The organism is Arcobacter sp. F2176 (genome assembly GCF_004116465.1).
GTDB classification, from domain to species: Bacteria; Campylobacterota; Campylobacteria; order Campylobacterales; family Arcobacteraceae; genus Arcobacter; species Arcobacter siniprincipis.
Map to the genome: position 1 here is coordinate 1 of NZ_PDJV01000011.1, position 56,139 is coordinate 56,139.

General features: G+C 27.7%; 71 protein-coding genes (1 of these 71 only partly in view). 53 read left to right on the plus strand and 18 right to left on the minus strand.

The genetic code is table 11. The features are described 5' to 3' along the window. The first annotated feature begins 209 nt into the window (after positions 1–209). Positions 210–521 carry a DNA adenine methylase gene (locus CRU95_RS10815; RefSeq protein ID WP_375153687.1) on the plus strand — a complete coding sequence of 104 codons (312 nt, stop codon included), beginning with the start codon at positions 210–212 and terminating at the stop codon, positions 519–521. Positions 522–545: 24 nt separating this feature from the next. On the opposite strand, the gene CRU95_RS10820 is transcribed toward CRU95_RS10815, so the two are convergent. Continuing rightward, positions 546–899, minus strand: a complete 354-nt coding sequence (locus CRU95_RS10820; RefSeq protein WP_129101151.1) for a hypothetical protein — start codon at positions 897–899, stop codon at positions 546–548. 122 nt (positions 900–1,021) lie between these two features. Here CRU95_RS10820 and CRU95_RS10825 point away from each other — a divergent pair, with 122 nt between their 5' ends. The 26 genes from CRU95_RS10825 (at position 1,022) to CRU95_RS10950 (ending at position 14,786) form a co-directional block, all read left to right on the plus strand. After that, positions 1,022–1,669: a S24 family peptidase gene (locus CRU95_RS10825; RefSeq protein WP_129101152.1), complete on the plus strand. Its 648-nt coding sequence runs from the start codon at positions 1,022–1,024 to the stop codon at positions 1,667–1,669. Between the two features lies 1 nt (position 1,670). Further along, positions 1,671–2,636, plus strand: coding sequence for a hypothetical protein (locus tag CRU95_RS10830; protein WP_129101153.1), 966 nt, complete (start codon positions 1,671–1,673; stop codon positions 2,634–2,636). Positions 2,637–2,971: 335 nt separating this feature from the next. Continuing rightward, positions 2,972–3,286, plus strand: a complete 315-nt coding sequence (gene rpsJ / locus CRU95_RS10835) for a 30S ribosomal protein S10 (RefSeq protein WP_013134908.1) — start codon at positions 2,972–2,974, stop codon at positions 3,284–3,286. A 13-nt stretch (positions 3,287–3,299) separates the two neighbouring features. After that, positions 3,300–3,875 carry a 50S ribosomal protein L3 gene (gene rplC, locus CRU95_RS10840; protein WP_129101154.1) on the plus strand — a complete coding sequence of 192 codons (576 nt, stop codon included), beginning with the start codon at positions 3,300–3,302 and terminating at the stop codon, positions 3,873–3,875. Next, positions 3,872–4,459, plus strand: a complete 588-nt coding sequence (gene rplD, locus CRU95_RS10845; RefSeq protein ID WP_129101155.1) for a 50S ribosomal protein L4 — start codon at positions 3,872–3,874, stop codon at positions 4,457–4,459. Before rplC ends, rplD begins: the two co-directional genes overlap by 4 nt. Position 4,460: 1 nt before the next feature. Then, entirely contained in the window at positions 4,461–4,742 is a 282-nt protein-coding gene (locus tag CRU95_RS10850) for a 50S ribosomal protein L23 (RefSeq protein ID WP_013134911.1), read from the plus strand. A 9-nt stretch (positions 4,743–4,751) separates the two neighbouring features. Further along, positions 4,752–5,579, plus strand: coding sequence for a 50S ribosomal protein L2 (rplB, locus tag CRU95_RS10855; RefSeq protein WP_129101156.1), 828 nt, complete (start codon positions 4,752–4,754; stop codon positions 5,577–5,579). A 9-nt stretch (positions 5,580–5,588) separates the two neighbouring features. Further along, on the plus strand, positions 5,589–5,867 hold the full coding sequence (gene rpsS, locus CRU95_RS10860; protein ID WP_013134913.1) for a 30S ribosomal protein S19: 279 nt from the start codon (positions 5,589–5,591) through the stop codon (positions 5,865–5,867). Between the two features lies 1 nt (position 5,868). Continuing rightward, positions 5,869–6,201 (plus strand): 50S ribosomal protein L22, encoded by a 333-nt coding sequence (gene rplV / locus CRU95_RS10865; protein ID WP_129101157.1) that lies wholly within the window; start codon positions 5,869–5,871, stop codon positions 6,199–6,201. Next, positions 6,201–6,899 carry a 30S ribosomal protein S3 gene (gene rpsC / locus CRU95_RS10870; RefSeq protein WP_129101158.1) on the plus strand — a complete coding sequence of 233 codons (699 nt, stop codon included), beginning with the start codon at positions 6,201–6,203 and terminating at the stop codon, positions 6,897–6,899. Before rplV ends, rpsC begins: the two co-directional genes overlap by 1 nt. Positions 6,900–6,901: 2 nt before the next feature. Continuing rightward, complete coding sequence (rplP, locus tag CRU95_RS10875; RefSeq protein ID WP_129101159.1) at positions 6,902–7,327, plus strand: 50S ribosomal protein L16; 426 nt, start codon at positions 6,902–6,904, stop codon at positions 7,325–7,327. Beyond that, positions 7,314–7,505, plus strand: coding sequence for a 50S ribosomal protein L29 (gene rpmC, locus CRU95_RS10880; protein WP_013134917.1), 192 nt, complete (start codon positions 7,314–7,316; stop codon positions 7,503–7,505). The genes rplP and rpmC overlap by 14 nt, the downstream gene beginning before the upstream one ends. 11 nt (positions 7,506–7,516) lie before the next feature. Next, positions 7,517–7,771, plus strand: a complete 255-nt coding sequence (rpsQ, locus tag CRU95_RS10885; protein WP_129101160.1) for a 30S ribosomal protein S17 — start codon at positions 7,517–7,519, stop codon at positions 7,769–7,771. Further along, on the plus strand, positions 7,771–8,139 hold the full coding sequence (gene rplN / locus CRU95_RS10890) for a 50S ribosomal protein L14 (protein WP_013134919.1): 369 nt from the start codon (positions 7,771–7,773) through the stop codon (positions 8,137–8,139). Before rpsQ ends, rplN begins: the two co-directional genes overlap by 1 nt. 1 nt (position 8,140) lies before the next feature. Continuing rightward, positions 8,141–8,380, plus strand: coding sequence for a 50S ribosomal protein L24 (rplX, locus tag CRU95_RS10895; RefSeq protein WP_129101161.1), 240 nt, complete (start codon positions 8,141–8,143; stop codon positions 8,378–8,380). A 1-nt stretch (position 8,381) separates the two neighbouring features. Further along, positions 8,382–8,930, plus strand: a complete 549-nt coding sequence (gene rplE, locus CRU95_RS10900) for a 50S ribosomal protein L5 (RefSeq protein ID WP_129101162.1) — start codon at positions 8,382–8,384, stop codon at positions 8,928–8,930. Continuing rightward, entirely contained in the window at positions 8,930–9,115 is a 186-nt protein-coding gene (locus tag CRU95_RS10905) for a type Z 30S ribosomal protein S14 (RefSeq protein ID WP_013134922.1), read from the plus strand. The genes rplE and CRU95_RS10905 overlap by 1 nt, the downstream gene beginning before the upstream one ends. A 12-nt stretch (positions 9,116–9,127) precedes the next feature. Continuing rightward, positions 9,128–9,526: a 30S ribosomal protein S8 gene (gene rpsH, locus CRU95_RS10910; RefSeq protein WP_013134923.1), complete on the plus strand. Its 399-nt coding sequence runs from the start codon at positions 9,128–9,130 to the stop codon at positions 9,524–9,526. An 11-nt stretch (positions 9,527–9,537) separates the two neighbouring features. Then, positions 9,538–10,074: a 50S ribosomal protein L6 gene (gene rplF, locus CRU95_RS10915; protein WP_129101163.1), complete on the plus strand. Its 537-nt coding sequence runs from the start codon at positions 9,538–9,540 to the stop codon at positions 10,072–10,074. A gap of 10 nt (positions 10,075–10,084) precedes the next feature. Continuing rightward, entirely contained in the window at positions 10,085–10,444 is a 360-nt protein-coding gene (gene rplR, locus CRU95_RS10920) for a 50S ribosomal protein L18 (protein WP_129101164.1), read from the plus strand. Between the two features lie 9 nt (positions 10,445–10,453). Further along, complete coding sequence (rpsE, locus tag CRU95_RS10925; RefSeq protein WP_013134926.1) at positions 10,454–10,897, plus strand: 30S ribosomal protein S5; 444 nt, start codon at positions 10,454–10,456, stop codon at positions 10,895–10,897. Positions 10,898–10,900: 3 nt separating this feature from the next. Then, positions 10,901–11,299 (plus strand): 50S ribosomal protein L15, encoded by a 399-nt coding sequence (gene rplO / locus CRU95_RS10930; RefSeq protein WP_129101165.1) that lies wholly within the window; start codon positions 10,901–10,903, stop codon positions 11,297–11,299. Positions 11,300–11,301: 2 nt separating this feature from the next. Beyond that, positions 11,302–12,564, plus strand: a complete 1,263-nt coding sequence (secY, locus tag CRU95_RS10935; RefSeq protein WP_129101166.1) for a preprotein translocase subunit SecY — start codon at positions 11,302–11,304, stop codon at positions 12,562–12,564. Between the two features lie 5 nt (positions 12,565–12,569). Further along, positions 12,570–13,328 carry a type I methionyl aminopeptidase gene (map, locus tag CRU95_RS10940; protein WP_129101167.1) on the plus strand — a complete coding sequence of 253 codons (759 nt, stop codon included), beginning with the start codon at positions 12,570–12,572 and terminating at the stop codon, positions 13,326–13,328. A gap of 11 nt (positions 13,329–13,339) precedes the next feature. Continuing rightward, positions 13,340–13,561, plus strand: coding sequence for a translation initiation factor IF-1 (infA, locus tag CRU95_RS10945; RefSeq protein WP_013134930.1), 222 nt, complete (start codon positions 13,340–13,342; stop codon positions 13,559–13,561). A gap of 100 nt (positions 13,562–13,661) precedes the next feature. Further along, positions 13,662–14,786: a GGDEF domain-containing protein gene (locus tag CRU95_RS10950; RefSeq protein WP_129101168.1), complete on the plus strand. Its 1,125-nt coding sequence runs from the start codon at positions 13,662–13,664 to the stop codon at positions 14,784–14,786. Between the two features lie 83 nt (positions 14,787–14,869). Here the strand turns inward: CRU95_RS10950 and CRU95_RS10955 are convergent, their stop codons facing one another. Further along, a complete protein-coding gene (locus tag CRU95_RS10955; protein WP_129101169.1) occupies positions 14,870–15,091 on the minus strand; it encodes a hypothetical protein in 222 nt (73 codons plus the stop codon). A gap of 130 nt (positions 15,092–15,221) precedes the next feature. Between CRU95_RS10955 and CRU95_RS10960 the strand changes: the two genes are divergently transcribed. The 5 genes from CRU95_RS10960 to CRU95_RS10980 all read left to right on the plus strand — a co-directional run bounded on the left by CRU95_RS10960 (position 15,222) and on the right by CRU95_RS10980 (position 21,406). Further along, positions 15,222–15,890, plus strand: a complete 669-nt coding sequence (locus CRU95_RS10960; RefSeq protein ID WP_129101170.1) for a uracil-DNA glycosylase — start codon at positions 15,222–15,224, stop codon at positions 15,888–15,890. Then, complete coding sequence (locus CRU95_RS10965) at positions 15,887–16,984, plus strand: hypothetical protein (RefSeq protein ID WP_129101171.1); 1,098 nt, start codon at positions 15,887–15,889, stop codon at positions 16,982–16,984. Before CRU95_RS10960 ends, CRU95_RS10965 begins: the two co-directional genes overlap by 4 nt. 82 nt (positions 16,985–17,066) lie before the next feature. Then, positions 17,067–18,818 (plus strand): aspartate--tRNA ligase, encoded by a 1,752-nt coding sequence (aspS, locus tag CRU95_RS10970; RefSeq protein ID WP_129101172.1) that lies wholly within the window; start codon positions 17,067–17,069, stop codon positions 18,816–18,818. Positions 18,819–18,873: 55 nt separating this feature from the next. After that, complete coding sequence (locus CRU95_RS10975; protein ID WP_129101173.1) at positions 18,874–19,674, plus strand: metal ABC transporter solute-binding protein, Zn/Mn family; 801 nt, start codon at positions 18,874–18,876, stop codon at positions 19,672–19,674. Between the two features lies 1 nt (position 19,675). Then, positions 19,676–21,406, plus strand: a complete 1,731-nt coding sequence (locus tag CRU95_RS10980) for a YgiQ family radical SAM protein (RefSeq protein ID WP_129101174.1) — start codon at positions 19,676–19,678, stop codon at positions 21,404–21,406. Between the two features lie 53 nt (positions 21,407–21,459). On the opposite strand, the gene CRU95_RS10985 is transcribed toward CRU95_RS10980, so the two are convergent. After that, positions 21,460–22,098 (minus strand): adenylate kinase, encoded by a 639-nt coding sequence (locus CRU95_RS10985; protein WP_129101175.1) that lies wholly within the window; start codon positions 22,096–22,098, stop codon positions 21,460–21,462. 113 nt (positions 22,099–22,211) lie between these two features. On the opposite strand from CRU95_RS10985, the gene CRU95_RS10990 reads away from it, so the two are divergent. Then, on the plus strand, positions 22,212–22,781 hold the full coding sequence (locus CRU95_RS10990; protein WP_129101176.1) for an adenylate kinase: 570 nt from the start codon (positions 22,212–22,214) through the stop codon (positions 22,779–22,781). Next, positions 22,781–23,536 (plus strand): molybdopterin-binding protein, encoded by a 756-nt coding sequence (locus CRU95_RS10995; RefSeq protein ID WP_129101177.1) that lies wholly within the window; start codon positions 22,781–22,783, stop codon positions 23,534–23,536. The genes CRU95_RS10990 and CRU95_RS10995 overlap by 1 nt, the downstream gene beginning before the upstream one ends. On the opposite strand, the gene CRU95_RS11000 is transcribed toward CRU95_RS10995, so the two are convergent. The 3 genes from CRU95_RS11000 to uvrC are packed head-to-tail and all read right to left on the minus strand — an operon-like array spanning position 23,533 to position 27,053. After that, positions 23,533–24,183, minus strand: coding sequence for a tetratricopeptide repeat protein (locus CRU95_RS11000; RefSeq protein ID WP_129101178.1), 651 nt, complete (start codon positions 24,181–24,183; stop codon positions 23,533–23,535). The genes CRU95_RS10995 and CRU95_RS11000 overlap by 4 nt on opposite strands. Continuing rightward, entirely contained in the window at positions 24,180–25,202 is a 1,023-nt protein-coding gene (locus tag CRU95_RS11005; RefSeq protein ID WP_129101179.1) for an alanine racemase, read from the minus strand. Before CRU95_RS11005 ends, CRU95_RS11000 begins: the two co-directional genes overlap by 4 nt. A gap of 18 nt (positions 25,203–25,220) precedes the next feature. After that, entirely contained in the window at positions 25,221–27,053 is a 1,833-nt protein-coding gene (uvrC, locus tag CRU95_RS11010; protein WP_129101180.1) for an excinuclease ABC subunit UvrC, read from the minus strand. Between the two features lie 121 nt (positions 27,054–27,174). On the opposite strand from uvrC, the gene CRU95_RS11015 reads away from it, so the two are divergent. Beyond that, the gene (locus CRU95_RS11015) at positions 27,175–27,567 is read left to right on the plus strand and encodes a tautomerase (RefSeq protein ID WP_129101181.1); all 393 of its coding nucleotides are present in this window, start codon (positions 27,175–27,177) and stop codon (positions 27,565–27,567) included. 50 nt (positions 27,568–27,617) lie between these two features. Next, positions 27,618–27,896, plus strand: coding sequence for an antibiotic biosynthesis monooxygenase family protein (locus CRU95_RS11020; RefSeq protein ID WP_164969774.1), 279 nt, complete (start codon positions 27,618–27,620; stop codon positions 27,894–27,896). 13 nt (positions 27,897–27,909) lie between these two features. Here the strand turns inward: CRU95_RS11020 and CRU95_RS11025 are convergent, their stop codons facing one another. Continuing rightward, the gene (locus tag CRU95_RS11025; RefSeq protein WP_129101183.1) at positions 27,910–28,380 is read right to left on the minus strand and encodes a DnaJ domain-containing protein; all 471 of its coding nucleotides are present in this window, start codon (positions 28,378–28,380) and stop codon (positions 27,910–27,912) included. A 463-nt stretch (positions 28,381–28,843) separates the two neighbouring features. On the opposite strand from CRU95_RS11025, the gene CRU95_RS11030 reads away from it, so the two are divergent. Further along, on the plus strand, positions 28,844–29,110 hold the full coding sequence (locus CRU95_RS11030; protein ID WP_129101184.1) for a DnaJ domain-containing protein: 267 nt from the start codon (positions 28,844–28,846) through the stop codon (positions 29,108–29,110). Between the two features lie 11 nt (positions 29,111–29,121). After that, positions 29,122–29,991: an ADP-ribosylglycohydrolase family protein gene (locus tag CRU95_RS11035; protein WP_129101185.1), complete on the plus strand. Its 870-nt coding sequence runs from the start codon at positions 29,122–29,124 to the stop codon at positions 29,989–29,991. Between the two features lie 9 nt (positions 29,992–30,000). Here CRU95_RS11035 and CRU95_RS11040 read toward each other — a convergent pair whose 3' ends face one another. Then, positions 30,001–30,624, minus strand: coding sequence for a DsbA family protein (locus CRU95_RS11040; protein ID WP_129101186.1), 624 nt, complete (start codon positions 30,622–30,624; stop codon positions 30,001–30,003). 101 nt (positions 30,625–30,725) lie between these two features. On the opposite strand from CRU95_RS11040, the gene CRU95_RS11045 reads away from it, so the two are divergent. Further along, entirely contained in the window at positions 30,726–31,169 is a 444-nt protein-coding gene (locus tag CRU95_RS11045; RefSeq protein ID WP_129101187.1) for a phosphate-starvation-inducible PsiE family protein, read from the plus strand. Further along, positions 31,156–32,040, plus strand: coding sequence for a radical SAM protein (locus CRU95_RS11050; RefSeq protein ID WP_129101188.1), 885 nt, complete (start codon positions 31,156–31,158; stop codon positions 32,038–32,040). The genes CRU95_RS11045 and CRU95_RS11050 overlap by 14 nt, the downstream gene beginning before the upstream one ends. Before the next feature lie 7 nt (positions 32,041–32,047). Here the strand turns inward: CRU95_RS11050 and CRU95_RS11055 are convergent, their stop codons facing one another. Continuing rightward, positions 32,048–32,251 (minus strand): hypothetical protein, encoded by a 204-nt coding sequence (locus CRU95_RS11055; RefSeq protein WP_129101189.1) that lies wholly within the window; start codon positions 32,249–32,251, stop codon positions 32,048–32,050. A 160-nt stretch (positions 32,252–32,411) separates the two neighbouring features. On the opposite strand from CRU95_RS11055, the gene CRU95_RS16805 reads away from it, so the two are divergent. The 5 genes from CRU95_RS16805 (at position 32,412) to CRU95_RS11075 (ending at position 35,505) form a co-directional block, all read left to right on the plus strand. After that, positions 32,412–32,600, plus strand: coding sequence for an ORF6N domain-containing protein (locus CRU95_RS16805; protein WP_258238688.1), 189 nt, complete (start codon positions 32,412–32,414; stop codon positions 32,598–32,600). Between the two features lie 36 nt (positions 32,601–32,636). Then, complete coding sequence (locus CRU95_RS16810) at positions 32,637–32,933, plus strand: ORF6N domain-containing protein (RefSeq protein ID WP_258238689.1); 297 nt, start codon at positions 32,637–32,639, stop codon at positions 32,931–32,933. Between the two features lie 866 nt (positions 32,934–33,799). Beyond that, the gene (locus CRU95_RS11065) at positions 33,800–34,624 is read left to right on the plus strand and encodes a hypothetical protein (protein WP_129101190.1); all 825 of its coding nucleotides are present in this window, start codon (positions 33,800–33,802) and stop codon (positions 34,622–34,624) included. A gap of 229 nt (positions 34,625–34,853) precedes the next feature. Further along, positions 34,854–35,165, plus strand: coding sequence for a nucleotidyltransferase family protein (locus CRU95_RS11070; RefSeq protein WP_129101191.1), 312 nt, complete (start codon positions 34,854–34,856; stop codon positions 35,163–35,165). Next, positions 35,158–35,505, plus strand: coding sequence for a DUF86 domain-containing protein (locus CRU95_RS11075; protein ID WP_129101192.1), 348 nt, complete (start codon positions 35,158–35,160; stop codon positions 35,503–35,505). Before CRU95_RS11070 ends, CRU95_RS11075 begins: the two co-directional genes overlap by 8 nt. A 5-nt stretch (positions 35,506–35,510) precedes the next feature. Here CRU95_RS11075 and CRU95_RS11080 read toward each other — a convergent pair whose 3' ends face one another. Beyond that, entirely contained in the window at positions 35,511–36,296 is a 786-nt protein-coding gene (locus CRU95_RS11080) for an exodeoxyribonuclease III (RefSeq protein ID WP_129101193.1), read from the minus strand. 84 nt (positions 36,297–36,380) lie between these two features. After that, a complete protein-coding gene (locus CRU95_RS11085) occupies positions 36,381–37,046 on the minus strand; it encodes a redoxin domain-containing protein (protein ID WP_129101194.1) in 666 nt (221 codons plus the stop codon). Positions 37,047–37,180: 134 nt separating this feature from the next. Between CRU95_RS11085 and CRU95_RS11090 the strand changes: the two genes are divergently transcribed. Further along, a complete protein-coding gene (locus CRU95_RS11090) occupies positions 37,181–37,897 on the plus strand; it encodes a sulfite exporter TauE/SafE family protein (RefSeq protein WP_129101195.1) in 717 nt (238 codons plus the stop codon). Between the two features lie 10 nt (positions 37,898–37,907). On the opposite strand, the gene CRU95_RS11095 is transcribed toward CRU95_RS11090, so the two are convergent. Together CRU95_RS11095 and CRU95_RS11100 are read right to left on the minus strand one after the other, a co-directional pair. After that, positions 37,908–38,180: a hypothetical protein gene (locus CRU95_RS11095; protein WP_129101196.1), complete on the minus strand. Its 273-nt coding sequence runs from the start codon at positions 38,178–38,180 to the stop codon at positions 37,908–37,910. Between the two features lie 12 nt (positions 38,181–38,192). Next, positions 38,193–39,107 carry an AEC family transporter gene (locus CRU95_RS11100; RefSeq protein WP_129101197.1) on the minus strand — a complete coding sequence of 305 codons (915 nt, stop codon included), beginning with the start codon at positions 39,105–39,107 and terminating at the stop codon, positions 38,193–38,195. Between the two features lie 119 nt (positions 39,108–39,226). On the opposite strand from CRU95_RS11100, the gene CRU95_RS11105 reads away from it, so the two are divergent. From CRU95_RS11105 to CRU95_RS11135, 7 genes are all read left to right on the plus strand, one after another. After that, positions 39,227–40,663 carry a sodium:alanine symporter family protein gene (locus CRU95_RS11105; protein WP_129101198.1) on the plus strand — a complete coding sequence of 479 codons (1,437 nt, stop codon included), beginning with the start codon at positions 39,227–39,229 and terminating at the stop codon, positions 40,661–40,663. Between the two features lie 48 nt (positions 40,664–40,711). Next, positions 40,712–41,836 (plus strand): sensor histidine kinase, encoded by a 1,125-nt coding sequence (locus CRU95_RS11110; RefSeq protein WP_129101199.1) that lies wholly within the window; start codon positions 40,712–40,714, stop codon positions 41,834–41,836. A gap of 2 nt (positions 41,837–41,838) precedes the next feature. Continuing rightward, positions 41,839–42,525, plus strand: a complete 687-nt coding sequence (locus CRU95_RS11115) for a response regulator transcription factor (protein WP_129101200.1) — start codon at positions 41,839–41,841, stop codon at positions 42,523–42,525. Positions 42,526–42,575: 50 nt separating this feature from the next. After that, the gene (locus CRU95_RS11120) at positions 42,576–43,400 is read left to right on the plus strand and encodes a hypothetical protein (protein ID WP_129101201.1); all 825 of its coding nucleotides are present in this window, start codon (positions 42,576–42,578) and stop codon (positions 43,398–43,400) included. 96 nt (positions 43,401–43,496) lie between these two features. After that, positions 43,497–43,946, plus strand: coding sequence for a carboxymuconolactone decarboxylase family protein (locus CRU95_RS11125; protein WP_129101202.1), 450 nt, complete (start codon positions 43,497–43,499; stop codon positions 43,944–43,946). A gap of 86 nt (positions 43,947–44,032) precedes the next feature. Further along, positions 44,033–44,962: a hypothetical protein gene (locus tag CRU95_RS11130; RefSeq protein ID WP_129101203.1), complete on the plus strand. Its 930-nt coding sequence runs from the start codon at positions 44,033–44,035 to the stop codon at positions 44,960–44,962. Between the two features lie 15 nt (positions 44,963–44,977). Continuing rightward, positions 44,978–47,551, plus strand: coding sequence for a M48 family metallopeptidase (locus CRU95_RS11135; RefSeq protein WP_129101204.1), 2,574 nt, complete (start codon positions 44,978–44,980; stop codon positions 47,549–47,551). A gap of 8 nt (positions 47,552–47,559) precedes the next feature. On the opposite strand, the gene CRU95_RS11140 is transcribed toward CRU95_RS11135, so the two are convergent. The 5 genes in view from CRU95_RS11140 to CRU95_RS11160 are tightly spaced (at most 2 nt apart) and all read right to left on the minus strand, a layout consistent with a single transcriptional unit that may run on beyond the window. Then, a complete protein-coding gene (locus CRU95_RS11140; RefSeq protein WP_129101205.1) occupies positions 47,560–49,278 on the minus strand; it encodes a DUF4153 domain-containing protein in 1,719 nt (572 codons plus the stop codon). A 1-nt stretch (position 49,279) separates the two neighbouring features. Then, a complete protein-coding gene (locus CRU95_RS11145) occupies positions 49,280–51,220 on the minus strand; it encodes a tetratricopeptide repeat protein (RefSeq protein ID WP_129101206.1) in 1,941 nt (646 codons plus the stop codon). Further along, positions 51,220–52,938: a tetratricopeptide repeat protein gene (locus CRU95_RS11150; protein WP_129101207.1), complete on the minus strand. Its 1,719-nt coding sequence runs from the start codon at positions 52,936–52,938 to the stop codon at positions 51,220–51,222. Before CRU95_RS11150 ends, CRU95_RS11145 begins: the two co-directional genes overlap by 1 nt. Positions 52,939–52,940: 2 nt before the next feature. Then, on the minus strand, positions 52,941–54,899 hold the full coding sequence (locus CRU95_RS11155) for a sel1 repeat family protein (RefSeq protein ID WP_129101208.1): 1,959 nt from the start codon (positions 54,897–54,899) through the stop codon (positions 52,941–52,943). Then, positions 54,892–56,139: the 3' portion of a tetratricopeptide repeat protein gene (locus tag CRU95_RS11160; protein WP_129101209.1), read on the minus strand. It continues 741 nt past the right edge of the window; the window shows 1,248 of its 1,989 coding nt (coding positions 742–1,989); the start codon falls outside the window, past its right edge — the gene reads right to left on this strand; the stop codon is at positions 54,892–54,894. Before CRU95_RS11160 ends, CRU95_RS11155 begins: the two co-directional genes overlap by 8 nt.

The following is a 56,139-nucleotide window of genomic DNA, read 5'->3' on the forward strand; positions in this document are numbered from 1 at the left end:
GTATTTTTTTATGTATTCTTTTGAATTATATGTATAATAATCATCTGCTAATATCTCTTCTAATTCATCTGATATTTCAAAATAATTAAACTTACTGTAGTCATTATCCTTTTCAATTAAATATTTTTTCTCAATCATAAATCTCCTTTTTTAAATAAATATTATATCAAATATTACTTAGTGTTATAAGAAAGTATAATTTTGAAAATATGTCTTTTCAAAAGTTAATACCTCTATATGATAAAGATGAGGTTCTTTTTTATCTTGACCCACCATATGTATCTACTGAAAGTTACTACAAAAATACAGGTGGATTTGGAATCAAAGAGCATAAAGAGTTAGCAGCACTGTTGTCACAAATAAAAGGTAAGTTTTTACTCTCATATAATGACTGTGAGCTAGTGCGTGAGTTATATAAAGACTTTAAGATAGTAAGTAGTAAAGAGATAGAGTACACGCTGGGTAAAAATATGCATGGGAAGAATAAGAGTGTTCGGGAGGTTTTTGTTATGAATTATTAGAGAAGGATTTATTTCCTTGTCTAATTAAAATCTTGAAAGAGAACATGAACCCATATTTACATAAAATCTAATATTATTGTTATCAAGTTTTAAAGGTATCATTGTTCTCTCTTTAAAAGTTAGATGAGAAATATTTTGTTCGGCACTTCCATCTTCTTCAAGATAACCATATTTTAAATCTATAATTTCTCCAGCTGGAGTAACTTCTAACCAACCAAAACCTACCCCTTTATAATTTTCAAATAAATTATCTGTTTCTTCTAATTCAAATAAATTGTTTGATAATAAGTTAATTTGCTCTTGAGTAAGTTTTTGTTCAATTTTTGAATGTAATTTTGTAGAGATTGTATTGTTTGGTTTATAGTGTAATATTTGCATTGTTTTTCCTCTTTTTATATGTATAGAGAATAACATTGCTTCGGCGATGAAGTCAAGCAAAAATGCTATTTTTACAAAATATTTGTATATAAAATGTTAGTAAATTATGATAATATTTAAATATGAAAAAATTTAGTGAAATAATAGAAAAATTAAAAGATATCCTCTCTCAAGAGCATGGTAATAAAAAAGTATTAGACAAAGATGTTGCAGCAGCTCTTGGAATAGAAGAGTCAAACTTTAGAAAACAAAAGCATCGTAATAGTATCCCATACTTTGAGATAATGAGCTTCTTAGCTAAAAGAAATATATCTATCAATTGGTTCTTCTTTAACCAGCTTCCTGAGTCCGTGATTGAATCTACCTCAAACTATATAATATTAAAGTATCAAAGAACAGTTACAGCTTCAGCTGGAGGAGGAGCTATAAACTATGAACTTGACTCAACTCCACTTGTAATAGATAAACAATTATTAGACCATATCAATAGCAGCTACAAATATACTGAAGTATTAAAAGTATTTGGTGAGTCCATGGAACCTGATATAAAAGATGGAAGCCTAGTCTTTATAGATAAGAATAAAACAGATATAAATAGTACAGGTGTATATCTAATCAATACAAATGATGGCTTATATATTAAATGTATTAAAGTAGAAAATGATAAAGTTATTCTAAAATCAAACAACCAAACTTTTGATGATATAACATTACATATAGATGATGTTGATATTGTTGGTAGAGTTTGTGGTGTGTTAATAAAGGTGTAGTATGTCAAATAAAGGTCTTTATGAAAAACTGTGTGATGATATTAAATTCTCAATAAAGGATGAGTTTAATAATTATGACTCAGATATTGATGAAACAAAACACTTTAAAAACGTTATGTTTGATTATATAAACTGGAGGAAAAGATTTATTAAATTAAAATCAAGAAGAGTAGTTTATTCATATGAAATAAAACAAAACCCTCATTATAGGATATATAAAAAAGGCATTGAGAAAATTGCATATAAAATAAAGCAAGGAGAGGATATTACTTCGTTCTTATCTACTAAAGTTGTACATGCACCATATAAAGAAAATTCTAAAAGCTCCTCTCCTGATAAAGATAACTTCTTAAATGCATTTGATATACATCATCTACACATGGGAAGTACATACAAAGATAAAGATATAAAAGGTGTTAAGTTTGCAGAACGTAGTAATGGTATGCTTCTATTTATATTGGTTAAACATGATGTTGTTTACTTTATAGATATAGAAGGTCATAACTTTGGTAATTTAAAGCTCTTTAGAATTATAAAGAAAAATTGGGAACATTTAGTAAAACCATACAAAATGAGTTATTCAATTAATGATATGGCAATAAAAAATCTTTCAGATGAAGATATAGAGGCTTTATTACAAGCTGGAGTAAACCCTACAGTTCCAATTGATAATGAAGTTTACGGCTTTAGTCATATTATAACAAGTGGACATAGTATGAATATTCATAGAGAAATAGATACATTCGCTTTACATTTAAATAAAGTATGTACGGTCTTGCTACTTGATGAACATTTAAGACAGCAGTTAAATAACCCTGATTATAAGATGGTAGTTAGTAACGGTTTATTATATTTAGTTGATAATGACTCAAAGTGTACGATATGGATAGACCATAAGCTAGAAGAAAAAGAGATATTAAATGAGTATTGTTATAAAAAAGCTCATTTGTTTGATTTTAACTTTTAAACGTTTGCTTTTAAAATGTTAGTAAAATTCAGTACATAAAAACCCATTATATAGTGTACTAACATTTCATAGGCAAATAATTAACATTTCAAAAGCCGTTTTACATACACATTTAAGAAGTATAAAATAGTTTTTATTAGTTAAACTTCCAATTAACTTAATGTATATTAAAATAAAGCATATTTATCCTTTTAAAAAGGAAATAAATATAGTAATTAATGATATGAAGACCCATATATATTGACATTGCATAAGAAAAAAGTTATAATGCGCGTCCATGAAAAATGGTTAGAGTGTGTTTATCGCACATTTAACGAGTTCTTTAAAGGAAAAAAATGGAAAAAATAAGATTAAAGCTTAAGGCTTACGATCACAGAGTTTTAGACAGAAGTGTTGCTTCAATTGTTGAAGCTGTTAAGAGAACTGGTGCTGAGTTGAGAGGTCCTATACCTTTACCAACTAAAATCAGAAGATATACAGTAATCAAAGGTCCTCACGTAAATAAAGATTCAAGAGAACAATTCGAAATCAGAGTTCATTCAAGAATGATTGATATCGTATCTGCAACTCCTGATACAGTAGATTCATTAATGAAACTTGACTTAGCTCCTGAAGTTGATGTTGAAGTTAGATCTATGGGTCAAGAATAAGAAAGGGTAACAAATGGAATTTATCGTAGAAAAAATTGGTATGAGTAGAACTGTTTCAGTTCCTGCTGTTCCTGTTACACTTTTAAAAGTTCTTGATACAAAAGTATGTGAAGTAACTGATGGTGTAGCAATTGTATCATATAGTAATGGTAAGAAATTTAACAAGACTATAGAAGGGCAACAAAAAAAATACAACTTATCTAAAGAATTCAATAGATTTGCAACTATGGAAGTAGCAAATACTGAAGCTGGAGATTTAGATGTATCTGGATTAGCAGAAGCTAAAATTTTAAAAACTACTTTTAAAACTAAAGGTAGAGGTTTCTCTGGTGCAGTTAAAAGATGGAACTTTGCTGGTGGTAGAGCATCACATGGTCATAGAATGGGAAAAAGAACTGGTTCAATCGGTAATGCTGAGTGGCCAGGTAGAGTTCAACCAGGTAAAAAAATGCCAGGACAATACGGAAATACAAATGTAAGTGTTAAAAATGAAATTTTCTCTTTTGATGCTGAGACAGGTATTTTAGCTGTTAAAGGTTCAGTATCTGGACCAAATGGTGGATTAGGAAAAGTAAGGATTGCTAAATGAGTAATGCAGTAGTAGTAAAAACAAGTGAATTACCTGAAACATTTAAAGATGTTAATTCACATAACTTATACTTATATGTAAAATCATACCTAGCAGCTCAAAGAGCAAACACAGCTAGAGTAAAAAACAGAACTGAAGTTAGAGGTGGTGGTAAAAAACCTAAAGCTCAAAAAGGTTCTGGTGGTGCAAGATGGGGTTCTAAAAGATCACCATTATTTGTTGGAGGTGGACAAGTATTTGGACCATCTGCTAGAAATTACAATCAAAAAATTAACAAAAAACAAAAAGTTTTAGCATTAAGATTTGCTATTAATACTCATGTTGAAAAAGAGTCTTTATTTGTAGTTGATTCTGTTAAATTAGAATCAGGTAAAACTAAAGATGCGGTTGCAGTTATAAATGAATTAAAACAAAGAGATACTTTAATCATCGTTGATACAATTGATGAGAAAACTTACTTAGCGTATAGAAACATTAAGAACTGTTATATGATTGAAAAACAAGAAGTAAATGCTTATATTGCAGCTGCTTATCACTCAATCTTAGTTGAGAAGTCAGTTCTTGAAGCATTAAAAGAGGCATAAGATGGCAGATATTACAGATATTAAAGCAATATTATACACAGAAAAAACTATTGAGTTACAAGAAAGTGGTGTAATCGTTGTTCAGACTAGTCCTAGAATGACTAAAAGCGGATTAAAAGATGTTTTTAAAGAATATTTTGGAGTTACACCTTCAAAAGTTAATTCATTAAAACAAAGTGGTAAAGTTAAAAGATTTAGAGGGAAAATCGGTAAAAGAGCTGATTTCAAAAAATTCTATGTAACATTACCTGAGGGCGCTGAAATAGCGAACCTTTCAGCATAAGGGGATAGTATGGCAATTAAAAAATTTAGACCAATAACTCCTGCTAGAAGATTTATGTCAGTTATGGATACTTCTGATATTACTTCAAAACCAACAGTTAGATCTTTACTTACAAGAGTAAAAGCTACAGCTGGTAGAAATAGTAACGGAAGAATCACTTCAAGACATAGAGAAGCAGGTGCTAAAAAACTTTACAGAATTATCGATTTCAAAAGAGATAAATTTGGTGTAGAGGGTACTGTTTCTACAATTGAGTACGACCCATATAGAAACTGTAGAATCTGTTTAGTAACTTATACAGATGGTGATAAAAGATATATTTTACAACCAAGTGGTTTAAAAGTTGGAGCTAAAGTTTCTGCTGCTGAATCTGGTTTAGATATTCTTCCTGGAAATTCAATGAGACTTGTTAATATTCCAGTTGGTACTATGGTTCATAATATTGAAATGAAACCAGGAAAAGGCGGTCAAATCGCTAGATCTGCTGGTGGATATGCTCAAATTATGGGTAGAGAAGATAAATATGTAATTATGAGACTTCCTTCAGGTGAAATGAGAAAAATTCTTGCTGTTTGTATGGCAACTATTGGTATCGTTGGTAATGAAGATTTCTCTAACATGGTTGTTGGTAAAGCTGGTAGAAGTAGACACCTTGGTATTAGACCTCAAACTAGAGGATCTGCAATGAATCCAATTGATCACCCACACGGTGGTGGTGAAGGTAAAACTAACTCAGGTAGACATCCAGTTACTCCATGGGGTATGCCAACTAAAGGTTATAAAACTAGAAAGAAAAAAGCTAGTGATAAATTAATCATTTCAAGAAAAAAGAAGTAAGGGTTTAAGATGTCAAGATCAGTAAAAAAAGGTCCATTTATAGACGCGCACTTAATGAAAAAAGTTATCAAAGCAGTTGAGACTAAAGATAGAAAACCAATTAAAACTTGGTCAAGAAGATCAACAGTTTTACCTGATATGATTGGCTTAACTTTTAATGTGCACAATGGAAGAAACTTCGTACCTGTAAATGTTACAGAGAACCACGTGGGTTACAAATTAGGTGAATTTGCACCAACTAGAACTTTTAAGGGTCACAAAGGCTCTGTTCAGAAGAAGGTAGGATAAGATGGGTAAAGCTATATTAAGATTTATTAGAGTTTCTCCAATTAAAGCAAGACTTATTGCTAGAGAAGTTCAAGGTATGAATGCAGAGTATGCTATTGCATCTTTAGAATTTACACCTAACAAAGCTGCTGGATTAATTTCAAAAGTTATTGCTTCTGCAGTTGCAAACTCTGGATTAGAAGCTGAAGATGCAATTATTACATCTGCAAGAGTTGATAAAGGTCCAGTATTAAAAAGATTTACTCCAAGAGCAAGAGGTTCTGCTTCTCCAAAGCATAAGCCAACGGCACATATTTTTATTGAAGTAGAAGCTGCACCTAAAGGAGATAAGTAATGGGTCAAAAAGTTAATCCAATTGGTTTAAGATTAGGTATCAATAGAAACTGGGAATCAAGATGGTTTCCTAAATTCTCTTCTATGCCTGCTAATGTTGCAGAAGATAGCAAAATCAGAAAATTCGTTAAAAAAGAGCTTTACTATGCAGGAATCGCTCAAACTTTAATCGAAAGAACAGCTAAAAAAGTAAGAGTAACAGTTGTTGCTGCAAGACCTGGTATCATTATTGGTAAAAAAGGTGCAGACGTTGAGAAATTAAAAAATTCTTTAACTAAATTAGTTGGTAAAGAAATTGCTGTAAACATTAAAGAAGAGAGAAAACCACAACTTTCTGGTCAATTAGCTGCTGAAAATGTTGCTCAACAATTAGAAAGAAGAGTTGCATTTAGAAGAGCTATGAAAAGAGTTATGCAAAATGCTATTAAAGGTGGAGCAAAAGGAATTAAAGTTTCTGTTTCTGGTAGACTTGGTGGAGCTGAAATGGCTAGAACTGAGTGGTACTTAGAAGGAAGAGTTCCTTTACATACTTTAAGAGCTAGAATTGATTATGGTTTTGCTGAAGCACATACTACATATGGTTGTGTTGGTGTAAAAGTTTGGATTTTCAAAGGTGAAGTACTTGCTAAAGGTATTCCAGTTGAAAAAGAAGAAGCTTCTAAACCAAAAAGAAGACCAACAAAGAAAAGAGGTAAATAATTATGTTAATGCCTAAAAGAACAAAATATAGAAAAGTAATGAAGGGTCGAAATAGAGGTAAATCTATGAGAGCCAACACATTAGCATATGGTAATATTGGAATTAAAGCTTTAGAGCATGGAAGAATCGATTCAAGACAAATCGAAGCTGCCAGAATTGCTATGACAAGAGCTATTAAAAGACAAGGTAAAGTATGGATTTGTGTATTCCCAGCTAAACCACTTACTGCTAAACCATTAGAAACAAGAATGGGTAAAGGTAAAGGTCCAGTTGACAAATGGGTAATGAACATTAAGCCAGGAAGAATTTGTTTCGAGATGGCTGGTGTAAGTGATGAAGTTGCTAGAGCAGCATTGACTTTAGCAGTTCACAAATTACCATTTAAATGTAAAATTGTAACAAAAGAGAGCGAAAATGACTTATTCTGATATTAAAGATAAAAGCCTAAACGAGCTAAACGAGTTATTAAAAGAGAAAAAGGTGCTTCTTTTTGAATTAAAAGCTAAGCTAAAAACTATGCAGTTGACTAATACATCTGAATTAAACGTTGCGAAAAAAGATATCGCAAAAATTCAAACAGCTATTACTGCAGTAAAAGCTAAGTAAGGATCTGTAGTATGAGTACGCATAAAAGAGAGATTCAAGGTGTAGTGGTAAAAGTTTCTGGAGAAAAAACTGCTTCTGTTTTAGTAACAAGATCAGTATTACATCCTAAATACCACAAAACTGTTAAGAGATTTAAAAAATATTTAGTTCATGATGAAAAAAATGAATTAGCTGAAGGTGATACTGTAATTGCGATTGAGTGTAGACCTTTATCTAAAACTAAATCTTTTAGATTAAAGACAATTGTTGCTACAGGAGTTAAATAATGATTCAAAGTTTTACTAGATTAAACGTAGCAGACAACACAGGTGCAAAAGAGATCATGTGTATCAAAGTTTTAGGTGGTTCTAAAAGAAGATATGCAACAGTTGGTGACGTTATTGTTGCTTCTGTTAAAAAAGCTATTCCTACTGGAAAAGTTAAAAAAGGTCAAGTTGTTAAAGCTGTTGTTGTTAGAACTCACAAAGAAGTTCAAAGAGAAAATGGTTCATTAATCAGATTTGATGATAATGCAGCAGTTATTCTTGATGCAAAAAAAGAACCAATTGGAACAAGAATTTTTGGACCAGTTGCTAGAGAAGTTAGATATTCAGGTTTCATGAAGATCGTTTCACTTGCACCGGAGGTATTATAATATGGCGGTTAAATTAAAAATTAAAAAAGGTGATACAGTTAAAATCATCGCAGGTGATGATAAAGGTAAAACTGGTGAAGTTTTAAGAGTTATCCCATCTAAATTACAAGTTATTGTAAAAGATTGTAAAGTTGCTAAAAAAACTGTAAAGCCTGATCAAGACAAAAACCCTAATGGTGGTTTTGTAAACAAAGAGATGCCAATGGATATCTCTAATGTAGCAAAAGTAGAAGGTGAGTAAGATGGCGAACAGATTATACGAAAGATATAACGCAGAGATTAAACCAGCTTTACAAAATGAGTTTCCTAAAAACAAAATGTTAACTGCTAAGTTAGAAAAAGTAGTTATCTCTGTTGGTGCGGGTGAAGCAATGAAAGATACTAAATTGATGCAAAACATTCAAGATACTATCTCTTTAATTGCAGGACAACATGCTATTCAAATCATTGCTAAAAAATCAGTTGCTGGTTTTAAAGTAAGAGAAGGTATGCCTGTAGGTGTAAAAGTTACACTTAGAGGTGAAAATATGTATGCATTCATTGATAAATTATGTTCTATTGCATTACCTAGAGTAAAAGACTTCCAAGGTTTAGATAGAAATGGTTTTGATGGAAGAGGAAATTTTAACTTTGGTCTTAATGAGCAATTAATGTTTCCAGAAGTTGTTTACGATAACATTATTAAAACACATGGTATGAATATTTCTATTACAACATCTTCTGCTTCTGATAAAGAAGCTTATAGATTATTAGAGCTTGTAGGAATTCCATTTACAAAAGGTAGAGAATAATGGCTAAGAAATCTATGATTATGAAACAACAACGAACTCCTAAGTTTGCTGTTAGAGCATATACAAGATGTTCAGTATGTGGAAGACCACATTCAGTTTACAAAGACTTTGGTCTTTGTAGAATTTGTTTAAGAAAAATGGCTAACGAAGGTTTATTACCTGGTGTTAGAAAAGCTAGTTGGTAAGGAAATAAAGCTATGATGAATGATATAATCGCAGATGCTTTAACTAGAATTAGAAATGCAGCATTGAGAAAACTTGAAGTTACTACTTTGTTACATTCTAATACAGTTGTAGGTATCTTAACAGTATTAGAGGCAAAGGGTTACATTGACTCTTTCAAAGTTGTTGATGGAACTAATAATAAAAAAACTATTCAAGTTACATTAAAATATGATGAAAAAGAAACTTCTGCAATCAATGAGATTAAAAGAGTTTCTAAATCAGGAAGAAGAGTTTATAAAGCTTCTTCTGAATTGAAAAATTTCAAAAACGGATATGGTACAATCATTGTTTCTACAAACAAGGGTGTTATCGCTAACGATGAAGCTTATGCTGCAAATGTTGGTGGTGAAGTACTGTGTACTGTTTGGTAGGGAGTTAGATAATGTCAAGAATTGGAAAACAACCTATTGCTATACCAACAGGTGTTGAAGTAACAGTTGATGGTACAGTTGTAAACGTAAAAAAAGGTAACAAAACTTCTTCAGTAGAGACTCACGGTAGAGTTTCTGTAGAAATTGCAAATAACACTGTAGTTTTAGCAAGAGTTGGTGAAACAAAAGAATCATCAGCTTTCTGGGGAACATATAGAGCTTTATTAAATAATGCTATTGTTGGTTTAAGTGAAGGTTTCAAAAAATCTTTAGAAATCAACGGTGTTGGTTATAGAGCTGCTGTAAAAGGTAGTGTTTTAGAACTACAATTAGGTTATTCTCACCCAATTAACTATGAAATCGCTGATGGATTAGAAATTACTGTTGAGAAAAATGTGATTAATGTTATTGGTGCTGACAAACAACAAGTTGGTCAAGCTGCTGCAATTATTAGAGGCTTTAGAAAACCAGAACCTTACAAAGGTAAAGGTGTTAAATATACTGATGAGAAAATCATCAGAAAAGCCGGAAAAACTGCTAAGAAGTAAGGTGTAAAGAATGAGTAGAGCAAAAGATATAGCTAAAAAAAATTCTTTAAGAATTAAAAGAAAAAGAAGAGTAAGAGGATCAATTTCTGGTACTGCTTCTAAGCCAAGAGTTTCAATTTTTAAATCAAACAAATATTTAAGTGCGCAAGCAATTAATGATGTTGAAGGTGTTACACTGGCTTCGGTTAGTTCAAAAGCATTGGATTTAACAGTTAATAAAGATAATGCAGTTAAAGTTGCAGCACAATTTGCTGAAAATTTAAAAGCTGCTGGGATTGATACAGTTGTATTTGATAGAAATGGTTACCTATATCACGGTGTTATTGCTGCATTTGCACAATCACTAAGAGATAATGGTATCAAATTATAAGGGTTAATGATGGCAGCAGTAAATAGAGAAGATTTTCAAGAAGCAATCGTTAAAATCGGAAGAGTAACAAAAGTTGTAAAGGGTGGAAGAAGATTCAGATTTACAGCTTTAGTTGTTGTTGGAGATAAAAACGGTACTGTAGGTTTTGGTATGGGTAAAGCTAAAGAAGTTCCAGATGCTATTAAAAAAGCTTTAGATGATGCATTTAAATCTTTAGTAAAAGTGTCTATTCATGGAACTACAATTGCACATGATATTGAGCATAAATATAATGCTTCTAAAATATTATTAAAACCAGCATCTGAAGGTACAGGACTTATTGCAGGTGGTGCGGCAAGACCTGTTCTTGAGCTTTCTGGAGTTAAAGATATTATCGCAAAATCTTTAGGTTCAAATAATCCTAACAACTTAGTGCAAGCTACAGTTGAAGCTTTAGCTAGAATAAAAGGATAATAAATGACATTAGAAACTTTAAGACCAGCAGATGGTAGTACAAAGAATGTTAAAAGAGTTGGAAGAGGACAAGGTAGTGGTACAGGTAAAACTGCCGGTAAAGGTAACAAAGGTCAAAAAGCTAGATCTGGTTACAAAATAAAAAGAGGTTTTGAAGGTGGGCAAATGCCAATCCAAAAAAGACTTCCTAAAATCGGTTTTGTATCAAGAGTAACTAAACCTTATTCAATTAATGTTGATAAAGTTAAGCAAGTTGCTGAGTTAAGTGAAATTACATTAGAGACAATTAAATCTGTGTATAAATTATCAAAATCAGTAACAAAAGTTAAACTAGTTGGATCTTGCGCAAAAGATTTAACTTCTAAGATCAAAGATGAAAACGTTACTACAACTGGTAAATAACCATGAGTAAAGATCTAATAAATAAGATTCTTATTACATTAGGTTTTATATTTCTATACAGAGTATTGGCATACGTGCCAGTACCTGGTGTAAATATTGACGTAGTAAAAGAATTTTTCGACTCAAATGCAAACAATGCATTAGGTCTTGTTAATATGTTTAGTGGAAATGCAATCTCAAGATTGTCTATTATTTCACTAGGTATTATGCCTTACATTACAGCTTCAATTATAATGGAGCTTCTAGCCGCAACTTTCCCTGCACTTGGTAAAATGAAAAAAGAACGTGATGGTATGCAAAAATATATGCAAATTATCAGATATGCAACTATTGTAATTACTTTAATTCAAGCAGTTGGAGTATCAATGGGTCTTAATTCTTTAACAGGTAAAGCAGGTCAAAGTGCAATCACAATAGACATGGATACATTTGTTGCAGTTTCTGCAATCTCAATGTTAACTGGTACTATGCTTTTAATGTGGATTGGTGAACAAATCACACAAAAAGGTATAGGAAATGGTATTTCATTAATTATCTTTGCTGGTATTGTTTCTGCAATTCCTCATGCAATTGGTGGTACTGTTGAATTAGTTAATAATGGACAAATGAATTTCTTAACTGTTATTGCAATTTTAGTAATAATTCTTGCAACAGTTGGAGCAATTATTTATGTAGAACTAGGAGAAAGAAGAGTTCCTGTTTCTTATTCTAGAAAAGTTATGATGCAAAGTCAAAATAAAAGAGTAATGAATTATATTCCTATTAAAGTAAATTTAAGTGGTGTAATTCCTGCAATTTTTGCCTCTGCAATTTTAATGTTTCCAGCTACAATTTTACATGGAAGTCAAAATAAAATTTTATTAGCTATTGCTGACTTTTTAAGTCCAACTAGTTATACATTTAATGTTTTGATGTTTTTACTTGTAGTTTTCTTTGCTTATTTTTATGCATCAATTACTTTTAATGCAAAAGATATTTCAGAAAATTTAAAAAAACAAGGTGGTTTTATTCCAGGTATTAGACCCGGAGAAGGAACAGCTGAGTTTTTAAATGAAACAGCAGGTAGATTAACACTATGGGGAGCTTTATACTTAGGAGCAATTTCTACAGTGCCATGGCTTTTAGTTAAGTCTATGGGAGTTCCATTTTACTTTGGTGGGGTTGCAGTACTTATTGTTGTTCAAGTTGCTATTGATACTATGAGAAAAATTGAAGCTCAACAGTATATGAACAAATATGACACTTTAAGTGCGGTTGGTTTATAAAAATCATGGCAATTGCACTAAGAAAACAAAACGAGATAGAAAAGCTTCGAGCTGCTTCACATGCAGTTGGGAAGACTTTGAATTATCTAAGAGAAAACGTTAAACCAGGCATGACTTTATTAGAAGTTGATGCTCTGGGTGACGATTTCATAGCTAGTTTAGGTGCTAGACCTTCATTTAAAGGCCTTTATGGTTTCCCTAATGCAGTATGTACTTCTCTAAATGAAGTTGTTATTCATGGTATACCATCGAATACTGTTCTACAAGAAGGTGATATTTTAGGTTTAGACATAGGTACTGAAATTGATGGTTGGTATGGTGATGCTGCCATTACTATGCCTGTTGGAAAAATATCAAAAGAGGATGAGGAATTAATTGCTTGTTCGAAAGATGCATTATATTATGCTATTGATATTATAAAAGAAGGTATGAGATTTAAAGAGTTATCTTTTGCAATAGAGCAATTTATTGTGCAAAGAGGATATCAACCGTTAATTAGATTCTGTGGACATGGTATTGGGAAAAAGCCCCATACTGAACCTGAAATTCCAAATTATGTAGAAACACCAAATATTAAATCCGGACCAAAAATAAAAAATGGAATGGTATTTTGTTTGGAACCAATGGTTTGTCAAAAAGATAGAGAACCTGTTATTTTAGACAATGGTTGGGATGTTGTATCAAAAGATGGATTAAGAACTAGTCATTATGAACATACAGTTGCTGTTATCAATGGAAAAGCAGTAATTTTAAGCGAGGCATAGAAGGAAAAAATGTGGCAAAAGATGATGTAATTGTAATTGATGGTAAAGTTATTGAAGCTTTACCAAATGCAATGTTTAGAGTTGAATTGGATAATAATGGGCATGTAGTTTTGTGTCATATATCTGGAAAAATGAGAATGCACTACATAAAAATTTTACCTAATGATAAAGTTAAAGTAGAAATCACCCCTTATTCACTTGATAAGGGTAGAATTACTCACCGATATAAATAAAAGAAAAGAAAGTATTATATTAATACTTTCTTTTTTTTAGCTTATTTTAAAATCTTATTGATATAATCTCTGTATATACTTATATAACTATTGGAAAAAAATGGAAAAAAACATTAATAATATTGATGATTTTAAAAAAGACAAAAAAGAAGATCAAAAGTTTAATGTTATATCTAATGACTTACTTAACTTCACAAAATCTGAACTACAAAATATTGAAATACTAAAATTTATTACCTATTTACCAGAATTATTAAAGCCTTCAATTGAACAATCAATTTATCATAAGATAGAAGAAGTAATTTTTGAGTTAATGAAAAGTCCTGAAAAACTTGATGATGAATCAATGATTAATAAATTAATTAATATTACTAATGAAAGAGTAGATTTAGATAGAGCTGTTTTTAAATCAAAATCTGAAGATATTAAAAAGTTTATAGCATTATTAATGAAAGAGTATGAAAATAGTTTACTACTTAGTGATAATTCTTCATCAAAATTAGAGATTTTCAAAAATGATTTAAAAGAGCTAAATGTTTCAGAACACTCTAATAGAGAGCTAAGAATATTACATGCAAAACTTGCTGATTTGATATATAATATAGAAACAAACTTAGATGATTCAAAGATTCAGTTAATCAAGGGCAAAGAAAAATGCTCTAAATTAGAAAATAATATTGCCAAATTACAAGATGATTTAGAAAAATTAAAAATAGAAAAAGATATTGACTTTTTAACTGGTGCACTTAATAGAAGAGGATATACTTCTGTAATTTTAAAAGTCGAAAATAGATATGTAACTTTTAATTCTAGATATGCAATTATATTTATTGATATTGACGATTTTAAAGAAATAAATGATGTCAATGGACATGAATGTGGTGATGTTATATTAAAAAGTTTTTCTACTATACTTAGAAAACTTATGAGAGAAGAAGATATTTTATGTAGATATGGTGGTGAAGAGTTTGTAATTCTTGTAAGTTATACAGAGGAAGAAGAAGTATACAAATACATAAAAAGAGTAAAAGAAATTATAGATAGCCACAAATTTATTTACAATAAAGATCTTAGTGTAAAAGTTGGTTTTTCTGCTGGAGTATCTTATAGAACAAATTATAACTCTTATGAAGATGCGATGAAATATGCTGATATATTATTGTATAAAGCAAAACATGAAGGGAAAAGTAGAATTATTTTTGATAATGATAAAATACTACTCTAATACTTATACCTATGAAGCCTTAGTCATTTACTTGCGCGCAATTTAAAAGTATACAAATAACTAAAACCCCATAGATATAAATACTAAATATCTTCAGGCACTCTTTCTTTTGTTAAACTAATCTCTTTTTCTAATATCTCTTTTTGTTGAATCAACGAATTTAAATTATTTTTTAACATCTCTTTATCTTTATATGAATCAATAATAAATTCAAATAATTTAGGTCTATTTTTTTTCCAATTATGCAATGTAGTTTTATTTATTTCTAAATCATTTTCTAATTTTCTTAAACTTGGAGCAGTCATAATCAATCCTATAATATATCTTACTTTGAGTATTGTACAAATATTTGGAACAAATGTCAATAATAATATTAATATTGTTCCAATAATTTGAACAAATTTAAAAAAAAGGGATAATTTTGTACAATCTTGCATGACAAAAAATTTACAAAACAAATTACTTTATCAATTGAACTTTCTAAAATCTATTGGATATGAATATGGTGAAAATCTAAATTTTAAAAATAGTAATACAGAACAAGTAAAATTACCTGATAATATAAAACAATTAGAAGAGCTAGTAAAAAATTGTCATTTATGCCAATTATCAAAGTACAGGGAAAATGTTTTATTTGGAAGTGGAAATATAAATTCTAATATCATGATTTTAAAAGAGTCTCCTACTGTAAGTGAAGATGAAGTTGATGCTTTTTATGTGGGTAAATCAGGTGACTTATTAAAAAACATGATTGAAAAAGTTTTAAAAGTACCTTGTGAAACTGTTTATATAACAAATATAGTAAAATGTATTTCTCCTAATAGTGAAATAAAAGCGGAGCATATTAATAATTGTAAATCCTATTTAGACAAACAAATAGAGTTAGTAAAACCAAAATTATTGGTTATACTAGGAGAAAGTGTATATCGATACTTTACAAGTGATAATACAGCTTTTAGTGAAATTAGAGGTAAAGTTATCCCTAATAATGATTTAGATATTATATGTACTTATGAGCCAAGTTATCTTTTACGAAACCCTTCCTCTAAAGGAGAGGCTTATGAAGATTTATTAAAAATTAAAGCAATTATGGAGCAAATGTGAAACATCTTTATCTTTTAGTCGCAATACTTTTCTTATTTACTGCTTGTGCTAATAAAGAAATAAAATTACCTAATCAAAATAATTCAAAAATTAATAATACTAATGCAAATGAAAATATCTATACTCCAAGTTCAATTTTTACTCAAAATAATAATGAAGAATTGGAAGATGAAGATTTTAAAATAGCAATTATATTTCCTTCAAAAGTAGTTGGAAAATATGGTAATTCAACTATTAATAGTGTAATTGGATATTTATTATTCCAAAATAAAAAATTTGAAATAGAATCATTTGACAGTGAAGATGAAAGCTTTGAAAATATATCTAATACAATGTATGAAATAAAAAATAAAGGATATAAAAAAATTATTGCTTTATTTACAAGTGATGCTTTAAGTAACATCAGAAATATTTCTGCATTTACTGATATGCAAGTATATTTTCCTTTAATAAGTAGAAATGATGCTTATTTTATCACTTCATCTAATTTTATTTATGGAGCTATTTCTTATGAAAATCAAATGAAAAAGCTTTTGGAATTATCAACGGGTGATAATGCACAGTTTTATGAAGATTCAAGTATCGGAAATATGCTAAAAGGTATTTATGAAAGATTAGTTCCAAATATTGTTGTAAATCAAAAAGTAATGCAAAGCAATAATAACTTTAAAAATATGGTTACAAATGAAAGTTTAAAACATACTAATTTGATGATAAATACTACCTTAGTAAAATCTTCTATTATTCTTTCTCAACTTTATGCTTATGAGACTGAAAATGGTGTAATTATGACTACTCAACTTAATTTTGATCCTTTAATTTTATCATTAACTCAGTACGAAGATAGATTAAATCTAATTTTAGCTAGTTCTATAGAAGATACGGATGCTAAATTAACAGAATTATTATATTTGCTCGACACAGATATTAAATATAACTGGGTAAATTATTCAACATTAGTAGGGATTAACTATTTATTTACAAAGAATAAAAATGCCTTAATAAAAAATCAGATTTTAAATCAAGAAGTACTTTATGATACACATTTGTATTATTCTACAAAAAGTAGTTTCAAAAAACTAGAACTTAAATAACACTTTAAAAAAACTCTCAACAACTTTTAGATATAATCGCGTATATTTTATAAAGGGCAAATGCCCTGTTTTGGAGCACGAATTGAGAACGCATTATTGTACAGAAGTTACAGAATCACTTATTGGTCAAGAAGTTACTGTTGCAGGTTGGGTAAATAGTAGAAGAGATCATGGTGGTATTATTTTTATTGATTTAAGAGACAAGGGTGGTTTAGTACAACTTGTTGCTGATCCTGCTGATTGTAAAGATGCTTTAGAAACTGCTGAAAAAGTTAGAGATGAGTTTGTTTTGATTGCAACTGGAAAAGTAAGAGCTAGAGGTGAAGGATTAGAAAATCCAAACTTAGTAACAGGAAAAATTGAAATTGTTTTGTCTGATTTGATTATTGAAAACAGATCAAAACCTATGCCATTTGATTTAGGTGATGAAAAAGTTAATGAAGAGATTAGATTAAGAAATAGATTTTTAGAATTAAGAACAAAAAGATCTTATGATATTTTCAAACTTAGAAGTACAGCAAATATAGCTATTCGAAACTGTTTAAATGAAATGGAATTTTTAGATGTAGAAACTCCAATTTTGACTAAATCTACACCAGAGGGTGCTAGAGATTACTTAGTCCCATCAAGAGTTCATCCTGGTGAATTTTATGCATTACCACAATCTCCTCAAATCTTTAAACAACTTCTTATGGTAAGTGGTTTTGATAAATATTTTCAAATAGCAAAATGTTTTAGAGATGAAGATTTAAGAGCAGATAGACAACCAGAATTTACTCAAATAGATGTTGAGATGAGTTTTTGTACTCAAGAAGATGTTATAAAAGTTGCTGAGAAATTGATTCATGATACTTTTACTGCTTGTGGTAAAGATGTTCCTTCAACTTTCCCAAGAATGACTTATAATGAAGCAATGGAACAATATGGAAGTGATAAACCTGATTTAAGATTTGATATGCCTCTTGTAGATGTTATTGATATTTTTGCAAGAAGTTCAAATGAAATTTTTGCTGGTATTGCAAAAGATAAAGCTCATAATAGAATCAAAGCAATTAAATGTCCAAATGGAGATAATATTTTCTCAAAAAGACAAATGAAGGCTTTTGAAGATTACGTAAGAAAATTTGGGGCTCAAGGTTTAGGGTATTTTCAAATGAAAGAAGATGGTTTAAAAGGACCATTAACAAAATTCTTTACAGAAGCTGATTTAGAAGAGATTGTAAAAGTAACAGAACTTGAAGTAGGTGATGTTGTATTCTTTGGAGCTGGGCATAAAAAGATAGTTTGGGATTATATGGGAAGATTTAGACTTCACTTAGCAGATCAAATGGAAATTGTTCCTGCAGATACTTTTAAATTTCTATGGGTAGTTGATTTTCCTATGTTTGAAGTGGAAGATGGAAGAGTAAAAGCTTTACATCATCCATTTACTATGCCAAAAGATTTAAATAAAGATAATCTTGAAGAAATAGAATCTATTGCTTATGATATTGTGTTAAATGGTACAGAATTAGGTGGTGGAAGTATAAGAATTCATAAAGAGAATATTCAATCAGAAGTATTCTCTTTAATGGGAATATCAGATGAAGAAGCAAGAGAAAAATTTGGTTTCTTACTTGATGCACTTCAATTTGGTGCACCACCACATGGTGGATTTGCTTTAGGACTTGATAGAATGATTATGCTTTTAGCTGGTACTGATTCTATCAGAGATGTTATTGCTTTCCCTAAAACTCAAAGAGCACAATGTCTTATGACTCAAGCACCAAGCCCTGTTGATGAAGAACAACTAAAAGAGCTAAGTCTAAGAATTAGAAAACAAGCTAATATCTAGGATATTAGTTTTATATAAAAAGGAAGTTTTAACTTCTTTTTTATAAACTATCATAATGAAAAAATTAATATTACTCCTTACCCTTTTATCTACTTTTATTTATGCAAGAGTTTCTTATACAGTAACTATTGAACCTCAAAAATTCTTTTTAGAAAGAATTGGACAAAGCAAAGTAAAAGTTAGAACTTTATATGAAGGGGTAGATTACACTCAGAAATTAGATCATGTATATTTTAGAAGATTTGCTTTTTCAGATGCTTATTTGAAAATAGGACTTCCAGTAGAAGAAGAGTATGCAAAAGAATTACTTGGATTTAATAGTGATTTGAAAGTTATTGATACAAGTAAAGATGTTGAAAAACTTTATGATAATGGAGAAGTTAATCCTTATTTTTGGTTAGATCCTTTAAGAGTTAGAAAAGTCACAAAAGTTATGCTTGATATCCTTATAAAAAATGATCCAAGTAATAAAGAGTTTTTTGAATTAAATTATCAAACTTTGATGGTGGAGTTAGATAAAATATTTTTACGATTAAAAGATACTTTATTTTATTCTACAAATGCTGTAATGGTTTTCAATGATAAATTAGAATATTTTTTAAATAGATTTGATGTTAGATATTATCGTGCAGAAAATGAAATATTAAGTGGTCCTAAATTTACAGAAATTTATAGACTAAGTAAAGAAAAAAATATAAAATATTTAATAGTTGATAAAAGCATTAATTACAATGTTTATAATACTTGGTCAAATGCAAACAATATGGAAGTTATTCATACTGATATTTACTCTTTTAATTGGTTCGCTGATTTATTTGTTCTTTCAGACAAAATAGCCTCTAAAAAAGAGGAATAAAATGTTTTTACCCACTACAAAAGAAGAGATGGAAAAACTTGGTTGGGAACAACTTGATGTTATTTTAATCTCAGGAGATGCTTATGTTGATTCACCGTTTATTGGTGTGGCAGTTGTTGGTAGAATACTTGAAGACTTAGGTTTTAAAGTAGGAATTATCGGACAACCAAATTTAGAAAATGGTGATATTACAAGACTTGGTGAGCCTAAGCTTTATTGGGGTGTTAGTGGTGGAAGTATTGATTCGATGGTTTCAAACTATACAGCAACTAAGAAGTTTAGAAATAGTGATGATTATACTCCTGGTGGAAAGAATAATAAAAGGCCAGATAGAGCAACATTAGTTTATACAAATCTAATTAGACGGCATTTTAAAAATACAGTTCCTATTGTACTTGGTGGAATAGAAGCAAGTCTTAGAAGAGTTACTCATTATGATTATTGGACAAATAAATTAAAAAAACCCATTCTTTTTGATGCAAAAGCTGATTATATGATTTATGGTATGGGTGAAATTGCAATAAGAGAGTTTACTCAAGCCTTATCAAAGGGTGAAGACCCAAGAAAAGTTAGGGGTGTTTGTTATATCTCAAATGAGCCAAAAGAAGAGTATATACAACTACCTAGTCATGATGATTGTGTTAAAGATAAAAATAAATATATTGATTTATTTGATCATTTTTATCAAAACAATGACCCCATAAATGCAAATGGACTATGTCAAAAAGTTGATACAAGATTTTTGATTCAAAATCCACCTTGTGATTATCTGGATGAGAAAGAGATGGATTATATCGCTGATTTTAAATATACAAGAGATTTGCATCCTTATCATAAGCCAGAGGGAAAAGTAAAATGTTTAGAGACAGTTAAGTTCTCTATTCAAACTCATCATGGATGTTGGGGAGAATGTAATTTTTGTGCTATTGGTGTTCATCAAGGACGAACAATACGAACAAGAAGCGAAGAAAATATTTTAAAAGAAGCAAAAGAGTTTACTACTTACAAAGACTTCAAAGGTGTTATCTCTGATGTTGGAGGACCAACGGCTAATATGTATGGCTATGAGTGTGGGAAAAAACTTAAAAAAGGTACTTGTGATGACATAAGATGTGTAGACTTTGATAGACTTTGTAAAGTTATGAAAGTAGATCATTCTAGACATTTGAAACTTTTACAAAACATTAGAAAAGTACCTGGAATAAAAAAAGCTTTTGTTGCTTCAGGTCTTAGATATGATTTTATTAGTGCTGATAAAAAACATGGATATGAATACCTAAAAGAGTTAGTTAATCATCATATATCAGGACAAATGAAAGTAGCACCTGAACATACTTCTGATAGAGTATTAAAACTTATGGGGAAACCAGGAAAACAACCTTTAATAGAGTTCAAAAAGATGTATGATAGACTAAATAAAGAGGCTGGTAAACAACAGTTTTTAACATATTATTTAATAGCAGCACATCCAGGGTGTGAAGAAAAAGATATGCATGAACTAAAACATTTTACAAAACATGAATTAAAAATGAACCCAGAACAAGCACAAGTATTTACTCCTACTCCCGGAACTTATTCTAGTGTGATGTATTATACAGAATTAGACCCAGTAACTAGAAAAAAAATCTATGTTGAAAAAGATACAAAAAGAAAAGAAAAACAAAAAGACATAGTAATTGATAAATCATATTATCAAAGAAGGAAATCTGGAGGGACTAACTTCCAAAGCTAAAAAAAGGGGCAAAACTTATAAGTTTTGCCCCTTTTTTATTTTTATAAAGTAATTTAAAGTGCAGCAATCATATCTTTAGTTACATCTGATACATCTTTTGTACCATCAAGTTCAACAAATACACCCATATCAGTATAAAAATCAATAAGTGGTGCTGTTTGTGCATGATAAGCTTCTAATCTACTTTTTACAGTCTCTGCATTGTCATCTTTTCTAATGATAAGCTCTCCACCACAGTAGTCACATACATTTTCTTCTTTTGAAGGATTAAATTCTACATGAAATGAAGCACCACATTTAGAACAAACTCTTCTTCCTGTAATTCTTCCCACAATTAGTTCATCAGGAACATTTAATGAGATTACTTTATCAAGTAATATTTCCATATCTGCCATTAATTTATCTAAAGCTTCTGCTTGAGCTAATGTTCTTGGAAAACCATCAAGGATAAAACCTTTTTTACAGTCATCTTCAGCCAATCTATCTTTTATAATACCAATAATTGTTGAATCAGGAACTAGCTTCCCTTCATCCATGAATTTTTTTGCTTCCATTCCCATATCTGTATTATCAGCAATAGCTGCTCTTAAAATATCTCCTGTAGAGATTTGAGGAATACCATACTTTTCAATTAAAAATTTTGCTTGTGTTCCTTTACCAGCACCTGGTGCACCAAATAGCATTAAATTCATAGTTTATCTTCCTTAGTTTTTAGGTATTGTATAGAAAAAGCATTTAATAACAAATAAAAAATTTAAATCAATTTAGATATAATCATGCCACTTAAATACAACTAAGGGCATAAATGAAAAAACTATTTTTAATTATTGGAGCACCTGGAAGTGGCAAAACTACAGATGCTCAATTAATAGCTGCAAAACATGATAATATCACTCATTATTCAACTGGAGATATGTTTAGAGCAGAAGTTGCAAGTGGAAGTGAAAGAGGGAAAATTATTGGTACTTATATTAGTGTTGGAAATATAGTACCAATTGACATAGCTATTGAGACAATTTTAGGGGCGATTAAAAAAGCTTCGACAGATGTGGTAATTATAGATGGTTATCCTAGAAGTTTTGAACAAATGTCAGAACTTGACAAATATTTAAAAAATGAAGCTGAAGTTGAATTGTTAAATGTTATAGAAGTAGTAGTATCTCAAGAGGTTGCGTGTGATAGAGTTCTTGGACGAGCAAGGGGAGCTGATGACAATGTTGAAGTATTTAATAATAGAATGAAAATTTATACTGAGCCATTAGATGAAATTCAAGAGTTTTATAAAAGAAAGAATCTTTTAAAAAGAATTGATGGGGAAAGAACTATTGATGAGATTGTTGATGAAATCGATAATTTTATTCAATCAAAAATTTAATGAAAAAAGAATTTAACTTTTACTCAGTTATTATTGGAACTGAGCTATTAAATGGGCGTCGAAAAGATGCTCATTTCTCTTTTTTAAATGAACAACTTCTTAAAAGAGGTTGGATACACAAAGCCTCTTTTGTGATTGAAGATGATATTAACTTGATGAAAAATATTTTCAGACTTATAAAAACTGATAAAGATTCAGTGATGTTTTGTTTTGGCGGTATTGGAGCTACGCCTGATGATTATACAAGACAAATAGCTGCTGAAGTTTTTACAGATGGACAAATGGAATACCATGAAAAAGCAAAAAACTTAATCATAAAACAATTTAGAGAGGAAGCATATCCCCATAGAATTGAAATGTCAAATTTACCCATAAATGCAAAGCTTCTTAAAAATGTTGTAAATAATGTAGCTGGCTTTTATTTAGAAAATAGATTTTTCTTTACACCTGGCTTTCCTTCTATGAGTCAAAGTATGGTTATTGAAGCACTTGATAGTCATTACAAAATAAACAAAGTTAAAAAGTTTAGATTAACGCTTAGTGCTTTTTGTGGAGAAAATAACTTAATAGATATTATGAAAAAGGTTTCAAGCGAAGTTGAGTTGTCATCATTGCCTAAAATTATTGATAACAAAAGAATAGTTGTTTTATCTTTAATATCAAAAGATGAAAAACTAGTAAAAGAAAATTTCTCTATGTTTACTAAATATTTAAATGAAAAACAAATAGAGTATGAATTAAAAGACTTTGATTAAGGTTGATTGTAAAATTTAAATTTAAATCCTTTATCTTCTTTGTACTTGGATAGATTAAAATCTTCCCAAACTTTTTTACAAAGATTATATCCTTTGTCATATCCTGGTTTTGCAAAGGCATGGGCTCTTCCCATATTTTGCCAGACACCTTTCCCTGAAGCATACATAAATGCCAAGTTACATTGAGCTTGAATATATCCTTGTTTTGATGAAGCTTCATACCATTTAACAGCTTCTTTATAATCTTTATCTATAACTATTCCTGTTGTTAAAAACATACCTACTTTATTTTGTGCTGGTGCATAACCTTTTCTTGCAAGTTCTAGAAAATAAGAAAAGGCTTTTTTAGGATCATAAAAATTTGTTTGGTTACTTAAATAAAAAAGTCCTAGGTTATATGTACCTTTTATGCTCCCCAAGTAAGAAGCTGCTCCAAAATACTCTAAAGCTTTTTTATAATCTTTAAAAACATATTTACCTTCAAAATATATCTTTCCTAACTCAAAAAAAGCATTTGGATCATTTTTTAAAGCAGACTCTTCATATGTATTTATTAGTTCAAGACTTTTTAATTCTTCACTTATTGAAAGATTATCTTGTGCCATTAAATTCAATACACAAAAAAGTGATAATAGGTATTTTTTCATATTACTTCCCTTTTTAATTCTGTACTTAGTGTGGTTACTATTTCATAAGTTATTGTATTGTGAATTTTTGCTAAAGCTTTAGCATCATCAAACATACAAACTTCTTCATCTTGTGAATCTAATGATAAGTTATCCATTGATATTCTTCCTAAGACTCTAAATCCTTTTGGAGTTTTGTAAGCTTGATTTTCATTTATTCTTAAAAATCCATCTCCATATCCAATATCATAAGTTGAGACTATTATATCTTTGTCTGTTTTGTATGTTCCTCCATATCCCACAGATTGATTTTTTTTCAAGGTTCTTGTTGCAATTTTCTGTGCCCAAAGTGATAAAACTGGTTTCAAATCTATTTTATCAAAGGCAGGTGGATTTCCAATATATCCATAACAAGCTATACCAACTCTAGCAAAATCATCATCCAAATCAGTTGTTCTAAATAGGGCAGCTGAATTACAAGAATGGAACAAAGGCAAGGGTAAAAAAAGTTGTTCACATATTCTTTTCACTTCTTCTTTCACAAGTCTAAAATTGCGCTTTTGCCAAAAGAATTCACTGTTTAGTTCATCTGCTCCTCTATGGTGTGTCATGATACCAGTTAAATTTAAGTTTTGGCTACAAATACCATCAATAGCCTCTTTAAGCTGGTTTTTAGATATGCCATTTCTATGCATCCCTGTGTCAACTTTAAGGTGAACATTCGTATTTTTAGGAAGTTTATATATTTGTTCAAGGTGATTAATTACTATGTGAAAAGAATGTGAATAAGTGTGAAAAACATTCTCAGATAAAATTATAATATCTTCAAAAAATTCTTCAATCTTTAATGCTTCTTTAAGGTTTTTTACGACAGCTTTTTTTATTCCAAATTCTTTTGCAATTTTTGAAATTTCTATAATTCCATGTCCATATGCATTGTCTTTTAATACAACTGCAACTTTTTCTTTTGAACCAGCTTGCTTAGAAATAATATCTAAGTTATGTAGATAATTTTTTTTGTTTATAATAATTCTAGACAATAACTTAACCTTGTTATTTTAGTTTTGATTAAAATGATTTGATATTAGAATACTATCTTTTTCATTTAAAACCTCTTTTAGAGTTTCAATAGATGCTTCTTTTATCTTTTCAAAGGTTCCAAAATAAAGAAGAAGTTTTTTAACCTTTGCTTCACCAATACCTTTTATGTTTAATAAAGAGATTTGTTTATCTTCTGCTCTTTTTTGTTTTTTGTGAAAATTGATAACAAATCGATGAGCTTCATCCCTTTGTCTTTGTACAAAGTGTAATCTTCTATCTGAAGTTAATAATTTAATAGAAGTAATTTCTTCACCTTGTTTATAATGAACAATATCTTTTGCAGCACCTTTTGCTCTATGGGCTTTAAAATCAATTTTTTCTTTTGCAATTGCAATGATATCTAACTTTAGACCAACTGATTGCACAATATCATATGCAAGTTTCAATAAAGTAGATCCACCATCAATTACCCATAAATCTGGTGCAGGATTTTTTTCAAAGTTTTCAACTCTTCGTATTAGCATTTCTCTCATTTGAGAGTATTCATCATGGGCTTCTAAGTTGTAGTGTCTAAAATCACTTTTTACAAATTTGTCATTATCCCATACAACCATTGCACCAACAGTCGCTTGTCCCATCATATGTGAGTTGTCAAAGCTTTCAACTCTATTTGGTATTTGAGAGAGATTAAATAACTCTTTAATCTCTTCATAAAGTGTATTTGTACCTTTTGTACTATCTATTCTCAACAATTCGTCACAGTTGTTTAAAGCAACATCTATTATGTCTTTTTTCTTTCCAAGTTTTGGATTGATAATATTTATCTTTTTAACAAGTTTATTTTTTAAGAACTCTTTTATATCTTCCATATCTTCAAGTTCTTTAGCAATAAGTATCTCTTTTGGAATGATAGGAATTTCATTTGAATAATAGTTGATTATAGCTCTTTTATATGCTTCTTCGTAATCAAACTCTTCAGTTTCTTCTACATTTGACTTAAGATAATCATGTGAAGAAGAAGCCAATTTCCCATCTCTAATAAACATTCTTACAATCACAGCTTTTGAGTTGATATTTTTAATAGCAAAAATATCTAAGTTTTCATTTGTAGCTAAATCCATACCTGTTTTTATCTCTGATTTTTCTATAGTTTTTATTCTATCTCTTATTTTCATAGCCTCTTCAAAACGAAAATCATCTGAATACTCTTGCATTTTTACTTTAAGTTTTGAGATTAGTTTTGATTTGTTGTAAATATACTCCATAGAATCATTTAAAATATTTGTATAATCTTCTTTTGAAACTCTATTTTCACAGGGAGCTAAGCATTTTTTGATTTGAAAAAACAAGCAAGCCTCTTTTCCTTTTATACATGATTTCTTTTGTACAAGTGGAAAAGTCTCATATATTGAGTCTAATATATCTCTGGCACCAGATGAGTAGGGACCAAAATATTTTATATTTGAACCTTTTAAAACTTTTCTTGTAATTTCTAATCTTGGGAAATCCTCATTTAAATCAACATAAATATAAGGGTAAGTTTTATCGTCACGAAGAAGAATATTATATTTGGGTTTTAACTGTTTGATAAGAGAGTTTTCTAAAATTAGTGCATCATGTTCATTTGGTACTACAATCCATTCACATGATTCTACTTGAGTTATCATTTTATAAATTCTAGGACCTAGTTTATCAGCAGGTCTAAGTTGGGGAGTAAATTTAAAGTATGATTTAACTCTATTTTTTAAAACTTTTGCTTTTCCAACATAAAGTAAATGTCCATCTTTATCAAAATATTGATATACACCTGCATCATTTGGAAGCTGTTTAAGTTTGTTTTCTAAATCCATATTGGAATACTAGCGAAAAAAGGCTTTTTAAATGTTGTAATTTTACTAAAATTTTAAGTTAAAATGTAAAGTTAAATGTAAAGCTTATTTAGCAAGAATAATAATTAACAAGGAGTTTATAATGCCACATTTACAATTTGAGATAAATAAAAAAGTAAGCGATGATACCAAAAAAAGTTTTTGTGAAAAGATAAGAGAATCTTTTGCAAAAATCATGGATACTCAAACAGGTCATATCGCTATTTCTATTAGGGAATATGAGCCTTTTAACTTATCAATTGGAAGAGTTAATATTGGTGATGAAGTCTGTTTGATGAATTTAGATATAAGGGACGGGCGATTAATAGAAAAAAGAAGAGAATTAGCATTAGTATATATGAGCATAGTAAATGATGAATTTAAAATACCAAATAACAATCAATACATAACTTTTACTCAACATGATGGAGAAGACTTTCACTTGATAGAAAAGTATTTATCTTCTTGGGCAAGTGGAGAAGACCCTCTGGCTTAAGTTATATTAATCATATATTTGATACATTTCTTTTTTAATTAGGAGTAATATTGAGTATTATAAAACAAACAATTTATCAATCAAGAAAAAATAAAGAGAAAGAATTAGAAATAAAGCTATACAATTTGAAAAATTTATTGGTAGATTTTGAAGCTTGTGATTATTTTGGCGTATATAAATCAGATGATTGTGATGATGAGTTCTTAGTTTATGAAGAGTGGAAAAGTGAAGAAGATTATGTAGCTTCACAAGATAGTGAAGCCTATAAATCTTTTCAAAAAACATACGATGAATTGGTATTAAAAAAACATAATTTACCAGTTTTTTGATTTAGCAAAATATTTATTTATAAATATTTAGAAGTACATCTTTGTGATGATTTAACTCTTGCATTAATTCATCACCATTATTATTAATATCTGGATGATACTTCTTAGCTAATTCTTTATATTTTTTCTTTATCTCTTCTCTTGTTGGTTCACTTGTAAACCCAAAAAAATCTTTTGCTTTTTGAACTTCATTCATGGAAGGTTGTGCTTTAAAATTACCACTTTGGAAATCTTCATAATTGAATTTAAAACCTTGATTTGCACCTTGGTTAAAATCTCTTCCATTAAAATGAAACTCAAAACCTTGTGTTCTAGCTTGTTCTTTTATATTTTTGATTTTTTTATAGACGAAGAAATAAATTAATAATATAACTACAGCAATAGCAATTAGAAAAGTACCAAAATTTGTAAATATAAGATAAAGTATAAAAAATAGTATCGAAAATCTTATTAGTCTAGAAAAAAAATAGTCTATATTCCCCATAAAAAATTGTAATCCTTGTAAAATTTATTTTAAAGTATATCCATTTTTGTTTGTTTCTCTTATTAATAAGATGTAATTTTCTTTCAAGTAGTTAATTTATTCACCAAATGATAGTTTTGAGAATAGCCAATATGCGTGAGTTCTTTTATCACTTAGAATTAGTACAAATGTAATCATTAATATTGTGTAAAAATATATAAATCAAACAAATTAAAATATTATTTTTAATTTATATCTTTTTTTATAATAGTCTATTTTAATATATTAGTTGTTGATTATCTATAAAAACACAGCAGTTAAGCAAATTTTTAGATCTTCTATACATAGTAGTTAATGCTTCTTTATAATTATTATTTAATAAGATAGATGAATCCTTAATTAGCAATTAAATTATATAATTGTAATATAAATTACATAAGTATTTAAAAAATTTTGGTATTATTATCAATATTAGGATAATATAATGGACTATGATGAGTTTCAAAAAGCTGTTGATGCCTTGGGCATTATAACAAAGCTTGATTATAAAGGTTTGAGAAAGAACTATTTGCGATTATCTAAAAAGTATCACCCTGATGCCGAAGATGGAAGTGAAGAAAAGTTTAAAGAGGTAAATGAAGCTTATAATCTTTTAAAAGCTTATATTGAGAATTATAAATTTTCTTTTGAAAAAGATGAATTTTTAAGTCAATATCCCTCGTTTACAAATTATAAAAATTGGAATAGGTAAAGGAAACTATAATGTTTGATAAAAGAAAAGCGAAAGAACTTGTTTTAGGGGCTTTAATTGCTGATTCTTACTGTTTGGCTTCTCATTGGGTATATGATGAAAAAGAACTAAAAAACTTACAAATAAATTGGGAAGATTTAAATAATGCTTGTTCAATTTGGCATAAAGGCAAAAAAGCAGGGGAATTCACACATTATGGAGATCAACTTTACTTTTTATATGAATTTGTATGTGAAAATGAAGATTTTGATTTAGAAAAATATGTACATTTTTGGAAAGAAAAAATCGAAAAGTATGATGGATACATTGATGGAGCAACGAGAGTTACCCTAGAAAATATTAATGCAAATAAAACTATTCCTTGTGGTTCAGAGTCTACTGATATCTCAGTAATAGGAAGAATCGCACCTTTATTACTTATTAGTAAAACAAAAAAACAATTTCTTGATAATGTTGAAAAGTTTGTTAAATCAACCCATGATTCTGTAATAGTTGTAGAGGGTGCTAAGTTTTTTGCAAAAGTTTTACTTGATGTATTGGATGATATTGAGATGATGGAATCAATTAAAGAAAGAAAAGATGAATTCTCAACTACTATTCAAAAATATGTTAAAGATGGATTTTCATCTATTGATGATGAAACCTTTGAAGTAATAAGAAAATTTGGTCCAGCTTGTGGTATAGATGAAGCATTTAGTGGAGTTATTCATCTTTTAGGTAAATATACAAACTTTAAAGAAGCTTTAATAAAAAATGCTCAAGCAGGTGGGGATAACTCAGCTCGTGCTATGATTGTATCGATGTTTTTTATAGCTAGATATGGATTAAAAGTAATACCAAAAAATCTTACTAAAATAAAAGTACAAATAGATATTTCTTAAAATATCTATTTAGAAATAAATATTTGAACTCAAATTTTCTATATGTTTCAAAATATTATTTACATTGTTATATTCGATATTTATAGGGTATAACTCTTTTTTATACTGCAAAATTAAAGATGGGAAATTGAAAACTTTTAGTTCTCTTCTTTTTTCTAAATCTTTTTGAAATAATTGTTCTATTTTTTCACTTTTTAAATCATTTGAAAATTTTTCTATATCTAATTTTAAATCTTGGGCAAGAGAGATTAAAGTCTCTTCATCACTTGGATTTTTTGCTTTAAGATAATATGCTTTTTGGATTGAATTTATCATTTCGTCTTCCATATTTTGTTCTTTTGCACAAAGTACAGCTTTACAAGCAGGATAGGTTGATCTTCTTGGTTTACAAAGTCTCCAAAAATCATGGTTAAACTTTGCCCCTGTGAATTTTTCAATATCATACCAGACTGTCTGAATCTTTTCTTGCATTTCTTTTGGCATTATTTCATCAGTATCTTTTGCTAGACCACCTAATATATTTATTATCTCAATATTCTTTGGCAACTTCTTTTTTAAATTATCAAGGTCTTTTTTAAAAGCATAACACCAAGAACACATGGGATCGTGGATATAGTATAATTTATTTTTCATAAACTTATTTTACCCTTTATATCTTAAAGTTAGAAAATTAGAAATTAAGTGAAATAATATAAAAAATTAATATAATACTATTTTAAATAGGAGTTATTAGTATGAAAGACCTTGTAGATGCATTAAATAAAGATAAACATTATACAGAGATTGTACTTGCGGGGGGATTATTTCTTGTAGCATTGTATTATCATATGTTAATGGATTTTATTATTTATATGTTATATTTTGTAATATACTTAGAAATAACAAGAACAGTAATAAATTATATTAGAGAAAAAACTGTTGTTCTTTCAATAATTGTTGATGCCTTTATCATACTTACTTTAAGAGAATTAATTGTAAATGTTGTAAAAATCAATAATGAAAAATTAAACTCACTTGATGACCTTTTGACAAGTGTTTTAAACTGGAACATTTTTATAATAGCAGGAGTAATTTTGTTTTTATTGATTGTGAGATATTTATCTGTAAAAACTTCTGAAACTTATATGTTAGATAAAAAGAAAGAAAAAGATTATATAAAAAACAATGAATTATCATGAGCCATTATATAGACCACCAGCTGAAGCTAACTCTTTAATCTTACAAATTACATTGGGCTGTAGTTACAATAAATGTAGCTTTTGCTCGATGTATGAAACAAAAAAATTTGAAATCAAAAGTATAGAAAAAATCACAAAAGAAATCGATGAGTTTTCTATATATAAAGATGTAAGAAGAGTGTTTTTAGCTGATGGCGATGCCTTATCTTGTGATACAAACTTTTTAGTGCAAATTTTACAGTATCTTAAAAAATCTTTTCCAAAACTGCAAAGAGTAGCTTCATATGCAAGTCCATATAACCTCTTAGAAAAGAGCCAAGAAGAATTAAATTTATTAAGAGAAAATGGCTTGAGTTTTGTTTATTATGGAATTGAAAGTGGAAACCATGAATTACTAAAATATATAAATAAACCTATGAAACCAAGTAAAATGGTAGAGGGTATAAATAAAGCCTATTATGCAAATATGAAAATATCTGCCACAGTAATACTGGGACTTGGTGGGAAAAAATTATCTATACAACACATAGAAGATACAGCAAAGTTAGTAAGTGAATGTGAACATATAAATTATCTATCTACTTTACAATTAGCAGTAAGTAGTACAAAAGAAGATGACTTTTTTAAAAGATTTGAAAACAAAAATCAAGAATTTGTTTTTTGTAGTGATAAAGATATTTTAGAGGAACAAAAAAGATTTATAAGTCTAATTACTCCAAAAAGTTCGATAATTTTTAGGTCAAATCACGCCTCAAATGCTTTAGCACTAAAAGGTACACTTCCCAAAGATAAGGATGAATTATTAGAGACTTTAGACAAAGCTATAGAAGATGAATCTATGCTTCGTCCAAAGTTTTTACGAGGTTTTTAAAACCTTGTTATTTTTTAGATTTTTTCTTTGAATCTTTTTTCTTAGACTTCTTTTTTGAGTTTTTTTTCTTAGCTTTTACAGCTTTTTTTGCTTTCTTTTTTTTATCTAGTTTTTTCTTTTTGATAACTTTCTTTTTCTCTTTTTTAGTTGCTTTTTTCTTAGCAGCTTTTTTAGCTTTTAATTTTTTCTCTTCTTCTTTTTTCTTTGCCATATTATGACTCCTTATATAAAATATAGAGAATGGTACTACTTTATATGATTAATGTCAATAAAATATTAGTAAAATATCAAAATAATATCAATTTATAATACTTTTTAGTCTAATAAATATAATATATTAAAATACTCTTATAAATCATAGGAGTGTATTTATGGGAAAAGAGCTTTCAAATATAATAGTTGATGATAAAATATTTATTATCAGAGGTATTCAAGTTATGATAGATAGAGATTTGGCTGAGTTATACCAAGTTGAAACTAAGAGATTAAATGAGCAAGTAAAAAGAAATATAAAAAAGTTTCCAAATGATTTTATGTTTCAACTAATGGATGAAGAATAAAATGAATTAGTCGCAAAATGCGACCGGTTAGAAAGATTGAAACACTCAAGTTCAAATCCATTTGTATTTACTGAACATGGTGTGTATATGCTTTCTAGTGTATTAAAAAGTAAAATAGCTATAGATGTAAGTCTATCTATCATGAGAACATTTGTTAGGTTGAAAAATCAAGCTGTGCCTTATTTTGATATTATAAAAAGATTAGAGAAGTTAGAAACTAGTGATAAAGAGACAAGAGAACTTTTAAGTAAGGTTGTACAAGTAGTTTCAAGTATGCAAGATATTCAAGAAGAGGCTAAAGAGGGGACAAATAAGATTGGGTTTGTGAAATAAAAGATAGCACTCTCTTGAAGAGGTAAACCTCTCCGCTTTCTTACTTTGTGTGGACAAAGTAAGCAAAACCACCAACGCTATCAAAGCCCTTTGGGTTCCCTCATTTATTATTTATCTTTTCTACCTTGCAAAACTTATATAAAAATATGCTCTATAGCATATTTATTATATTCAAACAGTTGCAAGTCTTTTCCGAAAAGAGAAATAAACATTCGGCTTTTGCAAATGTTGGAATAAAGGTGGGATAAGGACATTTACATTTTTGATTGAAAGCTATTCTTAACTTCTTATATTCTCAATTACTAAAAGATTGTTCAAATTATTATTAAAAAGACACCAAAGAATATTACTACATCTACAGAAGCCGAACGTTTATTTTTCTCTTTTCTAAATAAGATTGGTAACTGTCTGAGTGTTTAAAAGTTCCTAAATGGAAGTTTTAATAAACGAGTTTTACCAATCAGAAAAGATAAAAATAATAAGTGAGGGAACCTTTGGCTTCTCAGCCGTAGTTGTTTTTGCTTACTTTTCGTCAATACAAAAGTAAGAAAGCGAAGAGGTTTACCTCTTCAAGAGAATTAAAACAACAAAATGTAGTTTTATCACGATTTTGACAAATAGGTATACATTATGTTGTTTTATTAGGTAAATACAGGGGTAAACCATACATGAAATTTCAGAAATATGCTTTGAAAATATATCAACACAGACAAATTAAAATCAATAATTCCAAGAAAAGCTTAAATAAAGGCTTTTATTTAATATAATAAACCAACATTTATTATGTTATAAATATCACTAATTTAAGGCTATTTTATATAAAATGTATTACTAATAAGTAGTTAGATACAAAAGGAATACGCAGAATGATAGATACAATATTAAATTTTATAAATCAAGGATGGGTAGGAACGAGTATAGGTATAATTGGAATAATTATTGGAGCTATTTTATCATATAGATTTTCAATTAAAAAACCTATACCAGCTTATCAAGAACACTCTTTAGAGATTATTAGAAAAAACCAGTTAGAGTTATCAAAAGATATTAAAATATTATTTAATGAACAACAAGTTGATAATTTAACTAAAATACAAATAGTTTTTTGGAATCATGGAACAGATACATTGAGAATAGAAAACATAGTAAAAGATGATCCTTTACTATTTAAATTCTCACAAGATGCAATTATTTTAAGTTCTAAAATAATCAAAAAAAGTAGAGATATTAATAAGTCTTTTATCAAAAATTCAGAATCAGATTTAAATATTGCATATTTTGGATTTGATTATTTAGACCAAAACGATGGTATTGTATTTGAAATAATACACACTGATATAAAAAGTTACCCTGAAGTAAAAGGAACATTTAAAGGTATTCCTGAAGGTATACAGAACTTTGGTCAAGTTAATTTAAATACTAGAAAATGTACAAGTAAGTTATCATGTTTATTGACTAATAGTTCATTCTTATTATTTTTTACTTCATTTCTGGGTATTACTATTATGCTAATGGGCATTTACCCTTCTGTATATGAAAAAATAAATTCAATTAACGATTTATTTTTTACGGGTAATACTAAAAATACATTTATTATAATTTTTGGATTCCTATATTTTATATTACCATTATTTATATTTTGGCAAAAAAGAAAAAGGTTTCCTAAAAGCTTGGTTTTAACTGATGATTAAATATAATTATCTAACAAAACCTTGGAAGAAAAACAAGGGTAAACAGCGGTTAATTTAAATTTTTTAGAACAAAAAAGCTAAAATCAAATTTGAAATAATCAAGTGGAATCATACCCTTGTTTTTCAAGTCCAACGTTATAATAATCTCCATATCAAAAGATAAAACACAAAATTTGTAATCATCATAAATATTTTGATATAATCAAAATACTTTAAAATAGAGGCACTTATGGATAATCAAGAAGTATTTGAAAACTTAAAAGCAATAAAACAAACACTAATCAATGATGGCTTTATTATTGATGGAATTTTTGGCTCTTACGCTAGAAATGAAAATCTTAAAGATAGTGATGTTGATATCTTATATCATCTTGATAAAGTATTTTATGATAAATATAGTGGCTTTATTGGCTTTAAAAAACTTGATGAAATAAAAGAACATATAAGTAAAAGTTTAGGAAAGAAGATTGATTTAGCACCTAAAACAAATCTTTCAAAAACAGCAAAAAAATATATTTTAAATGATGTAATTTATGTCTGAAAACTCTTTTTTAGCAAAAATTGATTTTATCCTTGAAATGATAGAAAATATCGAGTTAATAGTTAATAGACATAAAGGTATTGTTGAAACTTTAGAAGATATTGAAGGTCAAATGGCTGTTTTAATGGCTATTTCTCAAATTGGCGAAACCCTTAAAAAACTTGACGATACTTTAATCGAAGAATATGATTTAAAAGAAGATAAAGAGGGTGCTTATTATACTCGAAATTATATAGTACATGATTATGAAGGTGTTGATTTGGGCTTTATAGAAAATATTCTTAGAGAATATCTTCCTAATCTTAAAAATAAGATACTAAAAATCAAAAGTGATTTTTAGTATTTCTATATCTCCATCTCCAAAGCAATAGGACAATGATCACTTCCCATTACATCACTCATAATATAAGCATTTGAAATATGAGGTTTTAAGTCCTCACTTACATAAAAATAATCAATCCTCCAGCCAACGTTATTGGCTCTTGCATTTGCTCGGTAACTCCACCAGCTGTAATTATCTGGCTCATCACCAATAACATGTCTTAGAGTATCTATATATCCGTGAGATAAGAACTTATCTATCCACTCTCTCTCCATAGGTAAGAAGCCTGAGGTACCTTCATTTGCTTTTGGTCTTGCCAAGTCTATCTCTTTGTGGGCTGTGTTTACATCTCCACATACTATGATTGACTTACCTTGTTTTTTTAATTCTTCACAATGATTTAAAAACCTATCGTAAAACTCCATTTTATATACAAGTCTCTCTTCTTTACTTTGCCCATTTGGGAAATAAACATTAAAAAATGCTATATCTTTATCTCCTAAAGTAAAGTGAACTTCATTGATTCTTCCTTCATCAAGTACATCAACAGTAGGGCAAGTACACTCAAAAGTTATGTCCAAGTCAGTAAATAGGGCCGTTCCGCTCCTACCTTTTATAGCTGACTCACTTGCTGTTACATTTTTGAAGTTTTTTTCAAAGATAGTTTGGGGAATTTGTGTTTTCATTGATTTTGTTTCTTGTACACCTAAAAGATGAATTTCATGTTCATCTACCCATTTAAGTGCTTCTTTTTTATCAACTGCTCGTATACCATTTACATTCCATGATACAAATTTGTATTTACTCATTTAAAACCTTGTTTTCTATTTGATAGTAGATATATTTTTAAACATTAACAAAAGCATTTGCTTTTGTCAAGTTCATAAAATCATTTATCGTTTGTTTATAATATCTTTTTTGATTGTGTCAGTTATAGTTTTAGGTTCACATCTTTTTCTATGGTTAGCATCAACAAAAGCATATATTATTTCATAGTTTTTATTTACAATATAAGTTCCTGGAAGTGGTAAATCATAAGTACCATTTCTATTTGCTTCTAATATATCTATTTTTTGTTTTTCATATACAGCGATTACTTCATTACTCAAAGTATAATTTATACCAAACTCTTTTGCTATAGTATTATTTTTGTCATAAAGAATATCAAATGTAAAAGAGTGTTTTTCTTTTAAATAAGATGATTTATCTTGTGTTTGAGGACAAAGTGTGATTAATGATGCATTAAAAATTTTTAATTGCGAAACAATCTTTTGCAAGGCAAGTAATTCTAATATAGCATATGGAGACCAAGAGCCTTCAAAAAAACACAAAACAGTGTATTTATTTTTCTCAACAATATCTTTTATGTTGATAACTTTTCTATCTTGGTTAGAAATAGAGAACTCGGGAATTTTATTTCCTACTTTTAAAGCTTTGGTAAAACTGTCTGATTCTTCTAATTGTTTAATAGCATTATATAGAGTATCTTGAGTCTCTTTTGGGACTCTTCCTTGAAATTCTACTAAATAATCTTCTATATCTTTTTCTAGCGTAGGCATATAAGCTCCTTATGTGAAAAGAATATCTCATTTTTTCACAACAAATTATAAAATATTTTGTCAGCATTATAAAGAAAGGAAACTTTAACTTTATTTTATTATAGTACAAATTTACAACATTTTAAGGAATTCTTTTGAGTCAAGAAATAATTTTAGGGCTAATAACCTTTTTTACATCAACAATCGCAGGTGTTGTTGGACTTGGCGGAGGCATGATTTTAATAGCAGTTTTACCTTCTTTTCTGCCTTTAAATGCTTTAATCCCAGTACATGGTATAAGCCAAATGACAAGTAATCTAAGTAGAGCAGCCTTTGGATACAAAGATGTAAAATTTGAAGTGATACCAAAGTTTTTAATTGGTTCAATTGTTGGAATAAGCTTTTTCGCTTCAATTTTATATATTATTTCTTTAGAATATGTGCCTTTATTTATAGGAACTTATATTTTACTTTCTCTTTGGAGTAAAAAATTCAATGAAAAGTTAAGAAAATACGAAAATTATTATTTGCTTGGATTTTTCCAAACAGGGCTTTCAATAGTTGTAGGGGCAACAGGACCTCTTACTATGACTCTTTTACTAAAAGACTATGAAGATAAAGATATTGTAGTATCAACAGCTGCTGCCTTGATGAGCATTACTCATATTTTAAAAGTATTTGCTTTTATGATTTTTGGATTTGTATTTTTTGATTATATTGGAATCTTATTTGCCATGATTATAGGTGCTATTATTGGAAGTTGGACAGGGACAAAACTTCGAAATGTAATTGATGGTAAAAAATTTATTATGATACTAAAAGTTTTATTATCACTTTTAGCTGTAAAAGTAATAGTAAGTGCATTTATTTAAATAAGTGCACTTATAAACCTAGATCTTCCAATTCTTTTAAGTTTTTCTCTTCATCTTTTTCTATAGGTGTTTCTTTACTTGCTTTGAACTTCTTTTTTTCTTCTTTTGCACCTAAGTTGCTTAGATTGTTTGAGTTCATATTTGAAAAAGAGTTATTATTGCCGCTTAATGAATCACTATTCCCACCATGCATATCTATTTTTTGTGAGTTTGAATCTGAATAAGAATAATTAGCAAATAAGCTAGTAAAAAAAAATGTTGTAAGTATTAAAATGATTTTCATAGATTTTCCTTTTTAAACAAAATAATGTAAAACAAAAAGTATACATACCATTGATATAAGCGTTTGAACTGTAATGATTGACGACATCAATCCTATATCCCCACCTAGTTGTCTAGCTAAAATAAAAGATGAAGGTGCAGTTGGTAAAACACCAAATAAAACTAATATTGAAAGCATCATTCCATCTATTCCAAATATTTTACCAAAAATAAAAATAAAAATTGGGAAAATTAGGTGTTTCCCTATTATTGCAATGATCAATTCACTTTTTGAAGATTTAATCTCTTTTATTACAAGTCCAAATCCTACAGATAAAAGTCCCATTGGAAGTGCGGCATGACTAAGTATCTCTAAAGTATTATTTAAAACAAGTGGCAGATGAATCCCTAGAAAATTTATACCTCCACCAATAATACAAGCTACTATTAGAGGATTTTTGAAAATAGATTTTAACAAATAAATAAAATCTAATTTATCATTTGAAACATAAAGTGCAAATATTGTTATACACAAAATATTTATAAATGGAATTGCAAAGGTAAGTATGATTGCTGATAGTATTAAGCCTTCATTTCCAAAAATTGAGCCAGCTAAAGCTAAAAAAACATAAGTATTAAATCTAATTGAACCTTGTATAATAGAAGTAAAAGCACTAGGAGATGTTGGTTTGATTTTATTTACAATAATAAGTATAACCATTGTCAAAAATATTGCTAAAAGAGCAGAACCCACAAATCCTAAACTATTATCTGAGTCTAAAGAAGCACTTGAAAGTTTATAAATTAAAAGTGAAGGCATCAATACATAATAAGTTAGTTTATCAGCTTGTGGCCAAAACTCATGAGAAGGGAATTTTATTCTTTTAAAAAAATATCCTATTAGAATAAGACTAAATACAGGAATGAGTGCTGAAAATATATGTATCATAAAAATTCTTTCTATTTAATATTGCATAGAATATTATCATATTAACCATAAATTATTAAGAAACCCACTTTAAAGCCTCCCCAAGATGCTAAAATTTTTTTTTGCAAAAGGAGAACATAATGTTAGCAGAAATAAATACATTCCTAAATGACCTTATTTGGGGATCGATTTTAATTTACGTACTACCTATTCTTGGTATCTTTTTCACAGTAAGTTCTAGATTTGTACAATTTAGATACTTCTTTAAGATGTTTCACATTTTAAGAGAAACAGCTCATGATAAAGAAGGACATATTAGTTCATTTCAAGCTTTAATGTTAAGTGTTGCTGGTCGTGTTGGTGGTGGAAACATCGCTGGAGTTGCAGTTGCTATCACACTTGGTGGAGCTGGTTCTGTATTTTGGATGTGGGTTATTGGACTTGTTGGAATGGCAACAAGTTTCTTTGAGTGTTCATTGGCACAACTGTATAAAGAAAAAGATGGCATAGATTCTGGAGTATATAGAGGTGGACCTGCTTATTATGCAACTAAAGCATTAGGTCAAAGATGGTTAGGTGTTATCATTTCTATTTTACTTATGATTACATTTGGTTTTGCATTTAATGCAACTCAATCATTTATTATCTCAACTTCATTTGAAGCAACATTTGACATTCCTACTTGGATTTCAGGAATTGTTTTAACAATTGTTTTTGGACTTACAATTTTTGGTGGAGTAAAAAGAATTGCTAGAATGTCAGAAGTAATAGTTCCTGTTATGGCAGGAAGTTATTTACTTATTGCTCTTGTTGTTATTGTTTTAAATATAGGTGAAATCCCAGGTTTAATTAATATGATTATAACAGAAGCATTTAATCCAAGTTCTGCAATTGGTGGTGGTATTGGTGCTGTTATTTTACAAGGTGCAAAAAGAGGAATGTTTTCAAATGAAGCTGGTCTAGGTTCTGCTCCAAATGTTGCTGCAGTTGCTTATGTTGGACATCCAGTTCAACAAGGGATTGTACAATCATTTTCTGTATTTATTGATACAATTATTTTATGTTCTTGTACAGCATTTATTATTCTTTTATCAGGTGTTTACACTCCAGGTGAAGAAGGTGTTCAAGGTGTTTTATTAACTCAAAATGCCTTAATCGAACAAGTAGGACCATTAGGTGGTTACTTTGTTACAATCGCCTTATTCTTATTTGGATTTTCTTCAATGATTTATAACTATTATTTAGCTGAAAATAGTTTAAACTTCTTTAGTAAAGGAAATAAAACTGCCTTTAATATATTTAAAGTTATTTGTATAACTTTAATTATTTGGGGTTCATTTCAAGATTTAGGTTCAATTTTCTCATTTGCTGATTTATCAATGGGATTATTAGCAGTTATCAATATGACTGTAATTGCATTATTATATAAACCTGTTTTACAATTAATCAAAGGTTATGAAAGACAAGTAAAAGAAGGGAAAGTTCCTGTTCTTAGATATAATGATTACAATGAATTTAAAATCGATAAAGCTATTTGGAAAGAGATTGTTGATAATATTAACGATAAAAAATCATAAATAAAAAGTGTGAGTTAATTCTCACACTTTTCTTTTCAAGGAAAACAAGTGTTTAATAAAGATGGAATTCCATTTTTTATAATAATGATACCTTTTTTATGTATCATTTTTTGCGCATTTTTTATTAGTTCATACTATATGAAAGTCTCAGAAAAAAATTTTCAAGATGATGTGAAAATTCTAATTCAAACATATCCCAAAAAATATTTTAGTACCAAAGTAATACAAGAAGTTATACAAGACAAAAAAGTAGTTTATGAAAAGAATAAATCAGATTTTTTATATTTTATAAAAGTTGTGACTTTATGTGTTTTGTGTTTTATGGCTTTATTTACTTTCCTTATGACTTCTATTGTAAAAGATATTGTCAACAAATACATGAGTAAAGTAAAAAATGAACAAAATAAATTAAAAAATCTAAATGAAACCTTATCTTCAAAAGTAGCTTTTGGAATAGAAGAAGGAAAAAGAAAAGATAAAGCAATCTTAGAACAATCAAAAATGGCAAAAGTTGGTTCAATGATTTCTATGATAGCTCACCAATGGAGGCAACCTTTAAGTGAATTGTCAGGTGTTTTGATGGAGTTAGAAACTGCAACAAGATTTAAGAAAGTCGATGAAAAACATATTTTAAATTCTATAGATAGAAGTAATGATATGATTGAATTTATGTCAAATACCATAGATGATTTTAGAAATTTTTATAAACCAGATAAGAAAAAAGAGTATTTTAATATAAGTGATGCTTGTAAAAAAGCTATAAATTTAGTAGATGCAACATTACATAATTTATCAATAGATTTAATATTTGATATAAAAAAAGATAAAAAAATATTTGGTTATCCAACAGAATATTCGCAAGTTATTTTAAATCTAATTAGCAATGCAAAAGATATATTAGTAGAAAAACAAATAAAAGACCCAAAGATTAATCTTACTATTACCTCAAGAGGTATGCAAAGCATAGTAACTATAAAAGATAATGCAGGTGGAATTGGTGAAGAAAATCTTGATTTGATTTTTGACCCTTATTATAGTACAAAAGATTCTTCTAAAGGAACAGGACTTGGTTTATATATTTCAAAATTGATTATTGAAAAAAACATGGGTGGTGAACTTAGTGTGCAAAATGATGAAGAAGGTGCTGTTTTTAAAGTAATAGTGTTAGGATAGATATGGATAATGAATTATTAAAAGAAAAATTAAAAGATATAAGTATTTTATGTGTTGAAGATGAAGATGGAATTAGAGAGTTTCTTGTAAGTACTTTGAAGTATTATTTTAAAGAAGTGTATGAAGCTAGAAATGGTTTAGAAGCTTTAGAAATGTATGAAGAATACAGACCTAAAATAATTTTAAGTGATATAGAAATGCCAAAAATGAATGGTCTTGATTTTGTAAAAAAAGTACGACAAAATGACATATCAACTTCTATTATTATGCTTACTGCTTATTCTAATGAAGAGTATCTTATGAATTTGATAAATTTAAATATTGACCATTTTATTTTAAAACCTTTAAATTCAAAAAAATTAAATGAAGCTTTGAATAAGTACATAGAAAGAAACTTTTCAGAGCAAATATCACTAAGTGAGAATTTAAAACTTGACTTATCAAAAAGAGAGTTGATTTTTGATGATTCTACAATAATTCCTTTACGAAAAAGAGAAAATGATTTTTTAAATCTTTTATATAAAAATAAAAATTCAATAACAACATACGAACAAATCGAGATAGAGTTATGGCAAGATAAAATTATGACAAGTCATGCTTTGAAGTCTTTTATAAAAGAGCTTAGAAATAAAATGCCAACAAATATTATCAAAAATATTTCACAAGCAGGATATATTTTAGAAAATTGAAAATATTAAATTTTTTGATATAATATTAAAAATTTCAAGAAAGATAGAGTATGCAGTTTTTTAAAACACATTGGAATAAAATCTTAATTTTGTGCTTTTCCATTGCAATAATATTTTTTGCCTTTTCATATATATTAGATATTAAAGGAAAGGAACTAGTTGATAAAAGTTTTAACCAATCTGTAATAGTCTTTGGTAGTGCAAAAGCTCTAAATGCTGTTATTTCACTAGCCCAAGGTACTGAGCTTGATTTGCCTTTTTTTACAGTTGCTATTGGGGAAGTTTTAGATCCTATAAATGACTTAATCGAACAATTCTCTTTAGTAATGCTTGCTAGTATGGTTTCCCTTGGTATTCAAAAAATCATGATGAATTTTGTAACTGCTGATATTTATAATTATATTTTACTTTTTTCAATTCTTATTTTAAATCTTTGGATGTTTTTTAGATTTACAAAAGATGAAAGATTTAGAACGCTATTTTTTAAAATCACAGTGATACTTATTTTTCTTCGTTTTGCAGTTCCACTTATAGGATTAGCCAATGATTTTGTTTATAATAATTTTGTTAAACAAGAATATAATATCCAAGAGTTAAATCAAGATATTGTAAAAGTAAAAGATGATGTAAATGAAGTGACCAAAAATACAATAGAAAATAAAGAAGATAGTTCTTTTTTTACTAAAATCACAGAAAAATTTGACTCAAGTTATTATGATAAAAAAATAGAAGAGTATAAAAAGGCTGTGGATAAGTCAAGTGATTATATAGTAGCTTTAATTATCGCTTTTGTTTTTCAAACTATTCTTCTACCTATTATTTTCCTTTTTATTCTTTATCATTTTGTAAGAGGAATTTTTAATCTGGGGAAATAAGCTTTAAACTGTCCTTGTAAAATATTAAAATCTGTATCTTTTAAAAAGGACAATTTAATGATAGTATTCTTTTATATTTAAGATAAAAGGAATATTATGACAAATAAAATAAATTTAAAAAAATCAAATCCAACTATATTTAACAAAGTAATTGAATTAAATAATGAAGTTAAATTACTTATAAAAAAAGCAAATATAGAAGAGAGCTTTTTTCATCTTTTATTGTTAAGAGTTTCTCAAATAAATGGTTGTGCTTATTGTCTTAGAATGCATACTAAAGATGCACTTGATTGTGGTGAGAGTATAGAAAGAATAAGTGTCATACCTGCATGGAGAGAAACGCAATATTTCAACGAAAAAGAAAGAGCTAGTTTGTCTTTAGTTGAAGCTATAAGTAATATCATACAAGGACAAGTTCCCAATGAAGTTTATGAAGATGTAAAAGAGGTTTTAAACGAAGATGAAATTGCAGCTGTTGAATGGTCAGCAATCACAATGAATACATTAAATAGAATAGCAATAGCAAGTCGATATGAAGTTAAATAATAGTTAAAAGTTTTGTTGAGTTTGATTCTCAAAAAAAAGTAAAATGATGTTATGATTCTAAAAATTATTTTACACAAAGAGAAAAATTGAACTACAAAAAAGCATTACTTTTTCCATTTATTTTATTATTATTTATTGCTATTTTTTATAATTTTAAAAAAGAGATTAGTTTCTCTTTTTACCATTGGGAAAATAGCTATAATTTACAAAATAACCAAAAGAAACTTTATATAAAAGTTTTAGATATAAACTATTCAAATAAACTAGAAATAATAAAAACAAAATTTATAACTAAACCAACAAAAGGTTTTGTGCCTGTTATATATATCACAAATAAAGCTATGGGGCAGGAGCCTTTAAGTTTGATGGTAAAAAAGGTTTTAAATAACTTAAAAGATATACCTTATTCTTATGATGAAATACAAATTGATTGTGATTGGTCTCTTTCAACAAAGGCAAAATATTTTGATTTTTTAAGAGAAATAAAACTAAAAAGCAATAAAAAACTTAGTGTTACTATACGATTACATCAAATAAAATATGCAAAAAAAACTGGAATCCCGCCAGTTGATTATGGAGTTTTGATGTATTATAATATGTCTGATATCGCAAATTTTAATACCAAAAACTCAATTTTAGATAATGATGTTGCAAGACAATATCATTATAATTTTGACATTTATCCCTTAAAATTAAAACTTGCCTTGCCTTTGTACTCTCAAGGTGTACAATTTAGAAATAAAAAAGCAATAGATATATTTGAGGGCTTAGAAAAAAAGGATTTTGCACAAAATTTTACTCTCATAAAAAAAAACTTTTATGAAGTAAATAAAAGCTTTTATTTTAAAGGTAGATACATCTATAAAGGGGATATTTTAAGGTTCGAAGATTCAAATTTTGAAGACTTAAAAGTAGCGATGGATGATTTTTTTGAGCTTGCAAAAAATCCTTTTTATGAGGTGATATTTTATACAATAAAATATAAAGACAAATATGATTTAAATAAATTAAAGTAAGAAGGAATATTTATAGTGTTTTTTAGAATAATATTTTTATGGGTGTTTTTGCACCACTTTTTGTTTGCCTGTGGAGGTGGCTTTTGGCCAGAGGATTATGAGTTTAAGTTTTTGCACAAAAGAGATTATGCTTTTTCCAATATACAAGATAATTTAAACTTCTCTTCTACATATAATAATATAGTTATGAACTCAGATAAAGAGGCAAAAAAAGAGAATCTAAAAGAGTGGCAAAAAGAGTTTGGAAAACAATACTCCCTCAAACAAATTGAAGAGTTTTTATATGAGGGAAAAAATCTTTCATCAATAAAAAATAAAGAGATAAGAGCTTATATAGATTTTGTAAATTTACAAGCACCTTTTGTAACTTCATGGAGAAAATATTATTTAAAATATGGATATAAGGGGAAAAAATTAAAAGAATCAGATGTTGATTTATTAATAAGTAAAGCTATATCAAATATACAAAGTACAAAATCAAAATATTTAAAACAAAGATACTTCTTTTTAGCATTAAGACTTGCACACTATTATAATAAAGATAATGCATATTCAATTTATACTGCAAATAAAAAGTTATTACAAAGAAGTGATTCTATTGTAAAGGATTGGATTCAAGGTTTATATGCTGGAATTTTGATAAAAAATGGTGAAAATGTAAAGGGTGTTTATGAATTCACTAAGTTATTTGATAAGTCTAAGTCAAATTGGTATTTGGCATTTTATAATTTTAATGCAATTAAAACAGACAAGGATTGGAATGATTTAGTCTCTATGGCAAAAGATAAAGATGAAAAAATCAAATTTCTTACTCTAAGAGCTTTAGATGCAAATGCAAATATTGTAGAAGAGCTTAAAAATATCGCAAAAATTGATCTTAATTCAAAAAATTATGACCTATTATTATTTAGAGAAGTTTTAAAATCACAAGACTTTTTTAATATTTATCCACAAGATTCATATTATGAAGTTAAACCCAAAAATATAGATAAATATACTCCTTTGGTAAATTATTTACAAACTGTATCAAAAGATAATATGTACACAGTTGATTTAGCTTTAGCATATTTCTCTTTTTATAAAGGAGATATCGCTTCTTCAAAAGATTACTTACAAAAAGCATACAAAGAAGTAAAGGGTGAGGATATTCACGAATTAAATGCTTTAGGTTATATTATTTATTTAAACGGCTTAAAAACTATTAATACAGATATTGAAAATAATATTGCAACTAGACTTGATAAACTGATGACTCAAAAGTGTAATAAAGATTCTTTATTTAAATATACATTTTATAAAGTTAAAGATTTGTATAAAGATAAAGGTGATGAGTTTAAATATTTTATTGCTTCAAACTATAGATACCTAAGTATCAATAGTATAAATTTAGAGAAGTATGAAAAAATAGAGGAGTTAAAGAATAAAAAAGATAAATCTGGCTTAGAAAAGTATATGCTAGAAAAGATTATCTTTAAGTATAAAGATTTTGATAAATCTTTACAAAAAGCCTATTTTAGTATTTTGATGAATAACTTAGAATTTGAAAAATTACTTAAAGAGTACCCTGATAAGTTAAATTATAAGTTGAGATTTAATATTTTTAATAACTTAATAGCGGGAAATAATAGAAGAGTATCTCCTACACAGGTTACTTTGAAAGAGACTTTAGAAAAGATAATAAAAATCAAAGAGAATTTAAAGAAAAATCCAAATGATGCTATGAGTAATTATTTGTATGCAACTGCCTTGTATAACTTAAGTTATTGGGGAAATTCAAATACTCTTACAACAGTTTATAGAAGTTCCTACTCATTTAAAGAAAAAGAGTTGGAACTAAGAAAAATAAACCTCTCAAACAAATATCTTAATAAAGCACTTGAAAACTTTACAAAAAAAGAGTTTAAAGCAAAAGTAACATATATGTTAGCAAAAAATGAACTTGCCTTGTATGATATTAAGAATTCTACAAAAAGTGAATACAATCAAGAAATAAGTTATAGAACTGACAATTGGTATTCGTTTGGATATGATTTTAAAAATATTCAAAGATATATGGTAAGTGGATATGGAAAATATTTTGATAAATTAAAGAATGATTTTGATGATACTTCTTATTATCAAGAGCTTATTAAAGAGTGTTCTAATTTAAGAAATTATCAAAGCACTTTAAAAAAAGTATATGACAAAGATGCCCTTGGGATTTCACTAACAGATCTTGAAAAAGAATTAAGTACTATGTATAAACAAAAAAAGACTCGTATTGCAAATAAGTATAATACAATCTTTTTTTGGAAGTTGATGGTTCAAGAACCAATCACAAATAAAACAGTTGAAAGCTATAACAATATCGCATATTATTTAGAGAAACTACATAGAGAAGAATATTCTATTATTTTATTAGAAAAGATAATAGAGAAATATCCAAATAGAGTTGTGGCTTATTATAATCTTGGTGATGCATATTGGTCATACTGGAAAAAAGACAAAGCTAAAAATGCTTATAAAAAGTATATTGAACTTATGATAAAAGAGGGAAAAGAGAAGAAAATACCTAAAAAAGTAAAAGATAGAGTAGATATAAAAGATTAATTTTAAATCTACTTATTCTTCTTTTTTATTTTAAAAAGAAGAATACCTTTACCAGCATTTATTCTTAAATCATAGAGAGAATCTTTTTCTACAATGAATAAACTTTTTATAAAAAGTCTTATTTTTATATTTTCATTTTCCATATCAAAAATAGCTTTTTGATAGTTTGTCTTATCTAAATATTCTACTTTATCTTTGCGTAGTTCTTTTACAATAGCTTTTAAATCAAATTTAAAAATTTGCTTTTCTATGTTGATTGTCAATATAGAATTTTGCATAGAATAATTCAAAGACTTTGCTCCAAATTGCATAGATTTCTTAAGGGAATTAAATACTAAATCAGCCACATAATCATAACCTGTAGTTCTTATAGCAATGTTATTAAGAGAAATATTTTTTAAATATTTTGGTTGTAATAAAGTATATTTGTTTGTATATTGCACATTGATATATTTCAAAGCTTCTTCTTTAGATGATATATTTTTATCAAATAGTTTACTAAGAGCATTTTTACTTATATCTTTATTTACAAGATACTTGATTGTTTCACTGATTGCAATTTTTTGGGATGTGGGAAGCTCTTCTTTAGTAGCTATTACTTTATTATTTATATACATATTATTTTTGATCAATATAGTTTTAAGTCGATTAAGCTGAGAATTTATTGATATATCTTTAGCATTAAATGGACTAATTGATGTTACTAGGCTTAATAAAAAAAGCGAAATAAGAGCATTTTTTATGCTAAAACTTTTTTTAATAAGTTCATATAAAAATAAATATGTAAACCAAATACTACACATGATTAATAAATATCTCAATACTGTAAATCCGTATTGTTCTACTCTTGTATAAATTGCTATATTTAAAAAAACTATAGGAACTATCATCAAATAGATGAAATATTTGTTTAAAAAGTTACTTATTTTATTGTGATTGTTTAATCCTACAAGTAAACTTTTTAATAAAATACCAATAGTCAAAAAAAGACATATAATGGTAGATAATTCACCTTTAGGTAACTCTTGTAAAAATATAATCTTTGCAAAATAAATATAAAGAATAGAAGCATAAATCAAAATTATTGGTGATAAGATATTTTTAATAAGTAGCAAAAATGCATTATCATATTTAAAATTTATAGTATTTAAAAAGTCATCTTTTAATATATTAGATAGTGCAAGAAGTGGAAATAAAACAGTGAAAATTGTTATTGCTATATCATAGTGATAAAGTTTATTAAAATGCATGTTAAATAGATATATTAGTGTGAAAATTATTGATTCAATTCCAGCAAATAATATGAGTGAGCTAAGTAGGGCAAAACTAATAGTTGAGAGTAATACTAGGTTGAATAATAAAATATCTTCATTGGAAGAATTTCTAAATAAAAAAGGTGCAAAACTTAAAAGTAAAAGAGTGCTAAGGAAAAATATAAATTCTGATTGAGTATATACAAATACACACAAAAATACAGCTAAAAAAGACAATACCCATACAATAGTTTTATATAATATAGATAATCTTTTTTTATAAAAAAATAGATGTATAGAAACTGAAATAATCATCATAAATAATGAATAATAAAATTCAGATGTTAAAGTAGTTCCTTTATGATTACCGTAAATTCCTAAGAATAGAGTAGTTCCCATAAATATAAATATTGAGGGGAACTTTGAAAATATATCCTTAGAGAACTGATTTTTTAACTTATGTACCAATGCCAACTTATTTTGCCTTTTCTATATTTGCTTTTTCATACCACTGTTTTGCAAGTTCTGAATTGCTTGTTATTGAACCTTTTCCTATTTCATATATTTTTGCTATGTATTTAGCTACATCTTTGTTTTTATCTAGTTCATATGATTTTTTATAATATTCTAAAGCTTTATTCATATCTTTTTTTAGTATTTGTATATAACCTTCTTCATAATATTTAGCCATATAAGCATAACAAACTCCCTCTCCTAAGGCAACACATTTTTTAAAATAGTCAATTGCTATAGCGTGATCTAATGTTTGATGATAGTATATTCCAAGTGTCATATAGGCTAGTGGATAACCCAATTTTGCTGATGCTTTATAATAATACATAGCTTTTCTATTGTCTATTTTACCAAACATTCCTGATTCATACATTTTTGCTATGAAATACTCTTTACCACCTGGTTTTTTGTTTTTTTCAATTTTATCTGCTTGTGCTAAAATAAGACCACTTTTTACATCACCTAGTTTGATGGCTTGATTTAGATAATTTCTAGCAAGTTTATTATCATTGATTTTATTTTGTTCATACAAATCTCTTAGAGTTAAGATATTTTTTTCTTTTATCTCTTTTGTTTCTATTTTTTCTCTTAGTTTTGTATACTCTTTATATAAAATAGGAGATTTACCAATGGCATTTCTTAATTTAGATATAAGATATGGTTTGTTACTATTTAAGATAATTTTTTGCCATTTTCTATTTACTACTGCCACATCAGGGTCATAATAGCCATATGTATCTCCAGATGAAAATGGACTAGTAGATTTCTTTTTAAAAGGTTTTATTGCTAGTTCTATCATGGCATTTTCATTGCCTTTTTTTGCCAACTCATTTAATATTTTCATTGCTTTTTCTTTATCTCTATTGTTAAATAAATAATCAGCCAAAGCTCTTTTTGATTCGTTGAGGTTTAAAAGCTTTTTTTCTAAAGCAAGATATGCATCTTTATATTTTACATTTTTTAGATAAATCTCTAAAAGCTCTTTTGTAGCATCATAACTATCTAATAAAGCAGCTTTTTGTAAAAACCCAACTAATAGGTCTTCATTTTGTGTTGTTTTATATGCTTGAATTGCTTCATAAATCTTAGCCTTATTATAATAATATGATATAGCTTTTGTATCATCAAGTTTTGTTACATCTGTATTATCTATTTTTAAAGCTTTTTCATAAAACTTTTTACCTTCATCAGCTTTATATTTTCCATAAAAAAAATCAGCAGTTACTACAAGTAAATTATAATCATCTAAAGCATATATCTCATCTGCTTTTTCTTTGACTTTTTTCATATCATATGTATTATATAAAGTGTCTAGTTCTAAAAGCTTATCAAGATTAGGTGCTTTAAAATTTAGTTGTTTTATAAGTTTACTTGTTAGTCTCGCCCTTAGAAGTCTTTCGTATGATGTAGTTTTAGTATCTAATAAATACTTAGTATATAAATCAATTAGTCTTTGTTCTTTCGCACTTTTAATAGCATCATCAAAAAATTTTTTTAATTCTTTGTTATTTGTTACTTCTTCCAGTACTTGCTCAGTTGTTACATATTTATCAATCAACATATATACAGCTTCTTTGTTTCCAAGTTTAATGGCTTTATTTAAAAGTACTATATAATTTTTGATACCATCACTAAACATATCTTGGTATTTACCATAAACATTTGCAAAAGCGATAATATCTTTAGTATCCTTACTTTTTAATACTAAATCATACCACTTTGTATAAAAATCAACTCCCTCTTTTGTTTGAGGAAATAAGTAGATTTTATTTAACTCAAGCATTGCTTGTACATCGTTTTTATTTGCTTTTTTTATGAGTGTTTGTTTACTTTGTACTTGTGAAGCATTAGCATATGTTGTTAGTATAAATATATTAATAAGTATAAAAAATAGTATTCTCATTATTTAGCCCCTAGTTTTTTTAGTGTATTTTTTGCCATGTTAATATTTGATTTTCTAAGCCATTGTTTTGCTAATTCTAAATTCTTTTTCACACCAGCTCCACCTACTAAGTATATTTGACCGATGTTATTAGCTGCATAATCATTTTTATTTATACTATATGCTTTTTTATAGTATTTTATGGCTTCGCTTAGATTTTGTTTTGTATCTAAACCTAAGTGATTGTAATAACCTACATAGAAATAACAACTAGGATTATCAAAAAGAGTGCATCTTTGAGCATATTTCATTGCTTCTTTGTAGTTCTTTTGCTCATGATATATTATTCTTAGTTTATCTATTGCTCTTGAAGATCCTGCATTAGCTGCTATTTCATAATATTCTATAGCTTTTTTTATATCTTTTGATTTGTAATAAGAATAAGCCAAATCATTTATTGCTGAAATCTTTCCTTCACTTGCCAGTTTTTCAAGTATTTCATTCGATTTTACTTTATCTCTTTTATCATATGTATAAAAATTTGCCAAATCATTACTACTTTTTTCATCTCCTAATTTTGAAGCTGTTTCTAGATATTTCTCAGATAGTTTTTTATTCTTTCTTTTATAATAATTAGATAATTCTCTTAGTGTGTAGATATTTTCTTCTTTTATCTCTTTTTCTTCTAATTTTTCTCTTAAATCTTTATATATATCATAGGTAATTATATTGTTTGAGATTGTAGTTCTTAGTTTAGATATCAAATAAGGTTTATTATCATTTATAATAAATTCTTGCCATTTTAGAGCTCCTTTTGAATCATCAAGTAAATAGTTAGTATTTTTTGGTATTGGCTTTGCGACTATTTTTATATTGGAATCTTCATATACTTTTTTTGCTGCTACACTTAGAATTTCAAAAATTCTTTCTTGTGAATCAGTAAGTTTTTCCTTTGAATCTCTTTTAATATCGTATCTAAATCCATTTCTTGGTTTCGTTGCTAGAGTTGCTATTGCATCAGCATTTCCTTTTTTTGCTAACTCTTCTAAAAGTCGAATTCCTTTTGTTTTATTTATATACTCATAAAAAAAATCTGCTAGTGCTCTTTTTGATTCATTTAGTTTTAATGCTTTTTTCTCAAAAGCTAAATACTCATCTAGATATTTTTTATCTCTTAGATATTTTTTTAAAAGATATCTTGTGGCAAGATAGTTATCTTTTAAAGCAGCTTTTTTTAATTTTTTTATATCCATAGTGCTGTATTCATTTGATTTTTTGATAACTATATCTTTTGGGTTTATTTTTTTAACTACTCTTTCATAGAACTTCTTTGGTTTTTCATAATTGCCAACTACCCGGCTAAAGTCCATATCATTTTTATATTGATTAACTAAAATAATTGCCGCATTTTTATTGCCAAGTTTATCAGCTGCTTCTAAAAGCTCTATATATTTTAACTCACCATTTATAAACATACTTTTGTATTCGTTATATACTTTTGCAAAGCTGAGTAGATCTTTTGACTTATTATTTTTTAATACAAGGTTATACCACTTTTTATAAAACTCAAAACCCTCTTTTGTTTGAGGGAATAAATATATTTTATTAAGCTCAATCATAGCTTGAATATTTCCCTTATTTGCTTTTTTGATAAGTGCTTCTTTACTTGCTATTTCTGAAGCATTTGTATAAGTTGTAAATATAAATAGATTAATTAATATAAATAAAATTATTTTCATTTTTATTTTCCATTCTTTTTAGTATTTTTTTTACTACTTTCATTGAGTAAGTCTTCATATGTCTGTACTTTTTTTGGTACAACTTTTTCATACCAATTCTTACCTTCTTTTTCATTTTGATATATATCTTCAAGAGCAGAATATGCTCCTGAACTTCCTAATTCAGAAGCTTTTTTATAATATTGTATTGCCTTTTTTTTGTCTCTTTTTACGATTTTCCCAATTTTATAAGTTCCGCCTAATCTATAAAGTAAGTTTGCATTTTTATCTTCTATTGCTTTATTGATATAAATTTCGCTTTGTTCTTGATTATAAGTAGGACAATCAGGACAAATGTAATAAACAATAATATCTTCTAAAGCACTTTTATCACCATTTTTATATGCTTTTTTATAGTAGTATAAAGATTTATTTACATCTTCTTTTGTATTACCTGATGGTGCATAACTATATGCAGTTCCCAACTCTTTATAAGCTTTTATATCGCCTTGTTTTATGAGTTCATTGTATATTGCTATTCTTTTTTTAGATTCTTTCTTATCGTAGTAGTTATACTTATTTGCAAGAAGATATTTACTTTCAACATCACCAAATGAAGCAGCTTTTTGTAAATAAGGTATTGCCTCATCTTTTTCGATATTAGTGCTAAATTTTGTATTTTTGGCTAACTCTTTGAGTACAGTGATATTATTGTTTTCTATTTGTTTTTGAATGATTTTGTTTTTAAACTCAATATCTTCTCTATATATAAGATATGGTTTTAACATCTCTTTTAAATAGACTTGATCACTATTTAAAACAAAGTTTTTCCATTTATCAATAAGGGCATCTTTTTCAGGATTAAACTCTTTACTTTTATAACTTCGTGCTAAACTTATAATAGCTTGGCTATTATTTTTTTGTGCTAGTTCATTTAAAAGTGTATCACCTTCAGTGATTCGATTTTGTTTATAATAAAAGTCTGCCAATGCTCTTTTTGATTCATTTAGCTTTAGAATTTTTTGTTTTAAATCAAAATATGCTTGAGTATTTTTTTCTTTTAAAAAGATTTCCAATAGTTGTTCTGTTGCTTTATAATTATCTAACAAAGCAGCTTTCGTAAGATGAAATATGATTTGTTCTTTGTATTTATGTTTTGAGGTATCAATTATTTTATACTCATTTGCTAAGTTAAAATGTATAAGGGAATCTTTATCATTTAGTTTTACAGCTTTTTCAAGGTATGCTTTTGCTCTGTACCATCTTGCATCATCAAATAGTACATTTGCCATACCTGATATAAGTTTTGGATCATTTGAATTTATTGTATCTTTTATGATTTCATTGTATTCAAGACCTTTTTCTCTTGGTTGTAAATATATAAGATGTGTATAAAAAAGTTTATCATTTAGTGATAATGAATGAAAATACTCTTTATTAGTTTTTGTGATTAGTTTTTCTATCTTCTTCGCTTCATTCTTTTGACGACTAAATAGATATATATTATGAAGTGTTATGAGTTTATCTTGATTTTTTTCTTTTATGATTTTTTCTGATATTTTTTTAAGTTTGTCATATTGCTTGTTTCGAATAAGATGAGAAGACAATATGTATAAAGCTTTTTGACTTCCTAAATCTACAGCTGTTTCTAATATATTTTCATATTTTTCATCTGCGTTTATAAACATCTTTTTATATTTAGTAAAGATAGGATAAAACTCCATAATATCTTCAGTATTATTACTTTTTAAAACAAGAGGGTACCATTTATTGTATAACTCTAAGCCTTCTTTAGTTTCAGGAAATAAATATACTCTATTTAACTCTATCATAGCTTTTATATCACCCTTATTTGCCTTTGATATAAGAGTATTCTTTTGCGTTGTTGGTATGATTGTAGAGTTAGTTTCAAGATTATTATTTGCACAACTTGCGAATAATAATACTATTAAGAATAAACTTATAACTTTTATTTTATTCATTATTTTCCTTCATCTCTTGAAGCACTTTATTTGCTTCTTTTGTATTTGCTTTTTTTAACCAATATTTTGCAAGTTTTAGGTCTTTTTTTACTTCACCATCTCCATCTTTATAGATAAGACCTATGTTATAAGCAGCTGTTTCTTCTTTTGCTAAATTATATGATTGGGTGAAGTAATAAATAGCTTTTTTCATATCTTTTTTCACACCATTTCCTGTAGTATAAAGCCAACCTAGATTAAAGTTATATTTAACTATACCTTCATCTACTAATTTTTGGGCATAGAATTTAGCTTTTTTATAATCAATTAGTTCCTTAGTACTTTTACAACTTTCACACATAAAAATACGAGCTAATGTTTCTGTAGAACTTCTATCTCCTAAAGAAGAGGCTATTTCATAATATTTTACCGCTTTTGTTTTATCTTTTGAAGTTAAATCATAATGTAAGGCTGTTTTAATTGCAGCAGTTCTATCTCCTTTTATTGCTAATTCTTCTAAGGTTTTTATAGCAAAAAGAATGTCTTCTTTTGTATTTTTTTGTCGATATACTTTTATAAGCTCATAAGTACTACTTACATCACCAAAATTCACAGCTTTTTGTAAGTACTCCATCGCTTTTGTTGGATTAGAGTTTTTCAAATCTTTATACAATCTTCTAAGAGTAAAAATATTATCATTTTTTAAATCAATATTTGTAATAGCAACTTTTACATTATCTAATGATTTACTATTTTTGTATTTATAAGAGAATAAAACTTTTTTAAATCTTTTTTGTAAAGCGGGGTTATTACTATTTAAAATATACTCTTGCCATTTTTTTGTATCTTCATCTCTTTTGAGGTCTGGTTGATAGGTATAAGGAACTCTTGTAGCTAAATGAACTATTGACTCTTCATCTCCATTCATCGCAGCTTTTGTATAGTAATCTTTAATATTATCATCAGGAGTAAAAAAACTTCCACTTGATGAGTTTGCCAATATTCTATTTCCTTGGGTTGTTTTGCTTAACTTTTCAATTAAAAGTTCATAATCATTTTTAAAATATTTTTCTTTTGAATATACTTTTAATAATTTGCCATATGCTTCACTTTGTCCATATTTAATTGCTTCTTTTAGCTTTGAAATTATCTCTTCTTGATAATCTTTATACTTCTCATCTTTTCCATTTAAAACTCTATGTTGAGAAGCCATTTTGTCATATAAATCTGCATATTCTAAATATTTATCTGCATCATCATT

Bases quoted from the DNA above. Each gene is read 5' to 3' on its own strand.
- CRU95_RS11015 (WP_129101181.1), top strand. From the start codon at position 27,175: ATGCCACATTTACAATTTGAGATAAATAAAAAAGTAAGCGATGATACC.
- rplR (WP_129101164.1), top strand. From the start codon at position 10,085: ATGAGTAGAGCAAAAGATATAGCTAAAAAAAATTCTTTAAGAATTAAA.
- CRU95_RS11040 (WP_129101186.1), bottom strand. From the start codon at position 30,624: ATGAAAAATAAATTATACTATATCCACGATCCCATGTGTTCTTGGTGT.
- CRU95_RS11075 (WP_129101192.1), top strand. From the start codon at position 35,158: ATGTCTGAAAACTCTTTTTTAGCAAAAATTGATTTTATCCTTGAAATG.
- rplB (WP_129101156.1), top strand. From the start codon at position 4,752: ATGGCAATTAAAAAATTTAGACCAATAACTCCTGCTAGAAGATTTATG.
- rplX (WP_129101161.1), top strand. From the start codon at position 8,141: ATGGCGGTTAAATTAAAAATTAAAAAAGGTGATACAGTTAAAATCATC.
- CRU95_RS11100 (WP_129101197.1), bottom strand. From the start codon at position 39,107: ATGATACATATATTTTCAGCACTCATTCCTGTATTTAGTCTTATTCTA.
- CRU95_RS11125 (WP_129101202.1), top strand. From the start codon at position 43,497: ATGACAAATAAAATAAATTTAAAAAAATCAAATCCAACTATATTTAAC.
- CRU95_RS11080 (WP_129101193.1), bottom strand. From the start codon at position 36,296: ATGAGTAAATACAAATTTGTATCATGGAATGTAAATGGTATACGAGCA.
- CRU95_RS11150 (WP_129101207.1), bottom strand. From the start codon at position 52,938: ATGAAAATAATTTTATTTATATTAATTAATCTATTTATATTTACAACT.
- rplN (WP_013134919.1), top strand. From the start codon at position 7,771: ATGATTCAAAGTTTTACTAGATTAAACGTAGCAGACAACACAGGTGCA.
- CRU95_RS11000 (WP_129101178.1), bottom strand. From the start codon at position 24,183: ATGAAAAAATACCTATTATCACTTTTTTGTGTATTGAATTTAATGGCA.
- map (WP_129101167.1), top strand. From the start codon at position 12,570: ATGGCAATTGCACTAAGAAAACAAAACGAGATAGAAAAGCTTCGAGCT.
- CRU95_RS11085 (WP_129101194.1), bottom strand. From the start codon at position 37,046: ATGCCTACGCTAGAAAAAGATATAGAAGATTATTTAGTAGAATTTCAA.
- CRU95_RS10830 (WP_129101153.1), top strand. From the start codon at position 1,671: ATGTCAAATAAAGGTCTTTATGAAAAACTGTGTGATGATATTAAATTC.
- CRU95_RS11030 (WP_129101184.1), top strand. From the start codon at position 28,844: ATGGACTATGATGAGTTTCAAAAAGCTGTTGATGCCTTGGGCATTATA.
- CRU95_RS10955 (WP_129101169.1), bottom strand. From the start codon at position 15,091: ATGACTGCTCCAAGTTTAAGAAAATTAGAAAATGATTTAGAAATAAAT.
- rpsH (WP_013134923.1), top strand. From the start codon at position 9,128: ATGATGAATGATATAATCGCAGATGCTTTAACTAGAATTAGAAATGCA.
- CRU95_RS10975 (WP_129101173.1), top strand. From the start codon at position 18,874: ATGAAAAAATTAATATTACTCCTTACCCTTTTATCTACTTTTATTTAT.
- CRU95_RS11050 (WP_129101188.1), top strand. From the start codon at position 31,156: ATGAATTATCATGAGCCATTATATAGACCACCAGCTGAAGCTAACTCT.
- rplF (WP_129101163.1), top strand. From the start codon at position 9,538: ATGTCAAGAATTGGAAAACAACCTATTGCTATACCAACAGGTGTTGAA.
- CRU95_RS11120 (WP_129101201.1), top strand. From the start codon at position 42,576: ATGCAGTTTTTTAAAACACATTGGAATAAAATCTTAATTTTGTGCTTT.
- CRU95_RS10990 (WP_129101176.1), top strand. From the start codon at position 22,212: ATGAAAAAACTATTTTTAATTATTGGAGCACCTGGAAGTGGCAAAACT.
- CRU95_RS11145 (WP_129101206.1), bottom strand. From the start codon at position 51,220: ATGAGAATACTATTTTTTATACTTATTAATATATTTATACTAACAACA.
- CRU95_RS10815 (WP_375153687.1), top strand. From the start codon at position 210: ATGTCTTTTCAAAAGTTAATACCTCTATATGATAAAGATGAGGTTCTT.
- CRU95_RS11115 (WP_129101200.1), top strand. From the start codon at position 41,839: ATGGATAATGAATTATTAAAAGAAAAATTAAAAGATATAAGTATTTTA.
- rplC (WP_129101154.1), top strand. From the start codon at position 3,300: ATGGAATTTATCGTAGAAAAAATTGGTATGAGTAGAACTGTTTCAGTT.
- CRU95_RS11055 (WP_129101189.1), bottom strand. From the start codon at position 32,251: ATGGCAAAGAAAAAAGAAGAAGAGAAAAAATTAAAAGCTAAAAAAGCT.
- rpsS (WP_013134913.1), top strand. From the start codon at position 5,589: ATGTCAAGATCAGTAAAAAAAGGTCCATTTATAGACGCGCACTTAATG.
- CRU95_RS10820 (WP_129101151.1), bottom strand. From the start codon at position 899: ATGCAAATATTACACTATAAACCAAACAATACAATCTCTACAAAATTA.
- rplP (WP_129101159.1), top strand. From the start codon at position 6,902: ATGTTAATGCCTAAAAGAACAAAATATAGAAAAGTAATGAAGGGTCGA.
- CRU95_RS11035 (WP_129101185.1), top strand. From the start codon at position 29,122: ATGTTTGATAAAAGAAAAGCGAAAGAACTTGTTTTAGGGGCTTTAATT.
- CRU95_RS11155 (WP_129101208.1), bottom strand. From the start codon at position 54,899: ATGAATAAAATAAAAGTTATAAGTTTATTCTTAATAGTATTATTATTC.
- rpsJ (WP_013134908.1), top strand. From the start codon at position 2,972: ATGGAAAAAATAAGATTAAAGCTTAAGGCTTACGATCACAGAGTTTTA.
- CRU95_RS11095 (WP_129101196.1), bottom strand. From the start codon at position 38,180: ATGAAAATCATTTTAATACTTACAACATTTTTTTTTACTAGCTTATTT.
- CRU95_RS11065 (WP_129101190.1), top strand. From the start codon at position 33,800: ATGATAGATACAATATTAAATTTTATAAATCAAGGATGGGTAGGAACG.
- rpmC (WP_013134917.1), top strand. From the start codon at position 7,314: ATGACTTATTCTGATATTAAAGATAAAAGCCTAAACGAGCTAAACGAG.
- uvrC (WP_129101180.1), bottom strand. From the start codon at position 27,053: ATGGATTTAGAAAACAAACTTAAACAGCTTCCAAATGATGCAGGTGTA.
- CRU95_RS10985 (WP_129101175.1), bottom strand. From the start codon at position 22,098: ATGAATTTAATGCTATTTGGTGCACCAGGTGCTGGTAAAGGAACACAA.
- CRU95_RS10995 (WP_129101177.1), top strand. From the start codon at position 22,781: ATGAAAAAAGAATTTAACTTTTACTCAGTTATTATTGGAACTGAGCTA.
- rplD (WP_129101155.1), top strand. From the start codon at position 3,872: ATGAGTAATGCAGTAGTAGTAAAAACAAGTGAATTACCTGAAACATTT.
- rplV (WP_129101157.1), top strand. From the start codon at position 5,869: ATGGGTAAAGCTATATTAAGATTTATTAGAGTTTCTCCAATTAAAGCA.
- CRU95_RS10980 (WP_129101174.1), top strand. From the start codon at position 19,676: ATGTTTTTACCCACTACAAAAGAAGAGATGGAAAAACTTGGTTGGGAA.
- CRU95_RS11105 (WP_129101198.1), top strand. From the start codon at position 39,227: ATGTTAGCAGAAATAAATACATTCCTAAATGACCTTATTTGGGGATCG.
- CRU95_RS16805 (WP_258238688.1), top strand. From the start codon at position 32,412: ATGGGAAAAGAGCTTTCAAATATAATAGTTGATGATAAAATATTTATT.
- rpsE (WP_013134926.1), top strand. From the start codon at position 10,454: ATGGCAGCAGTAAATAGAGAAGATTTTCAAGAAGCAATCGTTAAAATC.
- CRU95_RS10905 (WP_013134922.1), top strand. From the start codon at position 8,930: ATGGCTAAGAAATCTATGATTATGAAACAACAACGAACTCCTAAGTTT.
- CRU95_RS10960 (WP_129101170.1), top strand. From the start codon at position 15,222: ATGACAAAAAATTTACAAAACAAATTACTTTATCAATTGAACTTTCTA.
- secY (WP_129101166.1), top strand. From the start codon at position 11,302: ATGAGTAAAGATCTAATAAATAAGATTCTTATTACATTAGGTTTTATA.
- rpsQ (WP_129101160.1), top strand. From the start codon at position 7,517: ATGAGTACGCATAAAAGAGAGATTCAAGGTGTAGTGGTAAAAGTTTCT.
- CRU95_RS10850 (WP_013134911.1), top strand. From the start codon at position 4,461: ATGGCAGATATTACAGATATTAAAGCAATATTATACACAGAAAAAACT.
- CRU95_RS11045 (WP_129101187.1), top strand. From the start codon at position 30,726: ATGAAAGACCTTGTAGATGCATTAAATAAAGATAAACATTATACAGAG.
- CRU95_RS10825 (WP_129101152.1), top strand. From the start codon at position 1,022: ATGAAAAAATTTAGTGAAATAATAGAAAAATTAAAAGATATCCTCTCT.
- rplE (WP_129101162.1), top strand. From the start codon at position 8,382: ATGGCGAACAGATTATACGAAAGATATAACGCAGAGATTAAACCAGCT.
- CRU95_RS11025 (WP_129101183.1), bottom strand. From the start codon at position 28,380: ATGGGGAATATAGACTATTTTTTTTCTAGACTAATAAGATTTTCGATA.
- CRU95_RS10950 (WP_129101168.1), top strand. From the start codon at position 13,662: ATGGAAAAAAACATTAATAATATTGATGATTTTAAAAAAGACAAAAAA.
- rplO (WP_129101165.1), top strand. From the start codon at position 10,901: ATGACATTAGAAACTTTAAGACCAGCAGATGGTAGTACAAAGAATGTT.
- rpsC (WP_129101158.1), top strand. From the start codon at position 6,201: ATGGGTCAAAAAGTTAATCCAATTGGTTTAAGATTAGGTATCAATAGA.
- CRU95_RS11070 (WP_129101191.1), top strand. From the start codon at position 34,854: ATGGATAATCAAGAAGTATTTGAAAACTTAAAAGCAATAAAACAAACA.